Origin of the sequence: Siminovitchia acidinfaciens (assembly GCF_003605385.1) — a bacterium.
GTDB classification, from domain to species: domain Bacteria; phylum Bacillota; class Bacilli; order Bacillales; family Bacillaceae_C; genus Siminovitchia; species Siminovitchia acidinfaciens.
In genome coordinates, this window is the sequence record NZ_QYTV02000004.1 from 1 (window position 1) to 57671 (window position 57671).

Here is a 57671-nt window from a genome sequence, read left to right on the forward strand (position 1 = left end):
TTCGTTTCGTTCAGTTTTCAAAGATCAAACTTGCAGTTGCTCTCTCGAGCAGCTTTTCTATTATACCTCGTCGCCCGAAGTGTGTCAACAACTTTTTTTTGGAAAAGTTGGAGCGGGTGATGGGAATCGAACCCACGACAACAGCTTGGAAGGCTGTAGTTTTACCACTAAACTACACCCGCGTATAGAATTGTAAGTACTATGGTCGGGAAGACAGGATTTGAACCTGCGACCCCTTGGTCCCAAACCAAGTGCTCTACCAAGCTGAGCCACTTCCCGTTCATAGATTACAAGAGAATAAAATTGGCGCGCCCGAGAGGAGTCGAACCCCTAACCTTTTGATCCGTAGTCAAACGCTCTATCCAATTGAGCTACGGGCGCACATTATTTGGTGCGGTCGAGAGGACTTGAACCTCCACGGTATTGCTACCACTAGGCCCTCAACCTAGCGCGTCTGCCGATTCCGCCACGACCGCCTTTTTCAAGGACAAGTAATATTGTATCACTCGCTTTTGAAAGTGTCAATACGTTTTTTTAATTTCTTACTCGCTTTTTTAAAAAAAGCAATGAGCCATGCAGGATTCGAACCTGCGACCCTCTGATTAAAAGTCAGATGCTCTACCAACTGAGCTAATGGCTCTAATCTTGGCTGGGCTAGCTGGATTCGAACCAGCGAATCACGGAGTCAAAGTCCGTTGCCTTACCGCTTGGCTATAGCCCATCAATCCGAGTACTTCATTATACAAAGCCCGATATGAAATAGCAAGGGTTTTTTAAGCGGTCCCGACGGGAATCGAACCCGCGATCTCCTGCGTGACAGGCAGGCATGTTAACCGCTACACCACGGGACCATATAATATAAGAAGGAAAACTTTATTTTGAAATGCTATTAATGTCCAGCTGCAGGCGTCAGCGACTAGCAGACTTCGCGCATCCTCCTACGATAAGTCAACATCGGCTCGCCTTTGGCTTCGCCGTGTTTCCTTTATCTCGTCGAAGTCACTCCAGTCTGTACGTCGCTAAACGTCGCCTTCCGCTTTTCTAATGACCCCTACGGGATTCGAACCCGTGTTACCGCCGTGAAAGGGCGGTGTCTTAACCGCTTGACCAAGGGGCCAAAATAAAAAATGGCGGAGAAGGAGGGATTTGAACCCTCGCGCCGCTTACGCGACCTATGCCCTTAGCAGGGGCACCTCTTCGGCCTCTTGAGTACTTCCCCGTATGAATGACTCTTACGATTATAAATAGTCATGGCCTGACTGTCAATAGGCTAACGGGAATTTTTTTATCTTTTTTTCGGAACCTTTGATCTATCGCCGGCAGCCCATGCCCAGACTTGCATTTATTTATTTCGAAGCTTGCCTTCATTGACCGATACTCGCCAGTCAAATCTTCTCCCGCAACTTTCCCCGGCACTTTCCGCAGGAGTATCTTTTTATATCCACTCTCCTTTGACGTTCATAATTCTGTCCGCATTTCGTGCACACGTAGACTCTTTTTCTGACCGGCTTTTTCTGTTCCATCACAAGCGGAGTACAATGTCTAGGGGCACCGACCTCTTTTAATAGCTGGCGAAAATCCTTATCTCTATGCTTATAGCCCTTTCCTTCTATATGAAGATGGTAGTGGCAAAGCTCATGTTTAATAATGCCTTCAAGCTCTAACATTCCATGTTCCTCATAATACTTTCTGTTGATTTCAATGTTGTGGGTGCCAAGCATATACCGCCCTCCTGTCGTTCGAAGGCGTGAATTGAAAAATGCCTGATGTTTAAAAGGCTTTAAGAAATATTTTTCAGAGATTTTTTCAGTCAACTCCTGCAGTTGTTCGTTTGTCATTCCCTTTACCTCCGGCTGTCAAACATTGAACATGACAGCAGTTTTATTCATATAATAATATTACAACAAAAGTGGCGGGGAGGTTGTGAACGATGCCAGTCTGGTTTCAAAACCAGATGCAGAAGGCCTTTTTGGAAAAAGATCGGTACCAAATCAAGCTGCTAAACCAATGTTGGTTTTTCTACAGAAGAAAGCATTGCTCCTCTTAAACAGAGATCTTCTTTCATTTTTTCCACAAAGAAAACACTGCTCCTTGTAAGCAGTGTTTCTTCATTTCAAACAGAGTATAGAAGATGAATATGGTGTAAGCTGTAAAACTTTCGGCTCTAATGAAAACTCTCTTTAGAATTTGAGACATAGCACACCTACGGAAATTCGCTTTAAAATTTCTGTTGCTCCCCGAATAACCTTCAAAATGCCAGATACTCTTCACTTTTCGCAAATACACTTTGATTTTCCGAAATACTCCTCAAAACCTTGAATCACTCTCGGCTCCACAAAAAACCTCCGACTGGAAGCAACCATCTCCTCAATAATATACAATCATTTATTTGGATTTTTCTTGGTTAACGACAGCCGTCCTTTTTGGACATCGACGTTTTCCACCCATACAGTGACAACATCACCTAATGAAACAACATCCAGCGGATGTTTGACGAATCGGTTGCTCAGTTTTGAAATATGGACAAGCCCGTCTTCTTTCACGCCGACATCAACGAATGCACCGAAGTCAACGACGTTTCGAACTGTTCCCTGAAGCTCCATCCCGGTCTTCAAGTCTTCAAGTTTCAGCAAGTCTTTCTTCAAGAGAGGTTTTGGAAGCTCGTCGCGCAAATCGCGTCCCGGCCTCATCAGTGAATCTATAATATCGCGGAGAGTCAATTCACCAAGTCCAAGCTCCTTCGCTGTTTCTTCAACAGACAACTGTTTTAAAGCCTCAGTCATTTTTTCGGTGCCGACATCCGCAGAAGTAAGCCCGATGGAGTCAAGAAGTTTCTTTACTTCCGGGTAGCTTTCCGGATGGATAGGAGTGGCATCCAGCGGATCCTTTCCTTCTAATATGCGCATGAACCCGATTGCCTGCTCATATGTTTTCGCGCCGAGCCGCGGTATTTTCTTCAACTGCGTGCGGCTATTGAACTTTCCGTTTTCCTCACGCTGCTTCACGATGTTATTCGCTACTGTTTTGCTTAACCCCGAAACATATTGAAGCAGTGAGGCTGACGCTGTATTAACGTTTACTCCAACCTGGTTCACGGCAGTTTCAACAACGAATGCAAGCTGTTCATTTAACTTTTTCTGGGTTACATCATGCTGATACTGTCCGACACCCACTGATTTAGGATCAATTTTCACAAGCTCTGCCAGCGGGTCTTGGAGTCGGCGGGCGATGGATATCGCGCTTCTTTCTTCAACCTGCAACTCAGGGAATTCTTCCCTTGCAAGTTCTGATGCTGAATAGACACTTGCTCCTGCTTCATTAACAATAATATATGCCACACCAGCATTTAGCTCTTTTAAAATATTCACAGTAAACTGCTCTGTTTCCTGTGATGCCGTACCGTTTCCGATGGCGATAATTTCAATATTATACTTTTTTAGAGCTTCAACCATCTTCGCTTTGGCCTGCTCAGGCTTCGCTTTCGGGGGATGTGGATAAATGACGTCGATATGAAGCACTTTTCCAGTCTCATTTACAACGGCAAGCTTGCAGCCTGTACGGTACGCCGGATCTACACCAAGAACCACTTTACCTTTGAGCGGCGGCTGAAGGAGGAGCTTCCTAAGGTTTTCGGAAAAAATATGAATGGCTTGATCTTCCGCCTTTGCCGTCAGTTCATTTCTTATTTCCCGTTCAATTGACGGTTCAATCAACCGCTTGTAACTGTCTTCGATGGCATCTGCTACTTCAACAGCAGCAACAGACGATTCCTTTTTAATGAATTTCCTTTTTAAATAAGTGATGATTTTCTCTGTATCCGGCTTGATGGAGACGCGTAAAATATCTTCTTTTTCACCACGGTTTAAGGCAAGTACCCGGTGAGGGACAATTCTTTTCACAGGTTCTTCGTAGCCATAATACATTTCATAGACTGATTTTTCGTCCAGCTCTTCTTTTTTAACCTCCGACATTACCTGTCCCGAACGGAAGGTTTCGTCCCGGATCCACTGGCGCACAACCGCATCGTCGGAAATCCGCTCAGCCAATATATCTTTAGCCCCTTGAATTGCTTCGGTCGCATCTTTCACTTCTTTTTCCTCGGAAACATATTTACCGGCTTCTTCTTCTACACTCCCTTCCAGCGGAAACCTCCACATCCATTCTGCTAAAGGCTCCAATCCCTTTTCCTTGGCTATGGTCGCTTTTGTCCGGCGTTTTTGCCGGTAAGGACGATAAAGGTCTTCCACCGTTTGCAGTTTATCGGCTTTAACGATTTTCTGTTTCAATTCCTCTGTCAGCTTTCCCTGCTCGTCGATCAGGCGAAGGACATCCTCTTTTCGCTGCTCCAAACTTTGTATGTAAGTCCAGCTTTCCATAATATCTTTTATTTGAACTTCATCAAGCGCTCCGGTCATTTCTTTTCGGTAACGCGCAATGAACGGAACCGTATTTCCTTCTTCAAGCAGTGTGATGACACTGCTGATCTGCTTGCCTGAAAGCTGCAATTCTTTTGCCAGCCTCTGAATGAGCTGATCGCGATTGGATTTGGTTTCAGTTTCAATCATCGGAATCCCTCGTTTCATATTGGTAACTATTACATTATCTTAACATCGTCGAGTATGTAAATTCCATTTTTATAAGAAAAGCGCAAGCGCCCGTTTAGCGACGTACAAACTGGAGTACTCCACAATGAGATAAAGGAAACACGGCGACGAAGGAGCCGATGTTGACTTATCGTAGTGGAGGAGTGCGAAGTTTGCTAGTCGCTGGGCGCTGGAGCTGGACAAAGCAATACTATATTACAACAAATGTCCATAAATCATTTTTTTACTTTTTTCTTCCAAACAAAAAAACCCGCTTACTTAAGCAGGCTTCCAACAATAAATGTCACATCGTCATTTGTATTTATTTGTTTTGCTTTTAATCGGTTGGACAGCGCAGATACAGATTGGTGATTTTTAATGTACGGCTTTATATTCTCATTAACGAAACCGTCTGAATGGATTAAGAAGATGGATTGAGACTCGTAAGGGAATTTTTGCGTTCGGAACTTTTGGGGTCTGCCCGATAAATAGCCGGACACTGGCATAGGGTAAACCATTTTTCCGGAAGGTGTATATAGATAAAACCTAATATTTCCTACGCAGCTGTATTCAAATGTCTTTTCACGAAAATCGACTTTGAAAATAGCGGTTGCCGCTCCTCGCTTGCTGAGCAATACTCTGTTGCTGTAACTCATTAGCGTTTGGACATCCTCTTCCAAATTGGATTGTACGACAGAAGTGACAGCTTGCGAGGATTCATAAGCATATTCTCCGCTCCCAAGACCGTCGGCAAGAACACACAGAAAGTAATCTTCATTGGCTGTCATGTAAAAGCTGTCGCCGCAAAAAACTTTGCCCTCTTTCGCTCTTTGAAAAGCATAAGATTCGATACATTCGTTCTCGAAATGCATCATAAAGTTGAGCTCTCCGTATTGATTGGCTCTGCAAAAATGGCATCTTGCAGTTTTTTAATCGCACGGCGCTGAAGCCTTGAAACGTGCATCTGTGAAATATTCAACAATTCCCCAGTTTCCTTCTGGCTCAAATTCTCCAAATACGTATGTTGGATAATCTGCCTTTCCCTGTCCGTTAATACGTGTAAGACTTTTTCTACCACAAGTTTTTGATTTACTTTTTCATAACCCTCGTCCACGTTTCCGATAATGTCCAGTAATGTGACCGTGCTTCCGTCGGCATCCGCTTCAATCGAATGATCCACTGACAGCGCCTGATAGCTTTTTCCCATTTCCATCGCTTCCAACACTTCTTCTTCTGTCACTTCCAGGCGGTTGGCAATTTCATGTATTTGCGGAGAACGCTGGAGTTCCCTTGTCAAATCTTCCACAGTCGTCTTGATTTTGGGTCCCAATTCTTTTATTCTCCGGGGAACATGCACACTCCATGTCTTGTCTCGTAAAAAACGTTTAATTTCCCCAATGATAGTAGGAATCGCAAAGGCTTCGAAAGATTTTCCATATGATTCATCGTAGCGCCTGATAGCCCCCAGCAAACCGATAATTCCTACCTGAAAAATGTCTTCATGATACGATTTGCCTTTTGAATACTTCCTGGCGATTGAATCGATCAGGTTTTTATAATGGAGGACAAGATTGTTTTGAGCTTCTTCATCTTGGTGATCCTGGTAGGCTTTAATCCAATTGTTGACGTCAGTGCTCTTATCAGGTTGAGATTTTTTCGGCATCGAGCCCCACCTGCTCTCCTTCCAGGTATTTAGTCATATAAACAATGACCCCCTGGTTCAATTGAACATTGACTTCATCCATCAAGCTCTCGATTAAATAAAGCCCCAAGCCTCCTTCACGCATAAATTCAACATTTTGTTTTTCAGTATACGGTCCTGTCTCTTCTCGGGTCTTTTTCATATCGAAGCTTTTTCCAGAGTCTGACACCATCACCTCAAGGCGATTATCATACAGCGCAAATCCGACAACGATTTCTCCGCCTTCGTTCGACTTATACGCATGTTGAACTGCATTAGTCACAGCTTCACTTGTGGCAATTTTTATATCTTCAATCACCTCATATGAAAAACCCATCCGGCTCGCGATACCCGAAATGGTTAATCTCACAACTCCGACATACTCCGGCTTGGCGGGAACTTTCATCTCAACATAATCAAAAGCTACCTCCATCATACTCCCCCCTCGACCTCGGTATTGATGTCCATTACATCTGCAAGTCCGGTAATATCAAACAGACGCTGAAGACGCTCCGTCATTCCCGTTAATTTCATATCGCCATTATTTGAACGAAGCTGCTTAAAGAGCCCTACAAATACACCCAAACCTGTGCTATCCATATAGTTCACGCCGGATAAATCTATAATCAATTTTACGTCGTCACCTTTGGCAGCTTCCATTAGTTCATCACGTACCTTCGGTGCAGTATAAGCATCGATTTCACCCGCTAGAGTCACATAAGAAACATTATCTTTTTCTTTTACCTCAATTGAAACGTTCACAGTACCCACCCCTATAAATATGTAGTGTTTATATTTCCTTTTTACACTTACCCGTTTTATAGGTAAAGAAAACATACTTTTGTATTTTATGCGTCTCTTTTTAAAATGATCAAAGTGAAATCATCCCGCAGTTCGAATTCCTGCAGTCTTTCTAATTCTTTATAAACGCCCGTTACAATATCCTGCGAGGGCAGATTTATGTAATTATTGATAAGCTCAGTCAGATCTTCTTTTTCGATAAAGCCTTCATCCGTCCTGCATTCGGTTACGCCATCCGACAAAAGGATTATCATGTCGCCCGGTGCCAGCTCCAACTCATATTCGCTGTATCCGGTATTTTTATCAATGCCGAGCAACAGCCCTTTTCCTTCCAGTTCTTTGAATTCCTTAGTCTTTGCCTGATAATAAAAACCTGGCTCATGTCCCGCTGTGGAATAGCAAAATGTATGCTTTTGGGGATCGTAGACGCCAAAGCACATAGTGATGAACATACTCGGGTCGACATTTTGTTCAACGACTCGATTTAGGTTCCTCAGTATTGTACCCGGCCGAAGCTGGTCTTCAGGCAAACTGTCCATGGCATATTTGATCATTGACATGGACAGTGCAGCTGGTATGCCTTTTCCTATGACATCTGCAATGGCGATGCCGACATTTTGATCGTCATCCATGACAAAGTGGTAGTAATCCCCGTTCATTTGCCTGGCAGGCACACTGATTGCGCCAATATCCGCCCCATCGACTTTCGGGATGGCCGTGCCCAGAAGTGTTTCCTGCATGCTTGCCGCCACTTCGATTTCGTTTTTCAATGCCTTCTGTTCAGTCCTCAGGCTTTGATGCTCCCTATAGGCAAGCCCATAGGCCATCATCACTTCCAAAAGCACATCAAAGGAATCAAGAAGCTGATCCGGGGAGTTCTCCCCTTCCATCATAATCGTCTTATGAAGGCTGATAATTTCTTCAGGGGTAATGTTATGCTCAATTAATTTCCGGCTTAGCTTCTGTCCCTGATAAAGGATCCTCTCATCCTTATCAATCAAATACTTTCGAATTATTTCTTTATATTTCGGTTCAACCGTATCCCAAAAATCCAACCCATTCACTCCTTTTAGCGGAGCCACTTAATAGCAGTGACGACAGTGCCTTCACCAGGCTGAGATTGAATGTCAAATTCATTCATTAACCGTTTGACGCCTGGAAGACCGGCTCCCAGCCCTCCAGAAGTGGAATATCCATCCTGCATTACTTTGCGAATATCCGAAATTCCTGGACCTTCATCTTCTGCAATGACTTTCAATCCTTTTTTCCCGTCTAAAAATATTTTTTCAATCGTAACCTTGCCTTCACCGGCATATAAGAATATATTTCGGGCCAATTCGCTTATCGCAGTTGTTATCCTCGCCTGATCCACTACCCCAAAACCCAGCTCTTTTGCTGCGTTTCTGCCTAATTGGCGAACTGCTACGACGTCCCATTCATTTAGTATTTTTACGAAGGACTGCAGCTCCATAGGCTTAATCCCCCAGTTCCTGTTGTAATTTGTCCAACCCGTTTTCTAAATCTAAGGCCGTCATGACATCCTCCAGCCGGATTCCCAACTCAATGAGTGTAATGGCCACGGCTGGCTGAATTCCCGTTATAACGACTTTAGATCCCATCAACTTTGACATCTCCATCACATCGCCCAGAACCTTGGCAATGAAGGAGTCGATGAAATCGATGGATGTTATATCGATGACCACTCCGCGAGCATTTGTCGTATGAATTCTTTGTAAAAGATCTTCCTGAAACAATAGTGCAGTTTGATCATCCAATTCCCACTGAATCGAAACCAATAAACAATCCCTTAGCTTTAATATCGGTATTCTCAATGTGAGCCCTCCTTAAGCATCACAATCTTCCTATTGGTAAATTCCAATGCCTGTTCAATCCCCTTTTGAAGAGTGCTTGTCGTTGTAATCTGATTAAGATGGATACCGAGATTAACAATCGTTTGCGCTATCTCCGGGCGAATTCCCACAAGCATGCACCTTGAACCCACAAGCCTGACAGCATCCGCAGCTTGTATGATGTGATGTGCGACCATGGTGTCTACGACAGGAACGCCGGTAATATCGATTAAGACAACTTCCGAACGGTGCTTGACGACTCCTGACAATAAATTTTCCATGATGAGCCTGGCTCTTTCCGTATCAATAGTTCCCACGAGCGGCATGACAGAAATTTTTTCAAAGACAGGAATCAAAGGTGCCGACAACTCTTGAAGGGCAACCTTTTGGAGAGACACTATCTTTTCCCAATTATTGGAATAGGACTCCACAATCTGATTAGCCATCGGCGCAACCCAGCGATCAATCTCGGTGATCAATTCAACCGTCTGCTCGCTGCTGTACTCCTTTTCCCTTTGCATCAACTCTAAAATAAGGGTTTTTAATCTATCGAGACCGGCCATTAAAAAAACAAGCGGCCAACCTATCCTTACAACCCTTTCCGTAAAACGTTCGACCTTTTTCTTATAATCACTCTCTGAATCTATAATATTGGAAACCGCTATTTCAATAAACTCTTTACTGATTTCTTGAAACATCGCGTCAGATATGACACTCAGCGACCGTTCACCCTCGTCCCGTTTCATTGCGGACATCCAATCTTCCAATAATTCCAGCTTGTGTTCTTTCAAAAAGTTGGCAACTTCAATATTCACTCATTCTTCCTCCAATCAACTTGCCTTAACTTATCGTGTCCTATTTTTTATCTATTTTAACAAGTTCACCGTTAAAAAGACAAACGTTTGCCAGTAGATTCCTTATCGTGATAACCGCGCAGATACTTTATCCTGTGTCTGAAGTCTTAGCCAAGCGTGCTGCTGAGCGGGTTAGGAAAAAGGTATAAAAAAAAGACGCTCTAAAATAAGCGTCTCAAAAAGCGATGAGGCCCAGGCTGATTTGCAAGGCATCATCCACTTTCTCCATCATTTCTTCATCTAGATGTGTAATCTTATCAGTAAGACGCTGCTTGTCGATTGTTCGAATCTGTTCAAGCAGTATGACTGAATCCCTTTCAAAACCGTAACGCTTCGAATCAATTTCCACATGAGTAGGCAGCTTTGCTTTTTGGATTTGGGCAGTAATGGCTGCAACAATGACAGTGGGACTGAACCGATTTCCAATATCGTTCTGGATGACAAGCACCGGTCTGACACCGCCTTGTTCCGAACCAACTACTGGGGATAAATCGGCGAAAAACACATCACCCCGTTTAACGACCAAAAGATCATCCCCCGCTTACAAGCCGCTCGACAGTATGCTCTGCCTCGTATTCCGCCTGTATAGCCTCCGATGCGATAGCTAGGTTGATCTTTGCCATTTCCATGTAGCCCCGTCTCATTGATTCAACTATGTGGCGTTTTTTACGTTCACGAATGTACATTTTTGTAGCTCGATAGATAAACTCATTACGATTTACATTTTCTTGTTCCACAAACCCATCCAACTCCGCCAAGAGATGCTGTGGTAAACGAATGATAATTTCAGTTGTTGCGTTGGATTCAGACACAAACTACACCTCCACCAGTAAATACAAGCCTTTTAATAAAACCAATCTAATATTAATCCACCTATCATCATAACATCATTCACTCTTGGTGCAAAGAACATTTAAGTTTCATTAAAAAAACAAAAAAGGACAAATATATCATTTCTGGTAAAACTGTCCGCGTTCTGCTTCAAACTTTTTGCATATTCTTCTTATTATCGGCATGACAAAGAATTCCTTATACATGAATTCTCCTTTTTTGTCATAACTCCTTCTTTTTTCAGCAAAATAAATTAATTTATTTCTACGAAAAATGCAACCGGGCTAACAGCAAATCATGCTCTACGGCTGTATTTCGAAACTATTCCTTATAGGGTCGTTAAGAGCCATCTATATGAGCATATTCCTGAGCCTGCCCGCCTATTTGGTTGTTTAAAACTGATCATGGAACCATGTTCCAGCTTTTGGTCGTTATGACCGAACACTTCTTGAGCGCCTATCTGGCAGCCTTAAACTAGAACCTCCAAGACTTTTATTCATCGAAGTTCGCTTTTTTCACTCATCTTCCGATAAAAGTTTATTATCAACTCCGAGCAGCCGAGAGCCCCTTTTATATAAGCGCGGAACTCGAAAATTGATCGTACACGTCACTTCATAATTGATCGTTTGAAGCTTTTCAGCAATTTCCTCCACTGTAATGAACTCATCGGATCCTTGCCCGCCAATCAAAGTGACTTTTGTACCGACCGGCATATAATGAGGAAGCTTGATCATCGTCTGATCCATGCAGATCCTTCCGACAATGTTTGCACGGTGGCCGTCAGCAATGACTCTTTGACCTTCCAGCATTCGGAGCCAGCCGTCGGCATAGCCTACCGGTATTGTAGCAATCCACTCTTCCTTCTTCGCCTGGTAGCCAGCCCCGTATCCGATGCATTCGCCTGGCTGAATTTTTTTGACATGAACAATTGCGGTATGAAGGGAAAATACCTGTTTCCCTTTTATATGTGGTGGTCTCTCCTGCGAAGTGGAAAGTCCGTAGATAGCAATCCCTACCCTGACTGCATTGAACATAGAATCATTGTGACAGAGGGCACCTGCACTATTGGCAGCATGTACATATTCCGGGGGTGTCTCCAAGGAGGAAACAAGCTTTTTAAAAGCTCCAAGCTGCTGCAGATAATAATTTTCTTCAGATTGGTCTGCAGTTGCAAAATGGGTAAATATGCCTTCAAGTTCAAATGAATCATTATTGTTTATATAATGCTCGATTTCTTTCAATTCTTTTTCATTCTTAAGTCCGATACGCCCCATTCCCGTATCACACTTAATATGGACTTTCAGCGGCGGATCGCCACTTTCCATCGCCTGGCTGGCTTCTTTGAGCCAGTCCATTTGAAATGCCGGTACTGATATATGATGTCTTGCGGCAACGGAGGCATCCGTCGGCCGAATAAGCCCCAAAACTAGAATTGGAGCATCTATCCCTTTTTGCCTGAGGGCCAATGCTTCATCAAGCAAGGCGACAACAAGGCCGTGGGCACCTGCTTTCAATGCTTCTTGCGCTATTTGAAAATCACCGTGTCCGTATGCATTTGCTTTTACCGCAGCAAACAACTTCGTTTCCCGAGGCAGCCCGTCACGGATTGTCTTTACATTTTTATATAGGGCATCCAAGTCAATCTCTGCCCATGTATCACGAAAATATTGAGTTTTGCCATTCAAAAATAGTCACGCTCCCCAGGAAATCAAATAGACTCCTCTATTGATTATTCAGTTCACTCCCCCATATGTCAAATGAATTTTGAAGTCAATTTTGTTACGGCTTTGTCATATTAGGAAAAGGAGTTCAGGTGGCATTCCGAGTGAAGTTTTTTCACTTTCCCGGTGTCCGTGACTACTAGAAAAGCGCATCGGCGACAAGCAGAGGACGAATTTTGATGAGAGAGCTTTTTAGCCACCACAGCAAAGCAGCTGATTTCAATCACATCGTGAGAAGCATCACTGAATATGCTTCATGTAGCCTTGCAACAAGGTGAGATCCTGAATAAGATTCCTTGCGGATTGTGGCTTTGAGCCGATGGCACCTGGGCCGCCTCAAAACGCGACATCCTCGAAAAAGCTGATGCTTTTCCTTCGTGCGATGTAATGCTGCCGAAGCTTTCCTGTCCTGTCACTTCGGTGGCACTAGCGCGCCCTGCACGCCCTGTGGCGCCGTCCTGTCCATCGGGGCTGGACATAACTTATACGTGACTGAATAGAAAAATTGGTCTATCTTTATATTTTTTAGATTTAAATTAAGCTCCCGCACACAACGGGAGCCTATATTGCCCTTATTTTATACTTACAGCCTCAATGTCGATATGCTGGAAGGTTTTTACATCAAATAAGCCGATATCGGTTAGCTTCAGTTCGGGGATGACCGGCAGAGCAAGGAACGCCAGAGTAATGAATGGATTGAATTCCATGGAACAGCCGATTTTTACCAGGGCATCGTTCAACTCTCTGATCTGTTCATTGATTACTCTGTAATCCTTATCCGACATCAACCCGGCAACCGGCAATGGCAGGGAAGCAAGCAGGCTTCTATCCTCCACGACAGCCAGCCCGCCTTTCATGTCAGCAGTCGCCTGGATTGCCTTCAACAGATCGTCATCGTTTGTCCCAGCTGCGACAATATTATGGGAATCATGCGCAACTGTCGACGCAATTGCCCCGTTTTTGATCCCCAGCCCTTTAATGATTCCCAAACCGATATTACCTGTACGGTAGTGGCGTTCGATGACCGCTATTTTAAGCTGGTCTTTTCCGATGCTCGGCTGAAAATAACCATCAATGACGTCCACTTCTTCAATGAGGTGATTTGTGACAATCATTTTCGGCTTGATTTTAATGATGTTCGCCATATTTCCTTCGCTCATCTTCACCTTTAAATCTTTAAGTGAAACTGGACTAATATTGACGCTGTCGGTAATAATGGCAGGCGGAGCCGTGGACGACTTCGAAGGCTTGATGACATCGCCATCTTTCGCAACAAGCTTTCCGCCTTTATATACGCTGTCGATGTCGACCGTCTGTAAATCATTCAGGAGTAAAAAGTCCGCTTCATAACCCGGTGCGATCGCACCCTTTGTTTTAAGGCCGAAGCATTCTGCTGCATTCAATGTAGCCATTTGTATAGCCAGTAGCGGGTCCAGCCCTTCCTGGATGGCCGTCTTCACGTTGAAGTCGATACTTCCTTCATCAATGATTTCGTCTAGATGCTTATCATCTGTAACGAACAAGCAGCGGCGTGCATTATTTTCATTCACCGCTTTCAGGAGCGTGATCAAATCCTTTGCCGCTGACCCTTCCCTCAGCATGACATACATCCCTTTTCTCATCCGGACAAGTGCTTCTTCCGAAGTCACACATTCATGGTCTGTTCTTATCCCGGACGACATATACACATTAATCCCGTCCGCATCAATGCCAGATGCGTGGCCGTCGATGTGCTTGTCTTTTAGCGAGGCATCCATGATTTTATCCAGCATTTTATCATCCTTATAAAGGACGGAAGGATAATCCATGACCTCCCCAAGACCAATGACCTTCGGATGGGAATAATAAGGCTCCAAATCCGAATGTTCAAGGGTTGCCCCGGCATTTTCAAAAGGCGTGGCAGGTACGCATGACGGCAGCATCAAAAGAACCTCAAGCGGAATGTCTTCAGATGCTTTCAACATAAAGTCTATACCTTCCGTCCCGGACACATTCGCAATTTCATGAGGATCGGCAACGATTGTCGTCACTCCATGCGGAAGTACAACATTGGAAAACTCGGAAGGGATAACCATCGCAGATTCGATATGGACGTGCCCGTCAATAAAGCCGGGCACGATATACTTACCGGAAGCATCCACCGTTTCATAGCCTTCAAAGGTGCCGGTTCCGGCGATATATCCATCCACTATTGCAATATCCTCTGTTACAATTTCTCTCGTAAAGACGTTAATTACCTTTCCGTTTTTAATGACGAGATCGGCAGGAACTCTTTTGGCCGCTACGTCAATTCTTTTTTTCAACATTTCCTTTGTACAAATCAATCAGTATCCCTCTCTCTATTTACCGGATTATCCGCCGCCCATAATAAAGTTGATGATAAAGGCTGCACTTACGATATACATGATCCAGTGGATTTGACTGGCTTTACCCGTCAGAAGTTTTAATAGTGTATAAGAAATGAAACCGAAAGCCAATCCCGTCGCGATACTGTACGTAAGAGGCATTAAAATAATGGTCAGGAATACAGGGATTACATCTGTAAAATCATCAAAGCTGATATTTTTGATCTCACTGATCATGAGAGCACCAACCAGGATGAGAATGGGTGCCGTTGCCACTGAAGGAACGAAAACAATCAGCGGAGCGAAAACCAATGCCAGAAGGAACAATACCCCTGCGGTCAGAGCAGTCAGTCCCGTCCTTCCACCTTCCTGGATACCTGTGGCATTCTCTATATAAGCGTTCAATGCCGTACTTCCGAATGCCGCACTCGCCATTGTACCGACAGCATCAGCTTGGAGGGCGCGATCCAGATTTTCAATTTTTCCATCTTCCCGCACAAGCCCGGCTTTTCTCGTTAATCCGATTAATGTTGCCAAGTTATCAAACAACTCAACGATTGTAAAGGAAAAGATGACCGAAAGAATCCCGTAGGCAATGGCCCCTTTAATATCCATCGCTAAAAAAGTCTCAGCCATGCTTGGCAACTTTAACGACACGACATCATTGATCCCTTTGGGGAAACCGATAAAACCGGTGATCATCGCGATCAAACTTGTTCCAAGTATACTGATCAGGAGCGCCCCTTTTATTCTTTTCGCCGTCAAAACTGCAGCAATGATGAAGCCGATCAATGCTAGAATCGGTCCAAGGCTTGTAATATCGCCGAGGGAAACGAACGTCGCTTCATTCGCAACAATCAGCTCCGCATTAGAAAATCCGATAAAGGCGATAAACAACCCGATCCCGACGCCGATGGCCGATTTCAGGACGTCAGGGACCCCATCCACAATTTTTTGTCGAACTCCCGTAACAGTCAAAATTAAGAACAGGACACCCGAGATGAATACCGCTCCAAGGGCCGTCTGCCATGTCAAACCATGTCCAAGGACAACCGTGTACGCGAAGAAAGCGTTTAGACCCATTCCCGGTGCTACGGCGACAGGGTAATTTGCCCAAAGTGCCATCAGTATTGTACAAAAGACACTCGCATAGATCGTGGCAGCCAATGCCGCTTCCTTCGGAATTCCGGCATCGGCCAGTATTGCAGGGTTTACAAATATGATATAACTCATTGTCAAAAAGGATGTGAGTCCTGCAAGCAGCTCCGTCCGGACATTCGTATTCCTTTCCGACAGCTTAAACAATCTTTCCAAGAGACTATTCTGAGATGGAGGCGTAACGCTGGGTCCGGTATCTTTTTCTAACATACCCATTATCAGATCGCTCCTTCATTTTAAAATCAAAATCAGCAATTCAAAAGACGCCTGGACAAGGAAACAAACACCCGTTAAAACCTGTCCTCAATGCCCGACCTTGATGTGTAAGCGGTTTCAATAGCACTGAAACACGCTCGAGCCCCCAAGTTATGACCACCTCCATCAGTTTAATTTTCCGTATCAAAATGCCCACCTCCTCCGTGACGATCCTTAAAAAGGGACTCCCTCCATAAATGGAGGTCAAGAAGGGGCAAGCATTACTTTATATATTAAAAGTTCTAAATTTTTATAATAGTTAGGGACCATTATACCATTATTTCGAAAACGTACAACTCCCTCCGGATATTTTTTATAAAAAAATTCAGACCGATGTACTGCCCAGCGCTGAACCTAAGCACATAAAATTTTGCAAAAAATAGACCCTTTCATGTAAAAGGGTCTATTTCACCGAGTCGCCTTGCACCGAACGTGCGACCACTATCATTTCTTCCTGCGTCAGATCTTTGGAAGCAAGCATGTAATCCACACCGTCCTGGCTCCAAACAATGGAATGGTCGTTCATGACGCCCATGGCAAAACCAAGATCCACCATTTCGCCGCTCATTTCCACCGTTTCCATTGATGCCGTCGGAATCACTTCGGCTTTTTCCTGGAAGAGTGTAAAGGACTTATCTTCTCCCTCGTACGTTAGGATGACCCGTTTTCCTCTATCTGTCTCCATCGTTTTTTCGTCATGGAGGGTCACACCTGGGATTTCAGCCATTGCATACTTCACAGAAAATTCCTTCCCGCTCAGCCCTGCCAAAACCGGTACTTCCAACTGGGCACTTGTCATATTTTTCTTCGTATCAAATGCATCATCATCAAACTTTGCATTAAAGTCCACTTTCGTAAATTCCACTGTTACTACCGGATTTTTGTCTGTATCCATTACCTTAACACTGATCGGTTCAAATGACCTTTTCTTAAAAGTAACCTCCTGTGTCGGCAGCATTTTGTTATTCTGATAGCGCGTCTTCGTTTCAAAAACATAATGCTCCTTCGTCTCCTTGAACTTTGCCTCCTTGTCGTCAAGGACATCTTTGACCAGAGACTCAAACAAATACGCCTGGCTGCTGTTTTTCGGCCAATCACTTTGGAACTTGTAGCTCTTGTTAAGTGCAGGCGTCAACACATAAACACCGCTCTTATTCCTAAGAATCATCTGACTTTGTTCTTTTTTGGCATTCTTTAAATGAACCCGATAATCACCTGGCTTATGATGCCAGACATCAATATCATAAACTTGAGGCTCATCCCCGACTTCCAGAGTCATCTTTGCTTTTGCTTTATATCCCTTGATATCCCCCACTTTTTCCTTCAGATCCTTCGCTACATCCTCCTGAGATTTTGAACCGCAGGCCGAAAGCACGAGCATCGCCGCAACAATCCCCCAAACTAGCCATAGCCCCTTTCTCATTCCTTCAACCCCTTTGTTGTCTCATTTACACATGAAAAGAAGAGAGTAGGATGGATGCCGGGAATCATTAGCCGGCATTGCCATTCGAGCGAACCGATCCGCCCAATGCGGCAATAATCCCCGAACCCAACCTCGTCTCTCCTGACGCATTAAAAATATATGAGACAACCGTGGACAATATGTATAGAAATGTGGAAGCATCCGTTTAGCGACGTACGGACTGGACTGACTCTGACCAAGTTAAAGGAAACACGCGGAACGAAGTGAAGCGATGGACTTATTGAAGGGAAGAGGAGGGCGGTTAATTTTTAAATAAAATGCTTCAAAGAGTTTATAATGATTCTCCCTGTTTAACTATTTCTTTGTTTTAGCCATAATTTATGAAGGTATTCGCACCATTGAGCGCATTGACTCCTCTTTTGGGTACGAATAGCGCGGAATCGTTACCGTTTGAGCGACTTGACCCCTTTTTCGGGCACGAATAGCGTGGATTCGTTACCGTTTTGGCGCATTGACCCCTTTTTCGGGCACGAATGGCGTGGATTCGTTACCGTTTTGGCGCATTGACCCCTTTTTCGGGCACGAATAGCGCGGATTCGTTACCGTTTTGGCGCATTGACCCCTTTTTCGGGCACGAATGGCGCGGATTCGTTACCGTTTTGGCGTATTGACCCCTTTTTCGGGCACGAATAGCGCGGATTCGTTACCGTTTTGGCGCATTGACCCCTTTTTCGGGCACGAATGGCGCGGATTCGTTACCGTTTTGGCGCATTGACCCCTTTTTCGGGCACGAATGGCGTGGATTCGTTACCGTTTTGGCGCATTGACCCCTTTTTCGGGCACGAATGGCGTGGATTCGTTACCGTTTTGGCGCATTGACCCCTTTTTCGGGCACGAATGGCGTGGATTCGTTACCGTTTTGGCGCATTGACCCCTTTTTCGGGCACGAATAGCGCGGATTCGTTACCGTTTTGGCGCATTGACCCCTTTTTCGGGCACGAATGGCGCGGATTCGTTACCGTTTTGGCGCATTGACCCCTTTTTCGGGCACGAATGGCTCGGATTCGTTACCGTTTTGGCGTATTGACCCCTTTTTCGGGCACGAATAGCGCGGATTCGTTACCGTTTTGGCGTATTGACCCCTTTTTCGGGCACGAATAGCGCGGAATCGTTACCGTTTTGGCGCATTGACCCCTTTTTCGGGCACGAATGGCGTGGAATCGTTACCGTTTGATTGAGCGCTTCGGCAGCACGTTAACTAGCTTATCAATAATGCACGGGGTATAATGCGCGCTTCTGCTTGGTTTAAAAAAACGGTAATAGCACTTTCTTTCGGTGGTTAATCCAACCATCCTACTTCTCGCCACCAACAAAAAAAGAGGAGCATTCTCACCGCTCCACTTCAATCACCACCTGCGCGGCGGCATATGCTTTCGTATGCGTAATGGATAAATGAACTTTTTCCCCTTGATCTGCGGGCCTTACAATATGCGGTTTCCCTAATTTGTCCGCCATAATTTCAATGTCCTGAAAAGACAGTTCTGAGCCGATACCTGTCCCACGCGCTTTAGCGAAAGCTTCTTTCGCTGCGAATCTCCCAGCAAGAAATTCGGTCTTTCTTTTTTCCGGCAAAGTTTCGTAATATGCAAGTTCCCCCGCTGACAAAACACGCTCAGGAAATCGCGCCTGCCGTTCTCTCAGCTTTTTAATTCTCTCCGTTTCTACGAGATCCAGTCCGATTCCCGAAATCATCGCAGCACTTCCCTTCTACTTTTCATTTACGACTATAATATAATGATAGGAGTTCAATAAGAAAGGAGAGTATCCCATGTTCCTCCGCACGGAATCTTTCGGGCAATTCATTCGCCTGTATCCTGTCATTACGGCTCTTGTGGCTATTCATATCGCCATTTTCCTTGCTATGAACCTGCCGCTTTTCCCGCAGCAGCTTATTTTTGAAATTCTAGCAGGCGTCAATATATTAATCCAAATGGGAGAATATTGGCGATTGTTCACACCAATTTTTGTACATATCGCTTTCACCCATCTTTTGTTCAATTCATTCTCACTTGTTTTATTCGGTCCGGCACTCGAGCGAGCACTTGGAAAGTTTCAGTTCATTCTTGTTTATATTGCCTGTGGAGTTGCCGCCAATATTGCGACGCTTATTCTAAAGCCGCCCTATTACACGCACATTGGCGCGAGCGGAGCGATCTTCGGTTTGTTCGGTATCTATTTGGCCATCACTTTTTTTAAAAAAGAAGCCATGCCCCAGCAGGGGAAACAGGTGATTTTGCCGATTGCGGCTCTCGGAGTGATCATGACCTTTTTCCAAGCCAACATCAATATCACTGGTCACATTTCCGGTTTGATCGCAGGCTTTCTCATTGGGGCTGTTTTAGTAAAAATCCGTCCTATTCGCTTTCTGTAGCTGTTTCAACGAAATCTATCAGTCCTTGATCTCTGTGGCTATACCAGTCAAGAACTTCAAGAGCATGCTTTTCATCCAGATGGGCAATTTCCGCATCGCGGGAACCTGCCCCGGATTTCACCGCTGCACTCACCGCCGCTAAATCAGCACGCTTTTGAAACCAGCTTACACTTGCTTCCATCGACTGGATCCGGTTTTTCTTCATCAGCATCGTATGCTGCTCGATTGTCCTATAGCGCATCGTCAGTTGCTGACCTGCAATATTCCAGCCGGCGGATTTATACTGAGCGTAACCCCATAAAATGGCAATTGGCAGCAAAGCAACGGCAAATAACCCATATGGCCAGAAAAACCCGGTCACGACACCTGCAATAACGAGGGCTATGATTGATTTTACAAACATATAGCGCCGTATCGACCGTTTAGGAGCAGGTCTGAAATCCGTGTCAAATGCATAGTCGGTAAAATATCCACCTAGTAGGTCAGCAATTTCGCTGCGCTTCACAATCGGAAGAAGGACCATGGAAGAATTCTCCAAGTCAGTGGACGCTCCTCCGGCACTTTCCAAAGAAACGCTCGCGTACCCAAAGGGCTGTCGGATCGGGCTTTCCGTAATCGTTAGCGCCTGTATTCGATGTAAGGGAACCGTTGTTGTCCTTTTTTCCAACAAACCCCTCGTGATGATCAACTCATCTTTCACTTTTTTTACTGTAAAATCGTTGTATTTGAAAAATGCGATGACAACCGATAAAAGCCAGGCAATGAAAAGAGCAATAAAAACTACCACAGAGATGAAAACCACGCCGAATTTGATCAGCTGCTGCATTTCATTAAACAACTTTTCATAAGGAATAAAGTCTTCAAATTGAAAAACAAATGCCAGAAATGCAGAAATGACGACACCAGCCCTCCCGGATGTGGATGCAAGAAAAAGGAGCTGCCGCGCTGTAATCTTATAAATGATATCTTCTCTAGGAGCTGCCACTTCCTCCGTAACATCTGACGGTACCTTATTTTTTACATCAGAAATAATTTTCTGTAACGATGCCGCATCCGCTTTTTTTATGGCCGTCAACTCTGCTTCTGCCTTGTCCCCGCCTGACCCTGCCGTTTCCACTTTCACTTTTACAAGACCCAGTGGACGGTGGATAATGCTCTCAGACAAGTCGAGGCTTTGAATCCGGTCAAAAGGGATATAACGTTTTTTCCTGACAAACAGCCCTTGCTCAATCCGGAGCTCGTTGTCCTCGACCCTATACGTAAACCTAAGCCATTTGACAACCATAGAAGCAATCATAAAAAGGACGAATAGTAAAAATAGGAGCTGCGGGAGCATGCTAAAACCAAGTTCAATCTCATTTTTCCCAAAAATAAAAAGGAAAATAAATGGAATGATGAGCTCTTTCAGCGAACGGATGAAATCATACAACACAGTGATCGGGTGAAGCCGTTTCGGTTCAAACATCGTCTTCAGCCACCCTTGCCAATGCGGAAATGGAACGGCGCAGCTCCTCCGCCTCATGAATATCGACCGCAGGTATCTCGTGAACCGTTGCCGCGGTTGATATCGAGACAGTGGCAAGATCATATTTTTTCAATATCGGTCCCTGCGAAGTATCAACATGCTGGACCCGCACCATCGGAACAAGCGTCCGGTGAATGAAAAAAACTCCATACTGAAGCTCCAACTCGTGCTCCGTCACTTCATAGCGCCAGCGCTTCCATCGGATGGAAGGAATGATAAAAATGCTCAATATTGTAATAATGAATACAAGTCCAGCGCCTGAGACCGTAATCCAAATCGGCCAATCAAAAAAATATGTAAGTCCCCCGGCTATAGCTACTACCAGCCATAATGCTAGTGAATTAAGCGCCCCCGTAATACGCCACACCTTTAAACCGCGCTGCGAAATCCGCCTTGATGGTGGTCTGATTTCCATTAATTCTCCCCCTCTTTTCTGCCTAACAATGCTCCCATTTTTAGGCGCTGGGCCTGGATGACTATCCAGTTTTTTGGAATTGCTTTTCAAATTTTAGATTTACTCTCGAAATTTCAGATTTACTTTTAAAATCATTTTATCTAGCCTTTAAACAATGTTCTATATTAGTCACCCTTCATATTCTAACAAAAAAACAACCGGATTTCTCCGATTGTTTTTTGTTAGATGGATCGCTTACGCTTTTTGAGCGGCTCCTCATATTTTGGCCGCTCTTTTCGCGTGAGCGGCTTTTTCATTTGTAAAAGTTATTTGCGCTTTTCCTATGTCCAGCTGCGACGCCTATCGACTAGCAGACTTCGCGCTTCCTCCTACGATAAGTCAACATCGGCTCGCCTGCGGCTTCGCCGTGTTTCCTTTATCTCGTCGGATTCACTCCAGTCTAGCTTCAACGCCTAGCCCCTCGAGGTAATAAGCCAATTCCCTGTGGTGGCTAAAAAGCTGCCTCCTCGGGAATCGTCTTATGCTTGTCGGGGCTGACAAGGCATTTCCGCATTTCGGGTCAGTCTGTACGTCGATGAACAGGCGTCTCCGCTTTTCCTTATGGTCTCCGATTCCCTGAGCGGCGCTGGGATTTGCGGTGGCCTTTATATGATGACTGGCCGCCCGGCTTTCCTCTTCTGCCTCGTCCGCCTCGGTCTCCACCGTGGAAAGAATCCCGTTTGGATGGGAGCGGTCTTTCCTCAGTGATGTGTACTGGCGTTTTGTCAGGCTCCTTGGTGATTACTTTCAATGCAGCTGCAATGACTTCCACTGCATCGTGCTCGTTCAGCAAGTCAACAGCTGTGGACCTGTATTCATCCAGATTGCCCTCTTCAATCGTCTCAGCCAATTTTTCCATTGTCACGCGTTGTTGGCCTTCGAGCGCTTCGTCCCAAGTTGGCGGGCGCATTGGCTGCATCCGCTTTTTCGTTGTTTGCTCAACGATGCGCAGGTACCCCATTTCACGTGGGCTGACGAATGTAACGGCCATTCCTTCTTTTCCGGCACGCCCTGTACGTCCGATACGATGGACGTAGCTTTCGGGATCCTGTGGAATGTCGTAGTTATACACATGGGTGACACCTGAAATGTCCAATCCACGCGCTGCCACGTCGGTCGCTACAAGAACATCCACTTTACCTTCTTTGAACTTACGTAAAACGGACAAGCGTTTCGCCTGGCTCAAATCGCCGTGGATTCCTTCCGCAGTGTATCCGCGAACGGTCAAAGCGTTGGACAACTCATCCACACGGCGTTTCGTCCGACCAAAAACAATAGCCAATTCCGGAGACTGCACGTCAATTAATCGTGAAAGGACATCAAATTTCTCTCTTTCCGGCACTTTCACAAAAAATTGTTCGATCAATGGAACAGTCATTTCTCTCGCTTGAACCTTAACTAGCTCAGGCGACTTCATGAAACGCTCGGCAATTCGGCGAATTGGTTCGGGCATTGTAGCAGAAAAAAGCAATGTTTGCCTTTCCTCAGGGACTGTTTTCAAAATCGATTCAATGTCTTCGATAAAGCCCATGTTCAGCATTTCATCCGCTTCATCGAGAATTACTGTATGGACATTGCCCAATTTCAGTGTCCGGCGGTTAATATGGTCAAGGACACGTCCAGGCGTTCCAACGACAATCTGAGGACCTTTTTTCAACGCCCTGATTTGGCGCTGAATATCAGATCCGCCATAAACTGCGAGCACTCTCACCCGGCTGTCGATGGCAATTTTATATAGCTCCTCTGAAACCTGGATAGCCAGCTCACGCGTCGGAGCAATGATGATCCCTTGGACCGTGTGATCGCTCGGATCGATTTTTTGAATCAAAGGAATTCCAAACGCCGCTGTTTTTCCAGTACCGGTTTGAGCTTGCCCGATTAAATCCTTCCCTTCCATGCTTAATGGAATCGTTTTTGCCTGTATCGGTGTAGCTTCTTCAAAGCCCATTCTATTGACTGCTTTTAAAATAGACGGACTCAAATTTAAATCTGAAAACTTCGTCAATGCTTCTCAATCTCCTTTAAAACTTCAAGTTGGAGCGTAACGCCCCACTTTTCTTTTAAGAGCTGCCGCGAAAAAATTGTAAACGATGTTGCTAATTCTATCACTAAAAAGTGATGGTGACAATTTCCAATTAAAAGAAAAGCGCAAGCGCCTTGCTCAGCCCCGACAGGCACAAGATCATTTTCGCGGAGCAGTTTTTCTGCCGCCAAAGCGAATGCTTTCGACGGATTGAATAAAAAAAGCTATAGCGCAGAAGCACTTTTTCCTCGAATCAAGGCTTGTGACCTTTAGGGGGCTTGGCCGACTTAAAGCGCCACGTCCTGTGGCGCCGTCGGCACTAGGACATCCTGTCCGTCGGAGCTTGGCATTTGCCAAGCACCAAGCACTTTTTTTCAAAAAGGTGCCGTTATCTCTCAACTCAACCATTGCAATATAAAAGTTTAGCCGAGAGGTAACGGCACCTAATTGCAGGGGCGGCTAGCCGCCCCGCAAATTCCATGCTATTCCTCAATAGCTAATGCTTCAACCACTTTTTCCATTTTCATACCACGTGAAGCTTTTACAACAATCAGCTCTCCTCCTGAAATTTTCCCCTTCAGAGAACGGATTAATTCATCCTGATTCAGGAAAGAAAACACATGCCCAGCCGTGAAATTTTTTTCGGCACCCTGTGCTATCCATTTACCTAAATTTCCATATGTATAAACATACTTGATTTTTGCCGGATCGATCTCTTCACCGATTTGTTCGTGAAATTCAATTTCCATATCTCCAAGCTCGAGCATGTCTCCAAGAACAACAATCTTTTCCTTGGCAGCGTCCATGCTTTCAAGCATTCCGATGACAGCGCGAAGTGCCGTCGGGCTTGAATTGTAGGAGTCGTTTAAAATTGTTGTCCCCTTGATTCCATTCCGCCATTCCATTCTCATCGTAGACAGTTTTACTGAATTTAAACCGTTTTTCACATCGCTGGCCGGCACTGAAAATTCCTTCGCAGCTAGCAAAGCCGCCAAAGCATTCATGACATTATGTTTCCCAGCAATCGGCAAAAATAATGGCTCATTTGGAAAATTCGATGCCGTAAATGTGCTTCCTCTTTCTTCTATTGTCAATTCTAGAGGGTATGCGGCATTTTCCGCAGAAGGCCCAAATGTTTCCAGGCGGATATTGTCAAGCGTAGCCGCCTTTTCCTGTAAAAGCGGCTCATTTCCCGGGTAGATGAATAGGCCTCCAGGAGCCAGTCCTTCGGTGATTTCAAATTTGGCCGCAGCGATTTCTTCGCGAGACCCAAGGTCAAGCAAATGGGCTTCACCGACATTCGTGATAATCGCTGCATCAGGTCTGGCAATTTTTGTCAAAAGGGAAATTTCACCCCTGCTGCTCATGCCCATTTCGAGGATAGCAATCTCCGTTGTTTCCTCAAGTGCCAAAATCGTGAGCGGAAGCCCGATATGATTATTGAAATTCCCTTCCGTCTTTTGGACGCGATACGTTTCACCAAGGACAGCCGCCGTAATGTCTTTCGTCGTTGTTTTTCCGTTACTGCCTGTAATCCCGACCACTTTTACAGATAATTCGTCCCGGTATGTCTTCGCCAGAGCCTGCAAGGCAAGCAATGTATCTTTTACGACGAGAACCGGACCGTTTGTTGGCGGGTTAGGAACATCCTCCTGCCAAAAAACAGCCGCAGCCCCTTGATTCAGGGCCATTTCCGCGTACTTGTGACCGTCAGTCTGCTCCCCTTTAAAGGGAACGAACAAGTTGCCCGGTGAAATTTTTCGCGAATCAATTGTTACGCCTTTTACCTCTTGCTGGGCGTATTCCGTTACATCGTTTTCTATTTTGATCATTTTTGCTATCTGGCCAATTGTTCTTTGAATCATCGTAATCCCTTCTTTTTAAAAAGTATGGACGATTGTTTGTTTTTCCTCGTAACGCTGTCTGCCAAGGTCGACGAGACGTTCAATCAACTCAGGATACGGAACGCCGGTATTTTTCCAAAGGAGAGGGAACATGCTGACAGGCGTGAAACCTGGCATCGTGTTCACTTCATTGATCAGCACCCTGCCGTCCGGCGTCACGAAAAAGTCCATCCGGGCAAGACCGGAGCAATCGAGCGCTTTATATGCTGTAAAAGCCATGTCGCGGACCGTGTCATAATCCGTTTCAGGAATGTCTGCCGGAATCACAAGTTCTGTAGTGTTATCCGCGTATTTTGCTTCGTAATCATAAAACTCTTTTTTAGGGACGATTTCGCCCGCAACTGAACAAGCAAGTTCATCATTCCCAAGGATACCAACTTCAATTTCCCTTGCAATGACACCTTCTTCGATGATGATTTTCCTATCGTAGCGGAATGCTTCTTCAAATGCTGCAACCAATTCTTCTCGGTTGTCGCATTTGCTGATTCCGACGCTCGAACCGAGATTGGCAGGCTTCACGAAGCTAGGATAACCGATTGTTTCCTCCACTTCCTTATAAGCCGCTTCGCGGTCCTCTTCCCAGGTACTACGAATGATAGAAACGTATTCCACCTGGTCCAGGCCAGCCTGTGCAAAAATATTTTTCATGACTACTTTGTCCATACCAGCTGAAGAGGCGAGTACGCCGTTTCCAACATATGGAATGTTTAAGACTTCAAGCAGGCCCTGGACCGTTCCATCTTCGCCATTAGGACCGTGCAGCAGCGGAAACACCATATCAAATTCCGCGTTTAGCGATTGAGGCATCAACTCATTGCCGCCATTCGAAAATTGAAGCTGTTTTACATCTTCAACAGGCTCTGTAATTTGCGGACCTTGTATCCATTGTCCTTGTTTGGTGATGAAAATCGGAAATATATCGAATTTATTTTTATCAAGTGCATGTATGACTGCTTTCGCAGTTTGCAGCGAAACTTCATGTTCAGCAGATTTACCACCGTATAATAAACACAATTTCATTTTTATTATCCTCCATCTTCATGACATCTTTTTAATTTTAACATGATTTTAAATAAAACAAAGAAGAAAAGTGAAATAGATATATGGGGAAAAAAGCGTGATTTCCTTCATAGGGTCGGAACCGGAAAACACGGACATATTTTTGATATATCCTTTCAATCAAAAGTAGACTGCCGCCCAATTTTATCGTATGCTGCATGATCTTTTGGAGTGATTGAAGCGAAAGTCCTGCTCTCTGCCAGCCCGGGTTATCCGTGGGTTTTTGCGAAGCCCCGTTCTGAACAACTTGCTTTGCCCACCCGGCCCGATGCTCTATTTTTGTGAAATAATAAGGATATCTTCTTTTTCTTATGCTAGAATAATTCAGGCGGCTCCCTTACATAAAAAGCTGCCGCCCATTATATTTTATATGGAGGTCCATATGTTATGAAATTCGGTTTGTTACCGCGCATCATTCTCGCGATTGTGCTCGGTATATTAATTGGGCTCGTCTCGCCAAATCCCTTAATCCGGGTTTTCGCAACCTTTAACAGCCTATTCGGGAATTTCCTTGGCTTCATCATTCCATTGCTGATCATCGGCTTCATCGTTCCCGGAATTGGCGCTATTGGAAAGGGTGCCGGAAAGCTGCTCGGCTGGACAGCTGCGATTGCCTATCTATCAACGATCGGAGCAGGCTTGCTCGCATTTTTCGCAGCAAAATCGCTATTTCCTTCGATGTTGGCCAATCTGTCTCTGCAAGAGTTCGCTAATCCAGAAGAGGCACTATTAAAACCATATTTCGAAATCGAGATGGCGCCGCTCATGGGAATCATGACTGCTCTACTTCTATCCTTTGTCATCGGAATAGGAATTGCAGCCGTTAAAAGCGATGTGCTCTTAAATTTGTCCAATGACTTCCGGGACATCATTCATCTAGTCATTGAAAAAGTGATCATCCCTTTATTACCGGTTCATATTTTCGGCATTTTTGCAAATATGACCAATGCCGGCCAGGTAGGATCTATCTTAAGCATTTTCATAAAAGTTTTCGCTATGATCATCGTTCTTCATATTGCTTATCTATTCATCCAATATACAATTGCCGGTTCTTTGCAAAAAAGAAATCCTTTGTCGATGTTGAAAACAATGAGCCCAGCGTATTTTACAGCTCTTGGAACCCAGTCGTCAGCGGCAACGATTCCGGTCACGCTGCGACAAGGTAAAAAAATCGTTAAACAAGAACGTGTTGCGGACTTTACCATTCCGTTGCTTGCAACCATTCATTTGTCTGGAAGCACAATCACTTTGGTGAGCTGTTCCATGGCTGTCATGTTCATGCAGGGGCACAGCTACTCATTTACAATCATGCTTCCATTTATATTGATGCTCGGAATCACAATGGTGGCAGCACCCGGCGTTCCCGGCGGGGCAGTCATGGCCGCTATCGGACTTTTGGAATCCATGCTCGGATTCGGTCCAGCGATGACTGCATTGATGATCGCCCTCTACATTACCCAGGACAGCTTCGGTACGGCATGTAACGTAACCGGTGACGGTGCAATTACAGCGGTCATGGACAAAATAAGTCGCGAAGATGTGGAAAAAGAAGCGACAGTTTGATTTCAGAGAGCCCCCATGCAGAAATGCGCGGAGGTTCTTTTTTTATGTGCGAAAGGATTGAATAAAATCGGAATGGGTTGGACCATGTATTTTGTACGTGGTTCATTTCCAACAAGGAGCCTATCCGCTTTATACGGATGCCGATCAAAAACACCCAAGAAAAAATCATTCTCATTTTCAAGCAGTCCCACATAAAAAATACAGCTCCCATTCAGGAAGCTGTATCCATTTTTCCAACCGAATCTATCCCAGGAGAGCCTGCCATTCTCCGGCCTTCCGATCAAGAACAATTTTGCCTTCCGGCGGACGCCGGCTCTGCTTCATATACTCTTCAAGCATTTCATCCGTGTCCATTAAATCACCGACCGTCCATAAAGGCACTTCAATTTTCTGCCGGTCCGCAGTCATTTTTTCAAATGAAAGCACGACGCCTTCCCGCATTTGTACGCTCAGCATTTGGAGAATATCTGCTGGGACAAAAGGGGCCGGGCGGTATTTCCGGCGTCCAAACAAGTTTTTTTCTCTTCCTGGACTCACCCTATGCGAAATGACCACGCCCATCATAGAGAAAAAGTGTTCCCAATTCTTATAGTATGTTTTATTGAAATTTCCGTCTTCCTCGGTCAAATAGACAAATTGATTTCCAAGCATTCTATAAAAAGGAGGTCTTAGAGGTGATTTGATATGGCTTAAGTAGAGAAGCTCAGCCAGTTCCTGGCCTGTCAGCTCATTCAGATCTTCCTCATCTGAAAAATCAACCCAACAAAAATTTCCGTAACGGAAAACTTCATCTCCTGCCAACTGTTCCACGTTTTCTCCCGTTACAAAATTCAACCGGGTATGCATGTTATAGTAGCCATCTTCGAATTTATGGCTGAGCAATAAAAGATTTGACGGCTTAACAGGAATACCTTTCATAAAATCGGGAAATTGAATACCGGATGACAAGATATACCGAGCGGTGTGATTCATGTGTATGTATATGATATTTTTCCTAGATGCTTGATTTTTCAACGAGATTGCCCCCACAAATATAATCATACGATATACCTACAGTATATCTATATAATAACAAAAATTTGTTATGACTTATATTACATATTCACAACAATTATATATGCCGCTATTAAACGATAGAAAGGTGATAACTGTGCTGGCTAGAAATATGGAAAAGGAACTTACTCTAAAAATCATCGACAATATTAAAAACGAAGACTTCGATAAGGTGAATGATACTTTTGAAGACTGCGGCCCGGAAACGATGGCCTCCATCATCCAGAATCTTCCGGAGAGATTCAGAGGGGCCATGCTCGAGCATTTAAGCAACTCCACCCTGGCAAGCCTGATACAGAAAGTGAACATTAAGCTTCAGCTTGAGATTTTAAGTAAAATTGGACCCGACAAAGCAAATCGAGTGCTGGCTTTATTGAATGTCAACTTCCTTTCCCGCCTGCTTCGCCATTATCCCAAAACGGATGTTGACTCTTTTTTAAAAGAAATGAAGGAAACCGAAGCATCCTATGTCAGGCAAATCCTAGAATATCCGGACGATACCGCCGGAAGCTTGATGACGAACCGGTATGTCTCGGTCAACACCCATTTTACTGTGGGACAGGCCGTTGAAAAATTAAAAACCTTAGCCCTTTACTCGGAGAGCCTAAATCATATCTATGTGGTGGATCAAGATGGGCATCTAGCAGGAACGGTTCCTTACAGGGACTTGATCATAACAGAGCCTGAAGAAAGCGTGACAAATGTCATGGTAGAAAAGGTCATATCCGTTGATGTGATGACCAAGCGCAGTGAAATTGTCCGCTTGCTGCAGCGATACGATTTTACGGCGCTTCCTGTAGTGAACAAAGACGAGGTTCTCATAGGAATTATCACTTTTGATGATATGGTGACCACAATCATCAATGAAGCAGGCGAAGATATAAGCAAAATTTCCGCCATGAATGAAGAAATTGACTTTGATACGAAACCGGTGTCTGCGGCAATCCGCAGACTTCCTTGGCTCATCGCCCTGCTGTTCATCGGGCTCGTCTCCGGAAGCATCATCTCCAGATTCGAAGAAACACTGGAGCAGGTGGTCGCCCTTGCTTTCTTCATGCCGCTGATTGCAGGAATGACAGGAAATACCGGTACACAGTCGCTTGCTGTCGTCGTGCGCGGTCTGGCAGAAAAAGAAGTGGACATGAGAACAGGAATGAAACTGCTTTGGCGTGAATTCCGAGTGAGCTTATTTATCGGCATCACATGTGGACTGCTCATTGCCATCATCGCATTTGTCTGGCAGCACAATCTATACCTTGGAATTGTTGTAGGGGGCTCGCTATTGCTTACATTGATCATCGGAACATTCGCAGGTACAATCATTCCGTTGATTTTATATAAATTAAAAATGGACCCGGCGGTCGCATCCGGACCTTTGATTACAACGGTCAACGATATTTTTTCATTGATCACTTATTTTTCCATCGCGACCCATTTTCTCAACAAACTAACTTAACTCTTTAAAAAATGTGAAATCGTGATAGAAGTTGCTTCATTAAGGGTAAAGTATGTAGAAAAGCGCAAGGCGCGCAGCCTTAGGCGACAAGCACAAGGCGAATTTTGATGAGGGAGTTCGTCAGCCACCACAGCAAAGCAATTAAATTAAATCACATCGTGAAAAGCTTCTCTGAGATGCTTCATGTAGCTTTGCGACGAAGGAAACATAAGCTTCCTCGAATAGCTATGCAGCAGGAGCACATTCTTATTGAATAAGCTTCCTTGCAACTTGTAACCTCGTGCCGATGGCGCCTGGAGCTAGACTTAACAATATTTCTCCCCAAAAAAATACGAAATGGAGGAGGTGAAGCCTTGCTGCGGACATTCCGGAGCGGGGCGCTCCATTGCTCATAATTAACATATTTCTCGTTATTATTTTAATTGCACTGACAGCATTTTTCGTGGCATCTGAGTTTGCAATCGTAAAAGTTCGAAGCTCTCGCCTGGATCAGTTGGTAGCGGAAGGCAATAAGAAAGCTACCGTTGCCAAGCGCCTGGTCGCAAATTTAGATGGCTACTTATCTGCAACACAGCTTGGAATCACAGTGACCGCACTCGGGCTTGGATGGCTAGGTGAACCGACTGTTCAAGTAATGCTCAATCCACTGTTTGAAAGGCTTAATATTCCAGCTTCGATAGCAAGCATCCTTTCTTTTGTCATTGCATTCAGTTCAATAACATTTATTCACGTTGTTGTCGGAGAATTGGCACCAAAAACTTTCGCCATTCATAAAGCTGAGGCCATTACATTAGCTATCGCAACACCGCTGATATGGTTTTATAAAATCATGTTCCCCTTTATCTGGCTTTTAAATGGGGCTGCTCGTCTGATAGCAGGTTTGTTTGGTGTCAAGCCTGCTTCCGAAAGCGACATCGCCCATTCTGAGGAAGAGCTTCGCATTATTCTGTCGGACAGTTTGAAGAGCGGAGAGATTAACCAGTCGGAATACCGATATGTCAACAAAATCTTCGAGTTTGACAACCGGATTGCCAAAGAAATCATGGTCCCGAGAACGGAAGTCATTACAATCGACAGATCCGCTTCAATCGGTGAAATCATGAGCATTGTAAAAGAGAAGCGCTTAACCCGTTACCCAGTGATAGAAGAAGGAGACAAAGATAAAATTCTCGGTGTGGTCAATATTAAAGAATTTTTAACAGATTGCATTGAAGGGAACTGTCAAGGTTCCGAACCAATTACCAGCTACATCATGCCGGTTATCAGCGTCATTGAAACGATCCCTATTCAGCGGCTTCTTGTAAAAATGCAACGGGAAAGAAACCATATGGCCATTCTGTTTGATGAATATGGCGGAACAGCGGGAATTGTCACAGCGGAAGATATTCTAGAAGAAATCGTTGGAGAAATCAGGGATGAATTTGACGAAGATGAAATACCGTTAGTAAGGAAATTGGATGAACAGCATTACTTGCTGGATGCAAAAGTATTGATTGAGGAAGTGAATGATTTGCTTGGCATCCACCTTCGCTGCGAGGACATCGATACAATTGGTGGCTGGCTCCTGACGAAGAAATATGATTTGCAGCAAGGCGATATAATTGAAGAAGAAGGGTATAAATTCCATGTAAAAACAATGGAAGGCAACCACATTAGCGAAGTTGAAGTGACCCCATAAATTACTGTGAGTATCAAAAAAGGAAATCAGTCAAATTCCTATTTTATTTCCGGGGAAATGAGTCGGTTCGACAATCATTTTCCTGTTTTTTCAATTTTGCTGACGGCATTCTTGAATAATGCTATACTTCTTTTTAGCTTATCGTCATTTACGGCTAAAAGGAGCATATTTGAATGATATCAGAATGGCTTGCAATTATTGAAAACTGGCTGATTGATTATGGGGTGCTTGGACTTTTAATCGTCTCCTTTACGGATTCTGCTTTTTCGCCAATCATTCCCGAGGTGATGCTGATTCCAATGGGGATCGCCTCACCCGACAAAGTATGGCTTTACGCTTTTTATACAACTGTAGCTTCCGTGTTGGGAGCACTTCTTGGATGGTATATCGGAAAAAAATTGGGCAGACCCATTTTGCTTCGCTTTATCAAGGAAGATAAAATTAATAAGGTTGAATATTATTTTGAACGGTATGGAGCAATGGCTATTTTAATAGCGGCTTTTACCCCAGTCCCTTACAAGGTCTTTACCATTTTTTCTGGGATCTCCAAGGTGAAAATCAGGACTCTTGTTTTCTGGTCCATCCTTGGAAGAGGCGGGCGGTTTTTCCTGGAGGCAGCAATCATTGCGGCCCTTGGCGTAAGAGCGAAACCATTCATTGAAGAAAACTTTGCCATTATCACACTAGGCATCGGTGGAATCGCAGTCGTCGCATTCATCGTTTACCGCCTGATCTTCAGCAGGAAGAAAACGGCAAACAGTTAGAAAAGTTAAGGAGCTCAACCTTAGCGGACACGCACTTTACTGAGGCAGCAGTAATCTTTCAATTAAAACAACAATGCGGGCCAGTACATTGTACCAGCCCGCTTCGTTTTAATCTAAATGGTATTCGGTATACCCAGGGACAGCCTGTATCTCATCCAGAACTTTGAAAAGCTCCAGCCGGGATTTCGTTACTGAAATATTTACTCCCATTTCAGCCAGACTATCAATAAATTTTTCAAGTTGCTCATGATCTCTATGCAAGAAGACCACCTCATTTAAGATTTGACATCTTACTACTATTTTAACTCACTTTTCAACTGATTTGAATCGCTTTCAATAAAAAATATTAAATATGTGTCCAAAATTAAAACTTTCCTGTTTAATATACCCTATCTTCCCAGTCATAAACTTCTTATATAAATCAAAAACAGGCCTTCCATTAGGAAGTGCCTGTTTTGGTCAAACTTAGTCCCAGTCGCTAAATTTTTCTTTGGCTTCTCCATATTTTTTCTTCGTTTCACCTTTCACCTTATCCCACTTACCTTCAGCCTGCATTCTTTCATCATCAACTGCATCTCCAAATGCATCTTTTGCCTCACCTTTTACCTTGTCCCATGTACCTTCAAGCTTTTTCTTAGTTCCATCTGAGTCTCTCATTAGGAAGACCTCCTTCAAGTCTAAAAGCTATAGTTATCTGTACCCCCTATGACTCGAATGAAACTGAATTAATCAAGAAAAGTGTAAGCGCCCGTTTAGCGACGTACAAACTGAAATGCGGAAGACGGCCGTTTAGAGGGCGACAAGCATAAGGCGAGAGCTGAAGAAGGCGTTCTTTGCCTTCAGCAGCTCTCGCCTTATGACCTCGAGCCGATGGCACCCGCAGCCGGACAACACGGCGACTCGGCCGCCTCAAAGTGCCACATCCTGTGGCTTCGGTAGCACTACTAGGACGTCCTGTCCCTCGGAGCCGATGTTGACTTATCGTAGTGCTCTGAATACACTTCCTCGAAAAAACTTCCACGCAGAAAAAGCGAAGCTTTTTCGAGGAAAGGAGTGTGAAGTTTGCTAGTCGCTGGGCGCTGGAGCTGGACAAATCACTTCATCATTCGAATAATAGTTTCGTCAATTTTTGTACTTCTTGAGAAACGCTAAAAAAGCTTTCATATAGTAGACTTTTTGTCCGAAAAAGTAAACCGTAGAAACGCCATCCCTTTCCTTTTCTTCTTATTTCGCGCATTTTCCATCATTTCAAACAACTGCTGGTCCCGTTCCCGTTCCTCGATTTTTTCCGTCAACCGTTCAACCTGAACTGCAAGCTTTCGATTAATTTCAGCCAAATTTGTCTGCTGCTGTTCCAACAAAGTGATTTTTTCACATAGCTTCTTTAATTCCAAGTCCATTTTTTCTGAAGGCACATCTAGCAATACTTCAATTTTCCCCGACTGGCCTGCCGTTATCTCCGCTGCCTGTTCCACTGTCACTCCGTCTTCCGCCATTCTGTCAATCATTTCTTGAATTTGCGAAATATCCTTTTCTCTAAAAATCCGTCCATTATTCGAACCGCGCTCAAAATGATATCCTTTTGACTCCAACACAACAGCATAATTCCTGAGGGTACTGACCCCTAATCCCAACGCCTTGGCTGCCCCGGAAGTATACATCAAGTTTTCCATCGCCGACCCTCCCCAAGTTTTGGTTGTACGTATACTATTCCACAAACTAAACGCTTGTCCTTTCACTAAAAATGTAGATTGGAAGGGAGACTTGTAATTCGTTTTACAAATTTCTCATGAGGGATGGCGTCCCTCATGCTGTCGGATAAAATGAAGATCAGAAGCTGGGGACTAAATCGTGAAAAAAAGAGTATTTTCGAAAAACGGAGGGTATTACAAGTGTTTGAAAAGTATTCATCGGAAACGGATAGTAAATCGTAAAAGTGAAGAGTACTCCATCAAAATTGAAAAGTATATCTAAAAAATGAAGAGTATCCCATCCAAATCGAAGAGTAAAACAAAAAAACTTCAGAGTTATCCGCCAAAAACGGAGACTAAAAGAAAAAGTGGAGAGCATCCACCAATAAACGGAAAGTAATATTAAAAACGAACGGTACTCTCTGGAAACCGGATAGTCAGTCTTCTAAAATCAGTTACCCTCCCGTCAGTCTCCACAAATTTAAATCTCTTATTGCATCATGGATAAAAACCATACTGCATGGTTCTGCTCATCTGCAGCCGCCCGGCGAAACAGATGTCTAATATTTGGGTGCTGCGCCCGATCGGCAATCTCATGGTAAAAGTCGACCGTATGTTGTTCATCTTCAAAAGCGAATCGCAATCCATCCTTATATTTATTTGGACATTGTTCAATGATCTGCGGTTCAGGCTGCTTATTCATCACCAACATATAAATGGCCGAAAACTGATGGAAATGGCGGACTTCATCATTCCTGATTTCGCGGATGATCTGTTTTTCCTTCTCTGTAGGCGCCATCTCTATCAACTTCCCATAACAGGCAATGGCACTGTATTCGCCATTCACTGCTTTGGCAATGTCTTTTTCTAATTTTTTATCAATCGAAAAATCCATCAGTGTCTCCACAAAAATCACTCCCCAACATAGCGTATGCTGGGCGGGCGGAAGGGTGACAGATTAGAAAAACAAGATATGATAAAAGCAGGAGGGATGAACGAATGTTTACATCAAAAGCCCATTGTTATTTATGTAAAAGAGAAATTCAGCCTTATGAAGAAATTTACGTTAAAATGCGCTATCCCAAAAGCAAAGGATTCACTGAAATCAAAGCATTCCTGAAAAATGAAGGTAACATAATCTGCATAAATTGCTTTCCAACAGAATCGGTCAATGCCCGCAATCAGTCCCAATAATTGACATCGTCGTCATTAAGTCTGTTCCACCCGAACTTCCTGCATATTGCATCAATGACGAAGAAAATCGCCAAGAGGATGATAAAAGCCTGAAGGGTTTCAACGAACGCAATGAACAGAAACGGAACACTTGAACCTCTCATGAATAAAGTCACGAGATTCTTGGGAACAGAGCATACTTGATGAATAGTGGCGTACACTGCCATCAGCGGTTACTCTTTTATACCAAGCTATCCCCGCAGTTCCTGCGGTTCTTGAAATCTCGTTTTTATATCAGGGACAGCTGTCTTAGCCCTTCCCTCACGATATTTTTGCTGGCGTTGACATCCCGGTCATGGCAGGTGTGGCAGGCTGGGCAAGTCCAATCTCTCACGTGGAGGGGTTGCCTGCCGGCTTGATGGCCGCATGCAGAACAGATTTGGCTTGATGGATACCATCTGTCGATTTTAATCACCTTTTTCCCATACCATTTGGCTTTGTATTCCAGCTTTTCGATAAATCTGGACCAGGATACATCAGAAATACTTTTCGTCAGCTTGCGGTTTTTCATCATCCCTTTGGTGTTTAAGTCCTCTATACAGATCACGTCGTGGTCATTGATCATGTCTGTACTCAGCTTATTTAAAAAATCGGTGCGCTGGTTCATCACTTTTTCATGCATTCTGGCGACTTTCCGTTTTTGTTTTTGATAGTTCTTTGCCTCAAGGAGATTGATGCCTTTCTTTTTCGCAAGCAGCGCACGACGGGACAATTTGCGTTGTTCACGTTTTAATTTCTTTTCCATTTTGGCAGTGAAGCGATGATTATCCACTTTTCGGCCGTCTGAAAAAACGGCGAAGTCCAAAATTCCCAGGTCAATTCCGATGGAGGAATTGGTTTTGGGGAATTCGGCGATCTTTTCTTCACAAAGAAGGGAGACAAAATATTTTCCACTTGGGTATTTTCGAATGGTTACGCGGAGGATACGCCCGGCAACCTCCTGGCTTTTTGCAAACTTTACCTGTCCAAGTTTAGGGAGTTTCAGCAGGTTGCCATTAACGGAAATATTATCATTTACGCATTTTGTCGTATACGATTGGACAGGGTGCTTTTTGCTTTTGAACCGTGGCCTTCCATTTTGTTTATTAAAAAATCGGGTGAACGAATCGGCGAGGTTTTTCAATGAGGATTGAAGGGCGATGCTGTCGACTTCCTGCAGCCAACTGGTTTCTTCTACGACTTTCATGATGGGGAGCATGGCAGAACATTTGTGGTAGGATAATCCTTTACCAGTCTCGGCATATGACGTGTTCCATAGTTGAAGGAAATAATTATAGACGAACCTGGCGCAGCCGATAGTCTTGGAAATGAGGATTTCCTGTTCCTGATTCGGGTAGATACGAAACTTATACGCTTTATGCCGCAGCACTCCACTCACCTCATTTCTTTTTCTGGGCCTGGATATATTGCCTGATTTGTTGCTCGGTATTTTCACTGACTGTGGCAACAAAATAACTGGGATTCCGCAAGTGGCCGCCCCATAACGGATTTTTGAGCTCTGGATGGAGTTTAAAAATCAATCAGGCAGATACCTTTTAATGACTTAACAACACTTGGAATATAGTGCTGTGGTTTACACTTTCCTTCTTCTGTATAAATTTTCCGAGTTTCGTACAAAAATTTCACGCCGACAGCACCTCCTCCCAAACATACGGAAAACCCCCTTAGAAAGATTCAAAGATCCCGCTCCTTCGGAAACGGGATCTTTACAAAAAAACATTTGTTCAGACAGATTATTTCTCTGTCTAGCTAGTCCCACCGACGTATAGGAAGCACTAGTGCAAGCGAAGCGACAGGACAAGGAAAGCTTCGACAGCGTTACATCGCACGAAGAAAAAGCGTTAGCTTTTTCGAGGATCTCGCGGTATGAGCCTGCCAGCGCTTCTCTCCCCTAAACGGCCGTCTTCCGCATTTCAGTTTGTACGTTGCTAAACGGGGCTTACGCTTTTCTTCACGCCTGCCACGGACGATTTGCCACAGCCGGCCTCTTTTTAGGAAGTCTTCTTGTACCCAATTCTTCCCGGCTCATTCGTCGCGGCTCCATCCCCTTCTCAATTCTTGATTTGAGCGCATGGGGCATGGAGTACAGATTGGGCGGTAAAAATACACGTTTTGATTCTGAGCTGCACGACGGACATTCGGCACTTCTCAAGTTTTTCTCCATCGATTTGAAAAACAAGGTGAATTCTCCGCATTCATTGCAGCGAAACGTATAATTTGGCAAGATATCCCCCCTACCTATATCTTTACTTTATTTTTTCGGTGTAATATCTTTTTCAAAAATCTGGGTAGGGATCCCTATAGTACAGCAAGCGTTTGGAATATCCACGATGCCCGCGACATGCCCTTCCACCGGCGCGGAGCTTAGCAGCATATACGCCTGCTCTCCTGTGTACCCCTGAGTTTTTAAGTATTCAATCGCATTGAGGCAAGCATTTTTGAAAGCGGCATTCGCATCCATATAGTATTGCTGCCCAGTACTGTGATCCACAGACACGCCCTCAAACACAAGGAAATCCGAGTATAATGGATCAACCGGACCCGGCTTGAACATCGGGTTGTTCTTGATCATATATTTGTCCATTCCGCCTTTGATGACATCGACCTTTAAGTCGATCCATCCGGACATCTCGATTCCGCCGCAGAATGTGATCTCTCCGTCCCCTTGAGAGAAGTGGAGGTCTCCCACTGATAGTTTCGCCCCGTCCACAAATACCGGGAAGAAGATTTTCGATCCTTTTGATAGATTCTTAATGTCACAGTTTCCGCCATTTTCCCTTGGAGGCACTGTTCTGGCGCCCTCTGCAGCAACGCGGTCGAATTCTGCGCCTTTCAGCGTTCCGAGCACTGCACTTTCCGGTGTCGGCAGATTGGCGAGTGGAGGAGTGCGGTCAGGATTCGTCGCTCTTAGTTCTTCCTCTCGTCTATTCCATTCTTGCAAAAGCTCCATGGACGGTGCCACACCAATTAGGCCCGGGTGAACTATTCCCGCGAATCTGACCCCCGGAACGTGCCGCGAAGTCGTAAAAATCCCTTCAAAATCCCAAATGGATTTTTGTGCTTCAGGAAAATGATCAACAAGGAAGCTTCCGCCGTTTTCCTTGGCAAAAATTCCGTTGAAACCCCACTCATATCCTTGGTGGACACCGACATCCAAAATATCAACTACCAACAGATCTCCCGGCTCCGCTCCATTGACGTGGACAGGCCCACTCAAAACATGGACTCTCTCCAAGTTCGCTTCCCGGATATCTTCAGGGTCATCGTTATTCTTAATTTGCCCGTCCGTCCATTCCTTACAGTCCATCCGGAAGGCCGTTCCAGGATCCACTGCAAAAGCTGCAGGTATATCCGGGTGCCACCTGTTATGTCCCGGGTGTGCCTGCTCCTCCATCCTCTTGGTAAAATCCAGCTCAAATAATGTTTTTGGCATTTTGCTTACTTCCTCCCTCGAAAATTTTATGTAAATCTCTTGGTGAAAATAAATTAGTATGCTTCTTTAGTATAAGCCAGCCTATACCATTTATCAAATTTTTTAGATAATTTAAAATATAAAAAGAGCTTTGTCGTTAGGATGTTTTTACACTCCTACTTTGACAGTAAAATTCCGAAAAAAAAAGAAATGATAGAACCCTTGATAGTTGATAGATGGTATATACGCATCTCTGAAGGAATATTTTATTAAACCCCTGCCAATCATACATACAAAAATTTTCCAGTAATGGAACCCGGTCCATTTTCATCTAGTAGCTTTTTCAAAATCGTTTCAGAAAATCCACTGCTTTAGAAAATGCAGCGTCCTATTTCTCTTTGTAGTGGGACTCCCAGTTTTCCGATAGCCATTTTAAATTGACAAATAAACAATTCCAATTCTTATATAAACTCTCCCAATCACTTGAACTTTCTCTTTCAGATACAGCGTGGCGGCCAATGTACGTATTTCCTTTGTCGGCGGATACATAAACCCGATTCACATATATGCACTCCCAAAATTTCAATGATTTATTCGGTACTTTCCCTTCAGTTCACAAGCCGAAGAAGCTGATTAATCTCCCAGCTTCTTCTTCTCTCTCTATCTTTTAAATCTTTTTGGTTTTCTTTATTTCTCTTATAATTCTTCAACCAACGCCGCGCACTGATCGGCAATCGTCTGTAAAAACTTGGCCGCGGGCGCTCCGTCGACAGCACGATGATCGAATGTCAGGCTGAGCGGGATTCGCTCCTTTTGAACAACTTCCCCATCTTCTAAAACGAGATAGGACTCCAGTTTCCCTACACCAAGGATTCCGGCTTCCGGCGGATTGATAATGGGGGTAAAAAACTCAATACCGAAATTTCCAAGATTCGTCATAGTAAAAGTGCTTCCTTGTAATGTAACCCCGGATAAATTTCCGGAGGTGACGTTCTTTGCCATGTCTTTTAGCTCTTTGTCCAGTTCGCCTAGGACCAATTGGTTGGCATTTTTAAGAACTGGCACATACAACCCTTCCTCCGTATCGACCGCCATCCCCAAATGGACTTCTTCATGCTGAGTGATCTCCCCATCATGAACATGGGCATTCAAGTATGGATGCTGCTCCAGCGCTTTGATTGCGGCATATGAAACCAGGCTGTTCCAGCTGATTTTGGCGCCGCTCTCCTTCCGCTTTTTCCCGATCTCCGTCACTTCAACCCAAGAGGTTAAGGTCAGCTGTGCAGAATTATGCAGGCTTGTCATCATTCTGGAAGCAATCGTTTTGCGAATGCCGGTCATTTTTGCAGCGGCCCCCCCGGTCTCCTGTCGTGTTCCCACTCCTTCCGCTGCTTCTTTAATATCGTTTTCAGTGATGCTTCCGTTTGGTCCTGTGCCTTTTACATCAGCCAGATTTACGCTCAGATCTCTCGCAAGCTTCCTCAGTCTTGGAGAAATTCTAACAAACGAAGCTGCAGTCATCTTTTCCTCGTTAGCTTTATTATCGGTCTTGGTTTCCGCTTCTTTAGCTCCGCTTTCAGCTTCCGCATCAATTTTTACGAGAACATCACCCACCTTGGCAGATTCCCCTCTTTTGATCATAATTTCACTGATTATGCCATCCGCCTCGGCTTCTATTTCAAAAACAGCTTTTTCCGTCTGCACCTCGACAAGCACATCGCCTTCTTCAACCGTATCTCCTTCTTCCACATGCCAAAACACAATGAGGCTTTCCTCAATTTCATCGGATGTTCTTGGCATCTTCACTTCAAACATGCGCTTCACTCCTTAGATGCAATCAATAGGTTTCCATTAATTCTTTTACCGTTTTAAAAATAGTGTCAGGACCAGGGATGACAAAGTCTTCAAGCGGATCGCTGTAAGGAATCGGTACGTCAGGGATAGCGAGTCGCCTGACCGGCGCTTCCAGCTCGTATAAAGCTTCCTCTGCGATAATCGCTGAGATTTCGGCTGTCATTCCATAAGAAAGATAATCTTCATCAACAACGACGAGTCGGTGTGTCTTTTTAACGGACTTAATGATGGTATCCTTGTCAATCGGCTTCAAAGAACGCAAGTCAATGACTTCCGCCTCAATGCCTTCTTTGGCCAACTTTTCAGCCGCCTGAACCGCATAATGTGTCATCATCTGAACCCCGACGATCGTCACGTCCCTGCCTTCACGGACAACCTTCGCCTTGTCGAGCGGCACTGTGTAGGCGTCCTTAGGTACATCTCCGACCGACTCATCCAGTTGATCCATCCAGCCTAGTCCCTGCAGTGATTTATGAAACATGAAAAACACCGGATTGTCGTCACGGATGGCAGATGTCATCATGCCTTTTAAGTCATACGGCGTCGACGGAGCCACTACTTTCAGTCCGGGCATATGTGCGAAAGTGGCGTAAAGTGTTTGCGAGTGCTGCGCCGCATCGTTGTAGCCGCCGCCTACAGCGGTCATCAACACCATCGGAAGCTTGACGCTGCCGCCGGACATATACTGGATTTTCGCCATATGGTTGTAGATCTGGTCCATACATACGCCAAAAAAATCGACAAACATCAGCTCAGCAATGGGACGCATTCCCTCAGCTGCTGCTCCGATCGCCGCACCAATGATGGCCGTTTCCGAAATCGGGGTATCAATCACTCGTTCCGCTCCAAATTTGTCGAGAAGACCCTCTGTCGATCCAAAAATCCCGCCGTATTTTCCGACGTCTTCCCCAAGAACGAATACATCTTTGTTATTTTCCATTTCTAAAGCGATTGCCTCGGCCATGGCTTTATTTCCGGTCAACAATCTTTTTTTCGTTGTTTCCATCAATCTTTCTCCTTTCGCGTGGGAGGTGCCTGTCACTCCCCGAATTTTGTTAAATTGCGTTTAATTAAACATGTCCGCAAGCGCCGCTTCCGGCTTAGGCAGCTCGCTCTCCCTTGCAAAGCTGTACGCAGCGTCAACTTCCGCTTTGACTTTCGTTTCTATTTCCTCCACTTCGGATTCATCCACGCCGTATTCGTCGATCATAAGCTTTCTAACCCGTAAAATTGGATCCCGCTCCCTTAAAGACGATACTTCTCCTTTTTCTCGATACAACTCCGGATCACCCTGGAAGTGGCCTTGATACCTGAATGTCTCAATCTCAATGATCGTCGGCCCCTCGCCATTCCGTGCTCTTTTAACTGCGGCTTCGGAAACCTTATACATCTCGATCGGATCGTTATCTTTTACTATTACGCCTTCAATTCCGTAGGCTGCCGCCCTCTGATCGTTTGATTCAATGGCGGTCGAAGCAGTTTTCGGAACAGAGATTCCGTAGGCATTGTCCTCCACAACTAAGATCAACGGCAATTTCCAAAGTGCCGCCATGTTGAGCGTTTCATGAAAAGCTCCCGAATTCGCAGCCCCTTCTCCGAGGAAAGCAACCGCAACCCAATCTTGGCCCTTCATTTTTGCAGCAAGCGCCGCGCCTGCTGCCTGCGGAATTCCCGCTCCGACAATCCCGCTGCACGAAAATTTCACATTCGGATCAAACAGGTGCATGTGTCCGCCTTTACCTTTCGAGAGCCCCGTTTCCTTCCCAAAGATTTCAGCCGTCATCCGATTCAAGTCAACACCTTTAGCAATCGCATGATGATGCGGGCGATGAGGAGACGTCACCGTGTCATCTTTCGTCAGATGGGCACAAATCACTGCAGCGGGCTCCTGTCCCGTCGCCAAGTGCATCTCGCCCGGAACTGTTCCTGCCCCAATATTAAAAACAGGAGTCTTGCCTTCCAAATACACTTCAGCCATTTGATCCTCGTAATAACGGCTTTTCGCCATCATTTCATGCATCCACTTCAGCTTGTCCAAAGGTACCGTCATATTAGCTCCTCCCTTTTTTAAAAAGTCTAATAATCATAGAAAGCAAGTTTTATTCCAACTTTTAACCCTTGAATTCATCAATTTTTTGTAAAAAAGATGTCCCGTTTTGGTACAAGGTGTCCTTTTACGGGCGGGACACTGTTCCAAAACGGGACAGTTGTTACAAGGCTTAATTCGAATTATGCATTTCGTGTGGCATTTGGTGTCAAAAATAAAGATGTGTTTGTTTTTAAACCGTTCTGCAAATGCGGTGGTGTCTCCCAAACCAGGTGTTGCCTAAAAAGAAGCCCGCCACCAATTTCCGGTTAGCATTTCGACCATCCCACTCCCAAAAAAGAAGCCCCAACCAAATGGGGCACGATTCTGCTTAATCTCTAAGTTTTTCCTGATTGTGAGTATGGCAGAACCCATCAACGGCTGATTTCTCGGGTCCCCCAATTCTACCTAACCCCGTACCTCTCCATCTGTCTGTACAACGTACTGCGCGATATCCCTAAGTGCCGCGCCGCCCGGCTGTAATTCCCCTTGAACATTTCAATCGATTGGACCAGTGCCTGCTTTTTGATTTCATCTTTTACCGGCAAGCCTTTCTCGGCCGCCGTGAAAAATCCACCAAACAAATCCTCAGGCAAATCTTTCGGACACAGCTTGTTCCCCGTGCCTTTTACGATTGCCCGCTCCAATATATTTTGCAGCTCTCGCACATTTCCCGGCCATTCATATCGTTGAAGGGACTCGTAAAAATCAGGCTTCACTTCTAATGGAGCCTTACCGAACCGCATGGCCAGTTTTTCAATAAAATATTTTGCCAGACGTGGAATATCGTCTGGCCGCTCCCGTAACGGAGGTAACGTGACAGGGATGACATTCAGCCTGAAAAACAAATCTTCCCGAAAGCTTCCTTTTTTCACTTCTTCTCGCAGGTTTTTATTCGTCGCTGCAATGATTCTGACATTGACAGGGACAATTTTATGTCCCCCAATTCTCACAACCTCTTTATCCTGCAAAACTCTTAAAAGCAGGACCTGCATTTCCAGTGACATTTCCCCAATTTCATCCAAAAAAATGGTTCCGCCCTCTGCCAGTTCAAACTTGCCCGGTGTTCCTCCGCGCCTTGCACCCGTAAAAGCGCCGTCCTCATATCCAAAAAGCTCACTTCCAAGCAAATCGCGCGGTACCCCGCCACAGTTTATCGCAATAAACGGCTTATAGCGCCGATCGCTTTCATTGTGAATGGCCTGTGCAAAAATGTCCTTCCCTGTCCCGCTCTCTCCTGTCAATAATACGTTAGAATCCGAACTTGCCGCTGCAATTGCTTCCAGCTTCACCTTTCTGACTTTTTCACTCTCACCGACAATATCACGAAACGTCACCTTTGCCTGATTACCAGAAAACTTATTGATCATCTGTCTCACTTTATGTATTTCTTTAATCGTGAGCAGCTTGCCGATTTTCTTTTTGTTTTGGAAAATCCCCTTGGATGTAATCAGCACCTGCACCTGCCGCTGGCTGCCGGTTACTTTTAACTTCGTTTCCCGATCCAAAATATTCACCCTGGAAGAACTGATTTCTTGAAAAAGCTCGTTGTCAAAAATCTCACGAATGTTCTTGCCCACAAGCTCATGCTCTTTTTTTCCGATAATCCTGTGCAATATTTCATTCGTTTTTAAAATTTCCCCTGCCGTATCTACGATAATCATGCCTTCTGACAAAGTATCCGTCGTTGCCTCCAGCAAACTTTTCATGACGGCATTTCCCCGTGTCTTTTCAATGATCTGCAACTGTTTTTCAATCGCAGCCGCTGTCGATACGACCATCCCTAACGTATGCGGATGCACCTTTTCCCCTGGACCGGACATATTTAAAATGCCGATAATTTCCCCTGCTGAATCATGGATGGGTGCCGCTGAACAAGTCCATGGATGGCAGGCCTCGGTATAATGCTCAGATGCCCATACCTGAATGGGCTTGTCCAGCGCAATGCAAGTCCCGATCGCATTGGCACCCATCGCTTCCTCGCTCCATAATGCCCCTTCAACAAAACTGATATTCTTCGCCTGTTCAAGAGTCTCTTCGTCGCCCATCGCCTCCATCAGAAACCCCTTTTCGTCGCAAAGGATGACAAGGAATCCGGAGCCCTTCACAAAAAAATAAAGGTTTTCCATCAATGGAAGCGAAATGTGCAGAAGCTCCTTCTTTTTCTTACGCAGATCCTCTAATTCTGCGGGTAAAAGCATTTTCGTTCCGCTTTGGACGTGCGGATTAACACCATATTGTTTTGAACGGAGCCAGGCCTCCTGTATTTCTTGTTTTACCGATTCATTGAGATGTCCCCGATATACAAAATCCTCCCATAACTCCCGCATCACCTTTTTGTCTATCAAGCGCGTTCACCCCAACTCAAATGGATTACCCTCTATTATATAGAGAATTATGGGAAAATTGAAGGAATTCATTTGATATGTTAAAAGAGAAGTGTAGAAAGGCTTACCAAAGCGTTCCTACTACTCAACCAGTTATAATTTTAGCCCTATGACGTAGGATGCGTTTTATATAATCTGCGGGGTAAATAATGGAATTAATGTTTTTTACTGGTAAAATAAGGTATCCATAGAAAAAGAGAGGAGAATGAATGATGAGTACACGCTATTTCACACTGATACTGCTCTTAGGGATTTTGCTCGCCGGTTGTGCAGGTGCCGGAAACCAGGAGGCGAATAAGGAAGAAACCTCTGAAAAAGCAAGCAATGCAGAGACGGACGCTAAACCGCAAGCGGAGACAATATTGAAAGATACGGAAGATAACAACATCGGCACGGTCAGTTTTTTTGAAAATGGAGACCAGATTCAAATCGAGGCTGACATAAAGGGACTCACTCCTGGACATCACGGATTTCATCTTCATGAAAACGGCGTCTGTGAAGCTGATGCACCGGACGGGCCATTCACAACAGCTGGAGGACATTTCAATCCGGATGGCAAAGATCATCCCGACCATGCCGGGGACTTGCCTTCCCTATATGTCAATGAGGATGGACAAGCTAAATATTCAGCGTCATTCGATCGCGTAACTATGAAACAAATGACTGAAGGTCCGCTGGCAGTAGTTATCCATGCGGGACCGGACAACTTTGGAAATATTCCGGAGCGCTACGAGTCGGAAGGAAAGACTGGCCCAGACAAGGAAACAGTAAAAGCTGGCGATGCCGGCGACAGGCAGGCGTGCGGAGTCATTACAACTAATTAATGGAAAAGGCCCTTTCTTTGGAAAAGGGGCCTTTTTCTTTGTCAATCTTTAGGGTACGGAAAGGAAAGCTGCAAATATTGCCCCCAATTGTTTTTCATCATCGCGTATTTTATACAATATTCATGGCACGCTAAGCGTAAAAAGGAGCGTGTCACCGTGGAAATTTTCGAACCATCTTATGCACCTGGAGATATCGTCTATGTTTTATACCGCAACCCCCATACACAAAACGTTGCCATGATTCAAGAAGCCGCAGTGGTCAATGATCCGGACCGTCCAGGGCAGTTTGCCGTTTTTCTTTATGAAACTTATTATCCCTTGACGGATGAAATGGCGGTGTACCGTACTGCGGATGAAGCGGAAGCTGCCTACAATTATTATTTCGGAGCAGTAGACGACTGAAAAGGAGATGTGATCATGGTTAAACCTTTCATGCCCCAGCTTGTTTATTTTGAGCCAAAAGCGCTGGATTACCCGCTGGGCCAGCAGCTTTTTGAAAAGTTTACTGAACTGGGCAAGGAAATCCGCTACACAACGTCGCATAATCAGGTCCGGAATCTGCCGGGAGAAAATGATTTCCAACGCTATCGAATTGCTAAATCCACGTTGGTCGTAGGACTGCGGAAAACTTTGAAATTCGATACCTCAAAGCCGTCGGCGGAATATGCCATCCCTTTTGCGACCGGCTGCATGGGCCACTGCCATTATTGCTATTTGCAGACAACAATGGGAAGCAAGCCGTATATCCGTACATACGTCAATGTCGATGAAATTTTAGAGGCAGCTCAAAATTATATGGACGAACGGGCGCCTGAAATCACCCGGTTCGAGGCATCCTGTACATCGGATATCGTCGGTATCGACCATCTCACCCATACATTAAAAAGAGCGATCGAATACTTTGGCCAGACTGATTTGGGCAGATTGCGGTTCGTCACCAAATTCAGCCATGTCGACCATTTGCTCGATGCCAAGCATAACGGCCGCACCCGCTTTAGGTTCAGCATGAATGCCGATTATGTCATCAAGTATTTCGAACCGGGCACCTCAAGGCTCGCGGAGCGGATCGAAGCCGCCGTAAAAGTGGCCCACGCCGGATATCCATTGGGCTTCATCATCGCACCCATCTATCTTTTCGAAGGGTGGCAGGAAGGATATAGAGAGTTGTTTGAGCGCCTGAGCCATGACTTGCCTGATGATACCAAAGGAGATATCACTTTTGAATTGATCCAGCACCGTTTCACAAAACCAGCTAAAAAAGTCATCCAGAAAAACTATCCCATGACCAAGCTAGAGCTGGATGAGGAAAAACGCCGCTATAAGTGGGGCAAGTACGGCATCGGAAAATATATCTACCCTAAAGACGAGGAAGCGGAAATGAAGGAAACGCTGTTTGAATATATCCACACTTACTTTCCAGAGGGGAAGATTGAGTATTTTACGTAAGATTCATAAGCAAAATCAAATCAATCGGCGTTGCTCTGTTAAGTAATACAGAGCAACGCCGAGTCCAATATTAGTAATAGTTTTTTAAAATTACCCTTTATCAATAAAAGCCGGCCCTTACGGGCCAGCTTCCCTTTCAAAAGTTTACACGGAACATTCGTAGTTCCGCTCTCTTGTTCACACTTTTCAATTTGCCTTCCTGTGATGGAGATCCGGACCTTCCACATACTCGACTTCACTTTTTACACCCTTATTAGTAACTACACCAACTACATATGTGATGACAAAATTTATGATCATAATGAGAAGACCCATATCAAAATCCTTAATGATTGACGGGAAGTTAGGGAATAATGATGCCATCGTTGTATCTGTGACGGTTGAATAAATAACGAGGAACACTCCCACGACCATCCCAACTAAAGCACCGATTTTATTGACCGGGTTCTTTTTCAATAAGCTGAAGAATAACGCCGGGAATAACTGGACGATGATGCTGTAGGCCATAATATAAATCAGGCCAATCAATTTGGATTCATTTAAAGCGAAAAATACAGCAAAGATGACCATGACCGGAACAAGTGCCCGGCTCAATTGTCCGATTTGCTTGTCTGTTGTTTCCGGCTTCCAGACTTTAAATATATTTTTAGATAACAGTGTTGCCGATGACAGTAGGACGATTGAACTTGGAACGAGTGCTGCCAACGCTCCTGCAGCTCCAACTAGGCCCACAAACCATGGCGGAAACGAAGCCTGGGCAAGCTTGAATAGCGACATGTCTGCATCATCCAACCCAGGCACCTGCAAAATGGCGGAAAAACCGATGACGACGGAAAACACAATAATCAGTTGGTATAAGGGCATGCTGGCAGCATTCCACCGTATTGCCTTAGCACTCTTCGATGAAAAGATCCCAGTCTGCATGTGAGGAAATAAGTAAAAAGATATGGCCAACATAATACTTGTACTAACAAACCATGTAATACTCAATCCCTCAGCTGGGAAAAGCAGCATCTCCGGGTGTACATTTTCGATCGCCTTGAACATGGGCTCGAACCCTCCGTAGTAATGGAAGGGGAAATAAAAGCCCATAAAAACCATGACTCCCAGAAGTAAAATATCCTTCATAATTGCAGTCCATGCGGATCCATGCATACCTGAAACGGTTACATAAATAGTGACGACCACTCCGCTTATGATAATAGCCAACCCAGAGGAAATAGCCCCGTAGGAAGATGACGATACAATGATCCCTAATCCAACAAATTGCATAACGAGATATGAAACCGATGCAATGACGCCAATAACTGCAACAACTACTCCGAGACCGACACTATCATATTTTTTCACATAAAAATCAGATTGCGACAAAACGTTGTTTTTCTTGGCGTATCTCCAGATTGGAGGCAAGAGCCAATAAGCAATGACAAAATAAAAACAGTTAAAGGCGTAAACGGCAGGCATACCAACCCCGTAAGCCATTCCGCTTGCTCCCAAAAAAGTGAATGTCGTAAACATTTCACCGGCAAGAAGGAAAAATATGATAACCGGACCAAAGCTCCTGCCGCCAACAGCCCATTGCTCCATGTCCATATTCTTGCCTTTACGCGCGCGAATTCCTAAATAACAAGCCAACGCCATAATACCGAATGTAATTGCCAATGAAATATTCAAATGTCATCTTCCCCTTCGTTAGCAGTATCGAGAATATTTACGATAAATAAAAACAGGGAAGTTAGAACAACCCACATAAGCAACCAAAATAAAACAAATGGCATGCCAAGCACATAAGGCTCAACCTTATTAACAACAGATAAACTTCCTATGGCCGGAATTAAACTAAAAATGTACAACCAAAATCTCTTTTTCATTCGCTGTGCCTCCTGATCAAATAATACTGTCGCTGCTTTTAAAAGAATTGTGTTAGCAAAAAGATGATTCAATTTTCTAGTCATCCGTTCAGTGGTGCAGCGCTTTCAATTTTAATTTACAGCTGTAAATAACTCGTTCTATATATTGGATAATAATCTAAAGGACACTATGGGAAAGTGATGCAGTCCCTTCTTTTAATGCGCCACGGGTTCTACCCGCATGCTCCTGAACGTACGGAGTTTAACTAAATTTAGATTCCATTAATCGCCTCTTCCTCTTTTTCAAAAAATAAAATACTCGCATATTTATTAATAATGCAAGAATGATACCAACTTTCACATATTAAAAACCTTATAGGTAGTGGGTTTTTACAGAGAGAAGCGAGTGCAAATATGCTCACAGAGTGCATTTGAACTCATTTGCCAGGATCATCTTTGCCTAAGACTGATTGGCTATGCTGTTATGCGCGGGTTGGAGCGATTATAAGAGAGTTGGAGCTTTTATAAGAAGGTTGAAGCTTTTATAAGAAGGTTGGAGCTTTTATAAGAAGGTTGGAGCTTTTATAAGAAGGTTGGAGCTTTTATAAGAAGGTTGGAGCTTTTATAAGAAGGTTGGAGCTTTTATAAGAAGGTTGGAGCTTTTATAAGAAGGTTGGAGCTTTTATAAGAAGGTTGGAGCTTTTATAAGAAGGTTGGAGCGACCGGGCAGACCAAGCCTCCCCTAGGCGCTCCGCCGCCGCACTTTGCGGACTGTTCGCACCGACCGAATCCGAACCACGCCACCGTTCTCCACCAACAACAACAAAAGCCGGCCCCAACGGGCCGGCCTCCTATCAATCAAAAAATTGAATCGGTTTAGGATCCAGGTTGATATTGATTTGTTTTGTTTCTTGATATTCTTCCAATGCGTTCGTGCTGACGCTTCGCCCGATACCGCTCGTTTTGTAGCCCCCCCACGGAGCCTGCACATTCGTCAAGTGGTACGCGTTCACCCATGTGATTCCCGCACGCACTTTCTTAATGACACGCATTGCTTTGTTATGGTCTTTAGAAAAGACAGCGCCCGCAAGTCCGAACTCTGTATCATTCGCAATCCGGATAGCTTCTTCTTCATCTTTGAATTTTTGGATGACTACGACTGGACCGAAGATTTCTTCTCGGACAATTCGCATATCGCTCGTTACGTTTGTGAATACAGTCGGCTCAATAAAGAAGCCTTTTTCCATACCGTCCCGCTCGATCCGGGTGCCGCCCAATGCGAGGTTCGCACCTTCTTCTTTTCCAATCTGGATATACTCAAGGATGCTCTCCATGTGTTTTTCACTTACGATGGCACCCATTTGTGCTCCTTCGGCATTTCCTGGACCAACTTTGATACCTTTCGCCCTTGCCACATATTTTTCAACAAATTCGTCGTAGACGCTTTCTTGGACAAGAACCCTGCTTCCTGAGGAACAGACTTGGCCTGATCCCATAAAAATTCCAAACAATGCGTAGTCTACTGCTGTTTCAAGATCGGCATCCTCAAAAATGATATTCGGAGATTTTCCTCCCAGTTCAAGGTTCACCTTTTTCAGATTGCCTGTTGCCGCCTGCATGATGCCTCGCCCAACACCTGTGCTTCCTGTAAAAGAAACAACGTCCACATCATGGCTTTCCGCAATCGTTTGGCCAACAACTGAACCGGATCCCATCAACAGATTGGCCACGCCTTTTGGCAAATCGGACTCGTGTATCAATTCAAACACTTTGACAGCTGTCATTGGTGTAATTTCAGCCGGTTTCAACACAATTGAATTTCCCGTTGCCAACGCCGGAGCAATTTTCCAGACACTCATTAATAGCGGGAAGTTCCAAGGAACGATTAACCCTGCAACCCCCATCGGCTCTTTGACAATCATCGTCTGCATATCTTCCGATGCTTCGTACGTCACGCCATTCGGGTTATTAAGCAGCGCCGCGTAGTAGCGGAAGGTGTTAACCGACTCTTCCGCATCGGAAAGCGCCTCTCTTTTCGTCTTGCCGTTGTTCATTGTTTCGAGATCAGCGAGTTCCTCAAGATTCTCTTCCATTTTATCAGCGATTTGCAGTAAAACTTTTGCTCTTTCCTGAGGTGTGCGTCCAGCCCAGACGCCGCTTTCAAAAGCAGCTTTTGCAACCTTGATTGCCTCTACAGTCTCTTCTTTTGTTGCTCTCGGGGCTTTGGCAATGACTTCCTGGTTGGCAGGATTTAGGATGTCCTGCGTTTCCGGGTTGCTTGAATCCACCCATTCCCCATTGATGTACAATTTCAATTCCTTTGTCATAACCTTGATGCCTCCCCGTTTTGCAGCTGATTTAACTTCATTTTGTAAAAGTTCCACTTGTAACTCCGCATTAGATTCTCATGTTGTTTTTTAAAACCATAACACAAACCGGCAGCCATACAACGGATTCACCCCCACGTACGGCCGCCAAACATGATGTTTTTTTAAAAAAAGCGGTTCTTATCTGTTATGAGATTTGCCCGTACTTTTCGTATTAGTTGTGTGGACGGAAAGAACGGATATATTCATCGGAATCTTGATAATGAAGGATTCCAATTGCTTCTACATCTACAACAACCATGTAAGGCTTTTTGCTTTCAAGCGCATTGGCCAAACCTTTTTCAAACTCTTCAACAGTTGTTACTTTTTCAGAGTCAAAGCCCATCGATTTTGCCATCATGACGAAGTCAGGATTTACCAAATCAACAGCTGTTTGTCTGCCGTAGGCTGCTTCTTGGTAATATTTTAAGATTCCGTAGCCGCCATCGTCGAACAATAGGACAACGATCGGCGCATTTTCTTGAACGGCAGTGATCATCTCACCTGCATTTACCATGAAGCCACCGTCACCAGCAACGAGAACAACAGGTTTTTCCGGTTGGCCGACTTTCGCACCAATGGCCATTGGCAAGCCCTGTCCAATACCGCCGCCAGTCATGTAAAGGTAATTCCTTGGCTCGTGAACGTCGACCAATTTGTTTGCCCATGTGTATCCAGGGATAGTCACGTCAGTTAATAAAATTGTATTCTCTGGAAACTGCTCGTTCATGATTGCCGCAAGGTCTCCGTATGGCTCGATCGTGCTGCAAAGGTCATCGCGAACGCCTTCGCGGACAGCTTTTACTTCCTCCGCATAAGCTGCATCAGGAGTGATTTCCTTGTCAGCCAACGCTTTGTTGATTTCTTTTAAAACTGCATTCGCATCGCCGACCAAGCCGTAAAGCGTATCGAAGTTACGGTTGAACGCATTAGGGTTCAAGTCGATATTGATGTGATTTGCAGGTACCGGAGATGTCCAGCCATTTGTTTCTCCGCCACGGAAACGGACGCCGATGCTAATAAGCAAATCAGACTTGCTCAAAAGCTCCTCAAAGCGAGGGAACCACGCAAAGTTTCCGATGCAAAGCGGATGCTCTTCAGGGATAGCACCTTTTGCTGATTCACTTGTAACAACTGCAGGTTGGATTTTCTCAACCAAAGCCAAGAGTTCTTCAGATGCGCCTGAATGAATCACTCCATCTCCTGCCCAAATAACCGGTCTTTTTGCAGCTGCAATTTTTTCAATCACTTCTGCCGGAAGGGTGATTTTCACTTCGGTATCTTGTTCAGCTTGAACTGCAACCAAGTTGTTTTTCGGAATGATCATCGCTTGGAAATTCGTTGGAATGGAAACAGTGACCGGTCCTGTCGGAACAGTCTTCGCTTCTTTAATCGCTTTTTGCATAAATGGCGTGATCAATTTCGGGCGCTTCAAAAGATAAGCGGCTTTATTTGCACCTTCCATCATTTTCAACTGGTCCCTACATTCGTGGATGTAACGCTGATCTGTTCCAATGTAATCGGAATCTGCCTCACCTGTAATATGAAGAAGCGGCGTGCCGGAATTCCATGTTTCAGTCAATGACCCTGCGCCATTTCCTGCACCTGCTCCAGTACTTGTCAAAACTACGCCGATCTTGCCAGTTGCACGGGCGTACGCATCAGCCATATTGACCGCACCGCTTTCACCCCGGGCAGTGGCCATGCGGATTCTTCCATCGCGAAGCATCGCATCATAGATTGGCATATTATGGATACTCACGATTCCAAAAATGACCTCGACGCCCTCCGCAACCAATTCTTCTACGATCGCATCTGCAACTGTATATTCTGTATGTTTACTCATTGTAAGTCCTCCCTGAAGTCTTTAATTTCTATAGTAAAAATGCTCTCCTAAAATAGGAGATTATCTTTCATCTAAGTGTTTTCTTGTTGTCACCGGGTTTTTGATTGTACGCGGGTATTTCCAGTTATCCACGGGTATCCTGCATATTTTTCTAAAAAGCACCCAAAACCCCCTGAAAATTCAATAGCCCGAGTCCCACACTATCATATATTTTCATAAAATGGGAAACGTTGAGCGAGCAGAAACTCCTTCCGCCCGCCTAATCTATATGGAACCCCTTTTTCAAACGTCCTTCATTTCTTCCCGGTAGCGCTCGTGGAAATACTTGATTGCATATTCCTTCGGCGAATAGACGCCGCGGTCAAATGCTTTTGTGTTAAAGCCTTCTTGTAAATATTCCACCAAACCGAAGTCCTCTTCCCTAACCTGATCCACGAAACGGATGAGCTCTTCCTGTTCTTCAGTAATATGCTCATCTTTAAAATAATAACTGTAAATGGCCAATGATTTGTCTGGAGCGAGCGGCAAGATTTGACTTGTCGTCATATTTCCATCCTCACCAGGATAAATACTGATCATCAGGTTCGGCCATACCCAATAAAAATTGGCATGCTCTTCCTGTTCCTCGTCTGCTTTTTTGGTCATCTTGGAATATTGGCAGGAAAAATTATCATGAAGATCGATATGATAGTTTTTCATATCAAACGTTTTTGAAAACTCCGGATGCGCAATCTTGCAGTGGTCGCACTCCAAATAATTGTCAACGATCGCTTTCCAGTTAGCGTCGATGACCCGTTCCGTAACCCGGATTTTTTTCAAAGAATCAAGGAAAGTGTACTTCTCCAGGCTTTCCATCAATTCCCCATACGATTCCGCCATGGGCTTAGCATCCGGATTCAAATTTATGAAAATCATACCTTTAAAAATTTCAAGACTCACTTTCGTCATGCAGCTATGCTTGCCAAGTTCATTCGAAGGAAAGTTCGGAGCTTTATTCAGCTTGCCGTCCAACTGGAACGTCCAGCCGTGATATTGGCACATGAAAACCCTTTTATTTCCGGATGCACTTTTCTCCACTTTCGAACCACGGTGAGGACAAATATTATAAAAGGCATTGATTTCATTGTTTTTATCCTTGCTGATAATCAAAGGCTGGTCTGCAATATCAAATGTGAAGAAGTCTCCAACATTTTCAACCTGACTTGTGTGGCCGGCCAAAACCCAGCTGTTATAGAAGATTTTTTTCTTTTCCTCTGCAAAAACAACAGAATCGACATAGCGATTGTATGGAAGCGTATATTCCAAAGAATGTTCGGTTTCTGCTTGACTCATGATGCCCTTCTCCTTTCTAACAACCATACTTTAATACTTCTAGATTATTTAAATGCAATTTCCATGCCAACCTTCAGTGTTGCCAGAAAGTGATAACTGCGGGCTTTAATAAAATGTATGAGTTTAATTATACTCACATGGTGAGTTTTAAAACTCACTTGTGCGTTTCATGGTATAGTTTGCTTGTCAGGTAAACCCCTTCGTATAAGGACCATAGATTCTTCACATTTGCTCCTCGTTTTGAAAAATACTTGCCCAGTTACGGAAGTACCCTCCAATTTTAATAAATACTCGTCTAGTTTTGGAAGTACTCTCTTGTTTTCATAAATACTTTTCAATTTAAGAAATTACTATCCGATTTTCATAAACACTCGTCATCTTAAAGGAATACTCTCCAATTTTCATAAATACTCTTCTACTTAAAGAGTTACTATCCGATTTCCATAAATACTCGCTAACTTAATGAAATACTCTCTAACTTTTAAAAATACTCACCAGATTTCAAAGTCACACGCCAACTCAAGGATTTACTCTCTGATTTCTCCAATAACATGAAAAACAGCTAACTTTCGGGCCACCCATTTTCTCATCCGCTCGAACATAGAGCTGCATGAGCCTCTCCAAATATCATGCAAAACAGCCGACCCCCAGGCCGGCTGTTTCCACAATACGTTCGCAAAAAATTACCAAAGATAACGCTCTCTTCTTATTGAACTACTTTTTCAGGCTGTTCATCCGTCAGAGGAGGTGCTCCAGCCTTATTTTTACCAAATTTAAAATGGTAGAAGATGTAACATGCGACCACGAATCCGAACCCGATATAAAGTGATGTCCGCTGTGTCGGATCGAAGGCAGTGAATACAACAATACCTACACACATGATCAGACAAAGAATTGGGACAAGCGGGAAGAATGGGACTTTGAATTTCAGATCTTCCAATTTTCCACCGCCGGTAATATACTGCTTGCGGAATTTATACTGTGCCCATGCAATTGCCATCCATGTGACAACTCCGCCCACACCACTGATCGCCAGCAGGACGACAAACAATGTTTCTTCTGCGATGACACTTGTTAACAGAGAAAGCAGAGCAAATGCCAGAGTGACTAACAGCGCATTCATCGGTACACCGCGCTTGTTCACTGTTCCGAATACACGAGGTGCCTGTCCGCTTTGTGATAGTGAAAATAGGATTCTCGTACAAGCGAACAAACCTGTATTCCCTACGGAAAGAATAGCTGTCAAGATTACAAAGTTCATAATATCAGCTGCATATGGAATACCGATCATATCGAATACGGTTACAAACGGGCTTTCAAGCACTCCCGCTTCTTTCCACGGAACGATTGCCGATAGTACAAAAGTTGCCAATACATAGAAAACTAAAATTCGGATGATGATGCTTCGGATTGCCTTTGGTATATTTTTTTCAGGCTCTTCTGTCTCACCTGCTGCAACACCCATGATTTCCGACCCCATGAATGCATAGACGACGGTCATCATGGAGATGAATACACCCATGAATCCTGTTGGAAATAATCCATCACTGAAAAAGTTCGATAGGAACGGTGCGGTTTCACCTTTTATCGGAACAACTCCAAAAATCGCCGCTCCTCCTATGACGATGAAAAAGAGTACTGCAACAACTTTAATTGCTGAAAACCAATATTCCGTTTCAGCAAAGCTTCGTGTAGTCAAAGCGTTGATCCCGAATAATAGCAACGCAAAAATTGCACACCATATCCAGACTGGCACATCTGGGAACCATCTGGCCATAAGCAGACCAGCCGCGATAAATTCAAGTCCTACATAAATCGCCCAGCTCAACCAGTAAGTCCAGCCGATCATAAATCCTGTCGCAGGACCGATAAACTTCTCCGCATGAGCCTGGAACGAACCGGATACAGGCATGATGACCGACAATTCTCCAA

53 protein-coding genes, 9 tRNA genes and 1 pseudogene (1 of these 63 running past the window's edge) are annotated in these 57671 nt (G+C 44.5%); 10 read left to right on the forward strand and 53 right to left on the reverse strand.

Annotation, left to right across the window (positions count from 1 at the left end; all coding sequences use genetic code 11):
• Positions 1–108: 108 nt before the first annotated feature.
• From D4T97_RS10045 to D4T97_RS10090, 10 genes are all read right to left on the reverse strand, one after another.
• Positions 109–182 (reverse strand) — tRNA-Gly (locus D4T97_RS10045).
• Between the two features lie 20 nt (positions 183–202).
• Positions 203–279, reverse strand: a tRNA-Pro gene (locus D4T97_RS10050).
• Positions 280–304: 25 nt separating this feature from the next.
• Positions 305–381, reverse strand: a tRNA-Arg gene (locus D4T97_RS10055).
• Positions 382–389: 8 nt separating this feature from the next.
• Positions 390–476: transfer RNA gene (locus D4T97_RS10060), tRNA-Leu, on the reverse strand.
• 91 nt (positions 477–567) lie between these two features.
• Positions 568–640: transfer RNA gene (locus D4T97_RS10065), tRNA-Lys, on the reverse strand.
• 6 nt (positions 641–646) lie between these two features.
• Positions 647–721, reverse strand: a tRNA-Gln gene (locus D4T97_RS10070).
• A 57-nt stretch (positions 722–778) separates the two neighbouring features.
• Positions 779–851: transfer RNA gene (locus D4T97_RS10075), tRNA-Asp, on the reverse strand.
• Between the two features lie 194 nt (positions 852–1045).
• Positions 1046–1117: transfer RNA gene (locus tag D4T97_RS10080), tRNA-Glu, on the reverse strand.
• A gap of 11 nt (positions 1118–1128) precedes the next feature.
• A tRNA-Ser gene (locus tag D4T97_RS10085) sits at positions 1129–1219 on the reverse strand.
• A 166-nt stretch (positions 1220–1385) separates the two neighbouring features.
• The gene (locus D4T97_RS10090) at positions 1386–1838 is read right to left on the reverse strand and encodes a SprT family protein (protein ID WP_126050292.1); all 453 of its coding nucleotides are present in this window, start codon (positions 1836–1838) and stop codon (positions 1386–1388) included.
• A 92-nt stretch (positions 1839–1930) separates the two neighbouring features.
• Between D4T97_RS10090 and cmpA the strand changes: the two genes are divergently transcribed.
• Positions 1931–2047, forward strand: coding sequence for a cortex morphogenetic protein CmpA (gene cmpA / locus D4T97_RS10095; RefSeq protein WP_126050294.1), 117 nt, complete (start codon positions 1931–1933; stop codon positions 2045–2047).
• Between the two features lie 334 nt (positions 2048–2381).
• Here cmpA and D4T97_RS10100 read toward each other — a convergent pair whose 3' ends face one another.
• The 16 genes from D4T97_RS10100 to acpS form a co-directional block, all read right to left on the reverse strand.
• On the reverse strand, positions 2382–4565 hold the full coding sequence (locus D4T97_RS10100) for a Tex family protein (RefSeq protein ID WP_126050296.1): 2184 nt from the start codon (positions 4563–4565) through the stop codon (positions 2382–2384).
• 293 nt (positions 4566–4858) lie between these two features.
• Entirely contained in the window at positions 4859–5458 is a 600-nt protein-coding gene (locus D4T97_RS10105) for a PP2C family serine/threonine-protein phosphatase (protein ID WP_126050298.1), read from the reverse strand.
• A complete protein-coding gene (sigB, locus tag D4T97_RS10110; RefSeq protein WP_126050300.1) occupies positions 5455–6246 on the reverse strand; it encodes an RNA polymerase sigma factor SigB in 792 nt (263 codons plus the stop codon). The genes D4T97_RS10105 and sigB overlap by 4 nt, the downstream gene beginning before the upstream one ends.
• Positions 6224–6697 carry an anti-sigma B factor RsbW gene (gene rsbW, locus D4T97_RS10115; protein ID WP_126050302.1) on the reverse strand — a complete coding sequence of 158 codons (474 nt, stop codon included), beginning with the start codon at positions 6695–6697 and terminating at the stop codon, positions 6224–6226. The genes sigB and rsbW overlap by 23 nt, the downstream gene beginning before the upstream one ends.
• On the reverse strand, positions 6697–7026 hold the full coding sequence (locus D4T97_RS10120) for an anti-sigma factor antagonist (RefSeq protein ID WP_126050304.1): 330 nt from the start codon (positions 7024–7026) through the stop codon (positions 6697–6699). The genes rsbW and D4T97_RS10120 overlap by 1 nt, the downstream gene beginning before the upstream one ends.
• An 86-nt stretch (positions 7027–7112) precedes the next feature.
• Positions 7113–8120, reverse strand: a complete 1008-nt coding sequence (locus D4T97_RS10125) for a PP2C family protein-serine/threonine phosphatase (RefSeq protein ID WP_126050306.1) — start codon at positions 8118–8120, stop codon at positions 7113–7115.
• 14 nt (positions 8121–8134) lie between these two features.
• Positions 8135–8536: an anti-sigma regulatory factor gene (locus tag D4T97_RS10130; protein ID WP_126050308.1), complete on the reverse strand. Its 402-nt coding sequence runs from the start codon at positions 8534–8536 to the stop codon at positions 8135–8137.
• Between the two features lie 4 nt (positions 8537–8540).
• Entirely contained in the window at positions 8541–8897 is a 357-nt protein-coding gene (locus D4T97_RS10135) for an STAS domain-containing protein (protein WP_126050310.1), read from the reverse strand.
• Positions 8894–9730, reverse strand: coding sequence for an STAS domain-containing protein (locus tag D4T97_RS10140; RefSeq protein ID WP_126050312.1), 837 nt, complete (start codon positions 9728–9730; stop codon positions 8894–8896). Before D4T97_RS10140 ends, D4T97_RS10135 begins: the two co-directional genes overlap by 4 nt.
• Positions 9731–9944: 214 nt before the next feature.
• Positions 9945–10295, reverse strand: a complete 351-nt coding sequence (locus D4T97_RS10145) for a type II toxin-antitoxin system PemK/MazF family toxin (RefSeq protein ID WP_018709209.1) — start codon at positions 10293–10295, stop codon at positions 9945–9947.
• Positions 10296–10299: 4 nt separating this feature from the next.
• Positions 10300–10581, reverse strand: a complete 282-nt coding sequence (locus tag D4T97_RS10150) for a CopG family ribbon-helix-helix protein (protein ID WP_126050314.1) — start codon at positions 10579–10581, stop codon at positions 10300–10302.
• A 534-nt stretch (positions 10582–11115) separates the two neighbouring features.
• The gene (gene alr / locus D4T97_RS10155) at positions 11116–12285 is read right to left on the reverse strand and encodes an alanine racemase (protein WP_126050316.1); all 1170 of its coding nucleotides are present in this window, start codon (positions 12283–12285) and stop codon (positions 11116–11118) included.
• Between the two features lie 608 nt (positions 12286–12893).
• Positions 12894–14627, reverse strand: coding sequence for an adenine deaminase (gene ade, locus D4T97_RS10160; protein WP_126050318.1), 1734 nt, complete (start codon positions 14625–14627; stop codon positions 12894–12896).
• A gap of 45 nt (positions 14628–14672) precedes the next feature.
• Positions 14673–16040 carry an NCS2 family permease gene (locus tag D4T97_RS10165; protein WP_126050320.1) on the reverse strand — a complete coding sequence of 456 codons (1368 nt, stop codon included), beginning with the start codon at positions 16038–16040 and terminating at the stop codon, positions 14673–14675.
• A 442-nt stretch (positions 16041–16482) separates the two neighbouring features.
• The gene (locus D4T97_RS10170; RefSeq protein ID WP_126050322.1) at positions 16483–17502 is read right to left on the reverse strand and encodes a LolA family protein; all 1020 of its coding nucleotides are present in this window, start codon (positions 17500–17502) and stop codon (positions 16483–16485) included.
• Positions 17503–18891: 1389 nt separating this feature from the next.
• Positions 18892–19254, reverse strand: coding sequence for a holo-ACP synthase (acpS, locus tag D4T97_RS10175; protein WP_126050324.1), 363 nt, complete (start codon positions 19252–19254; stop codon positions 18892–18894).
• A 76-nt stretch (positions 19255–19330) separates the two neighbouring features.
• Here acpS and D4T97_RS10180 point away from each other — a divergent pair, with 76 nt between their 5' ends.
• Positions 19331–19933 carry a rhomboid family intramembrane serine protease gene (locus tag D4T97_RS10180; protein ID WP_126050326.1) on the forward strand — a complete coding sequence of 201 codons (603 nt, stop codon included), beginning with the start codon at positions 19331–19333 and terminating at the stop codon, positions 19931–19933.
• On the opposite strand, the gene D4T97_RS10185 is transcribed toward D4T97_RS10180, so the two are convergent.
• From D4T97_RS10185 to D4T97_RS10205, 5 genes are all read right to left on the reverse strand, one after another.
• The gene (locus tag D4T97_RS10185; protein ID WP_126050328.1) at positions 19917–21398 is read right to left on the reverse strand and encodes a PH domain-containing protein; all 1482 of its coding nucleotides are present in this window, start codon (positions 21396–21398) and stop codon (positions 19917–19919) included. The two genes, D4T97_RS10180 and D4T97_RS10185, sit on opposite strands and share 17 nt — an antisense overlap.
• The gene (locus D4T97_RS10190; RefSeq protein ID WP_126050330.1) at positions 21391–21873 is read right to left on the reverse strand and encodes a PH domain-containing protein; all 483 of its coding nucleotides are present in this window, start codon (positions 21871–21873) and stop codon (positions 21391–21393) included. The genes D4T97_RS10185 and D4T97_RS10190 overlap by 8 nt, the downstream gene beginning before the upstream one ends.
• A gap of 598 nt (positions 21874–22471) precedes the next feature.
• Entirely contained in the window at positions 22472–23917 is a 1446-nt protein-coding gene (gene cshA, locus D4T97_RS10195) for a degradosome RNA helicase CshA (RefSeq protein WP_126050332.1), read from the reverse strand.
• 500 nt (positions 23918–24417) lie between these two features.
• The gene (locus D4T97_RS10200; protein ID WP_126050334.1) at positions 24418–25800 is read right to left on the reverse strand and encodes a UDP-N-acetylmuramoyl-tripeptide--D-alanyl-D-alanine ligase; all 1383 of its coding nucleotides are present in this window, start codon (positions 25798–25800) and stop codon (positions 24418–24420) included.
• A gap of 15 nt (positions 25801–25815) precedes the next feature.
• Entirely contained in the window at positions 25816–26865 is a 1050-nt protein-coding gene (locus tag D4T97_RS10205; protein WP_126050336.1) for a D-alanine--D-alanine ligase, read from the reverse strand.
• 420 nt (positions 26866–27285) lie between these two features.
• Between D4T97_RS10205 and D4T97_RS10210 the strand changes: the two genes are divergently transcribed.
• Positions 27286–28461: a dicarboxylate/amino acid:cation symporter gene (locus D4T97_RS10210; RefSeq protein ID WP_126050338.1), complete on the forward strand. Its 1176-nt coding sequence runs from the start codon at positions 27286–27288 to the stop codon at positions 28459–28461.
• Between the two features lie 243 nt (positions 28462–28704).
• Here the strand turns inward: D4T97_RS10210 and D4T97_RS10215 are convergent, their stop codons facing one another.
• Positions 28705–29475 carry a hypothetical protein gene (locus D4T97_RS10215; RefSeq protein WP_126050340.1) on the reverse strand — a complete coding sequence of 257 codons (771 nt, stop codon included), beginning with the start codon at positions 29473–29475 and terminating at the stop codon, positions 28705–28707.
• 136 nt (positions 29476–29611) lie between these two features.
• Here D4T97_RS10215 and mgtE point away from each other — a divergent pair, with 136 nt between their 5' ends.
• The 3 genes from mgtE to D4T97_RS10230 all read left to right on the forward strand — a co-directional run bounded on the left by mgtE (position 29612) and on the right by D4T97_RS10230 (position 33412).
• Positions 29612–30970: a magnesium transporter gene (gene mgtE, locus D4T97_RS10220; protein ID WP_235872219.1), complete on the forward strand. Its 1359-nt coding sequence runs from the start codon at positions 29612–29614 to the stop codon at positions 30968–30970.
• Between the two features lie 385 nt (positions 30971–31355).
• Positions 31356–32648: a hemolysin family protein gene (locus tag D4T97_RS10225; protein ID WP_126050344.1), complete on the forward strand. Its 1293-nt coding sequence runs from the start codon at positions 31356–31358 to the stop codon at positions 32646–32648.
• Positions 32649–32824: 176 nt separating this feature from the next.
• On the forward strand, positions 32825–33412 hold the full coding sequence (locus D4T97_RS10230) for a YqaA family protein (protein WP_126050980.1): 588 nt from the start codon (positions 32825–32827) through the stop codon (positions 33410–33412).
• 108 nt (positions 33413–33520) lie between these two features.
• Here the strand turns inward: D4T97_RS10230 and D4T97_RS20490 are convergent, their stop codons facing one another.
• The 4 genes from D4T97_RS20490 to D4T97_RS10245 all read right to left on the reverse strand — a co-directional run bounded on the left by D4T97_RS20490 (position 33521) and on the right by D4T97_RS10245 (position 35998).
• Positions 33521–33673 carry an Lmo0850 family protein gene (locus D4T97_RS20490; RefSeq protein ID WP_164525529.1) on the reverse strand — a complete coding sequence of 51 codons (153 nt, stop codon included), beginning with the start codon at positions 33671–33673 and terminating at the stop codon, positions 33521–33523.
• Positions 33674–33877: 204 nt separating this feature from the next.
• Positions 33878–34069, reverse strand: coding sequence for a CsbD family protein (locus tag D4T97_RS10235; RefSeq protein ID WP_126050346.1), 192 nt, complete (start codon positions 34067–34069; stop codon positions 33878–33880).
• Positions 34070–34572: 503 nt separating this feature from the next.
• Complete coding sequence (locus tag D4T97_RS10240; protein WP_126050348.1) at positions 34573–35085, reverse strand: MerR family transcriptional regulator; 513 nt, start codon at positions 35083–35085, stop codon at positions 34573–34575.
• Between the two features lie 508 nt (positions 35086–35593).
• Positions 35594–35998 carry a ferritin-like domain-containing protein gene (locus D4T97_RS10245; protein ID WP_126050981.1) on the reverse strand — a complete coding sequence of 135 codons (405 nt, stop codon included), beginning with the start codon at positions 35996–35998 and terminating at the stop codon, positions 35594–35596.
• A gap of 104 nt (positions 35999–36102) precedes the next feature.
• Here D4T97_RS10245 and D4T97_RS10250 point away from each other — a divergent pair, with 104 nt between their 5' ends.
• The gene (locus D4T97_RS10250) at positions 36103–36297 is read left to right on the forward strand and encodes a Fe3+ hydroxamate ABC transporter substrate-binding protein (RefSeq protein ID WP_126050350.1); all 195 of its coding nucleotides are present in this window, start codon (positions 36103–36105) and stop codon (positions 36295–36297) included.
• Here D4T97_RS10250 and D4T97_RS10255 read toward each other — a convergent pair.
• From D4T97_RS10255 to D4T97_RS10295, 10 genes and pseudogenes are all read right to left on the reverse strand, one after another.
• A complete protein-coding gene (locus D4T97_RS10255; RefSeq protein ID WP_126050352.1) occupies positions 36285–36503 on the reverse strand; it encodes a hypothetical protein in 219 nt (72 codons plus the stop codon). The genes D4T97_RS10250 and D4T97_RS10255 overlap by 13 nt on opposite strands.
• A gap of 62 nt (positions 36504–36565) precedes the next feature.
• Entirely contained in the window at positions 36566–37705 is a 1140-nt protein-coding gene (tnpB, locus tag D4T97_RS10260; protein ID WP_126050354.1) for an IS200/IS605 family element RNA-guided endonuclease TnpB, read from the reverse strand.
• A 10-nt stretch (positions 37706–37715) separates the two neighbouring features.
• A pseudogene (locus tag D4T97_RS10265) lies at positions 37716–37917 on the reverse strand (transposase); the annotation flags it as partial.
• 370 nt (positions 37918–38287) lie between these two features.
• Positions 38288–38560: a zinc ribbon domain-containing protein gene (locus D4T97_RS10270; RefSeq protein WP_126050356.1), complete on the reverse strand. Its 273-nt coding sequence runs from the start codon at positions 38558–38560 to the stop codon at positions 38288–38290.
• Between the two features lie 27 nt (positions 38561–38587).
• Positions 38588–39769, reverse strand: coding sequence for a formamidase (gene fmdA / locus D4T97_RS10275; RefSeq protein ID WP_126050358.1), 1182 nt, complete (start codon positions 39767–39769; stop codon positions 38588–38590).
• 367 nt (positions 39770–40136) lie between these two features.
• Positions 40137–40310 carry a hypothetical protein gene (locus D4T97_RS20495; RefSeq protein ID WP_164525530.1) on the reverse strand — a complete coding sequence of 58 codons (174 nt, stop codon included), beginning with the start codon at positions 40308–40310 and terminating at the stop codon, positions 40137–40139.
• A gap of 134 nt (positions 40311–40444) precedes the next feature.
• On the reverse strand, positions 40445–41563 hold the full coding sequence (locus D4T97_RS10280; protein ID WP_126050360.1) for a dihydrolipoamide acetyltransferase family protein: 1119 nt from the start codon (positions 41561–41563) through the stop codon (positions 40445–40447).
• 22 nt (positions 41564–41585) lie between these two features.
• Complete coding sequence (locus D4T97_RS10285; protein ID WP_126050362.1) at positions 41586–42608, reverse strand: alpha-ketoacid dehydrogenase subunit beta; 1023 nt, start codon at positions 42606–42608, stop codon at positions 41586–41588.
• Positions 42609–42668: 60 nt separating this feature from the next.
• Positions 42669–43652: a thiamine pyrophosphate-dependent dehydrogenase E1 component subunit alpha gene (locus tag D4T97_RS10290; protein ID WP_126050364.1), complete on the reverse strand. Its 984-nt coding sequence runs from the start codon at positions 43650–43652 to the stop codon at positions 42669–42671.
• 440 nt (positions 43653–44092) lie between these two features.
• The gene (locus D4T97_RS10295; RefSeq protein WP_126050366.1) at positions 44093–46018 is read right to left on the reverse strand and encodes a sigma-54-dependent Fis family transcriptional regulator; all 1926 of its coding nucleotides are present in this window, start codon (positions 46016–46018) and stop codon (positions 44093–44095) included.
• Between the two features lie 269 nt (positions 46019–46287).
• Between D4T97_RS10295 and D4T97_RS10300 the strand changes: the two genes are divergently transcribed.
• The 3 genes from D4T97_RS10300 (at position 46288) to splB (ending at position 48345) form a co-directional block, all read left to right on the forward strand.
• Positions 46288–46899: a superoxide dismutase family protein gene (locus tag D4T97_RS10300; RefSeq protein ID WP_164525531.1), complete on the forward strand. Its 612-nt coding sequence runs from the start codon at positions 46288–46290 to the stop codon at positions 46897–46899.
• Positions 46900–47055: 156 nt separating this feature from the next.
• Complete coding sequence (locus D4T97_RS10305; protein WP_126050370.1) at positions 47056–47301, forward strand: transcriptional regulator SplA domain-containing protein; 246 nt, start codon at positions 47056–47058, stop codon at positions 47299–47301.
• 15 nt (positions 47302–47316) lie between these two features.
• The gene (splB, locus tag D4T97_RS10310) at positions 47317–48345 is read left to right on the forward strand and encodes a spore photoproduct lyase (RefSeq protein WP_126050372.1); all 1029 of its coding nucleotides are present in this window, start codon (positions 47317–47319) and stop codon (positions 48343–48345) included.
• Positions 48346–48531: 186 nt separating this feature from the next.
• Here splB and D4T97_RS10315 read toward each other — a convergent pair whose 3' ends face one another.
• The 7 genes from D4T97_RS10315 to D4T97_RS10340 form a co-directional block, all read right to left on the reverse strand.
• Entirely contained in the window at positions 48532–50019 is a 1488-nt protein-coding gene (locus tag D4T97_RS10315) for a sodium:solute symporter family protein (protein ID WP_126050374.1), read from the reverse strand.
• Positions 50016–50216 carry a DUF3311 domain-containing protein gene (locus D4T97_RS10320; protein ID WP_126050376.1) on the reverse strand — a complete coding sequence of 67 codons (201 nt, stop codon included), beginning with the start codon at positions 50214–50216 and terminating at the stop codon, positions 50016–50018. The genes D4T97_RS10315 and D4T97_RS10320 overlap by 4 nt, the downstream gene beginning before the upstream one ends.
• Before the next feature lie 641 nt (positions 50217–50857).
• Positions 50858–51034 (reverse strand): hypothetical protein, encoded by a 177-nt coding sequence (locus D4T97_RS20500; RefSeq protein WP_164525532.1) that lies wholly within the window; start codon positions 51032–51034, stop codon positions 50858–50860.
• Positions 51035–51049: 15 nt separating this feature from the next.
• Positions 51050–52522, reverse strand: coding sequence for an aldehyde dehydrogenase family protein (locus D4T97_RS10325; protein WP_126050378.1), 1473 nt, complete (start codon positions 52520–52522; stop codon positions 51050–51052).
• 214 nt (positions 52523–52736) lie between these two features.
• On the reverse strand, positions 52737–54407 hold the full coding sequence (locus tag D4T97_RS10330) for a thiamine pyrophosphate-binding protein (RefSeq protein ID WP_126050380.1): 1671 nt from the start codon (positions 54405–54407) through the stop codon (positions 52737–52739).
• Positions 54408–54689: 282 nt separating this feature from the next.
• Positions 54690–55739 carry an aromatic ring-hydroxylating oxygenase subunit alpha gene (locus D4T97_RS10335; protein WP_126050382.1) on the reverse strand — a complete coding sequence of 350 codons (1050 nt, stop codon included), beginning with the start codon at positions 55737–55739 and terminating at the stop codon, positions 54690–54692.
• Positions 55740–56445: 706 nt separating this feature from the next.
• Positions 56446–57671, reverse strand: the 3' portion of a protein-coding gene (locus tag D4T97_RS10340) for an amino acid permease (protein WP_126050384.1). 193 nt of this gene lie beyond the right edge of the window; the window shows 1226 of its 1419 coding nt (coding positions 194–1419); the start codon falls outside the window, past its right edge — the gene reads right to left on this strand; it ends in the stop codon at positions 56446–56448.

What these genes read in the sequence shown, in the direction of transcription:
- D4T97_RS10245 (WP_126050981.1), bottom strand. Translation starts at nt 35,998, where the DNA reads ATGGATTTTTCGATTGATAAAAAATTAGAAAAAGACATTGCCAAAGCA.
- D4T97_RS10320 (WP_126050376.1), bottom strand. Translation starts at nt 50,216, where the DNA reads ATGAAAAAGAGATTTTGGTTGTACATTTTTAGTTTAATTCCGGCCATA.
- D4T97_RS10290 (WP_126050364.1), bottom strand. Translation starts at nt 43,652, where the DNA reads ATGACGGTACCTTTGGACAAGCTGAAGTGGATGCATGAAATGATGGCG.
- cmpA (WP_126050294.1), top strand. Translation starts at nt 1,931, where the DNA reads ATGCCAGTCTGGTTTCAAAACCAGATGCAGAAGGCCTTTTTGGAAAAA.
- D4T97_RS10250 (WP_126050350.1), top strand. Translation starts at nt 36,103, where the DNA reads ATGTTTACATCAAAAGCCCATTGTTATTTATGTAAAAGAGAAATTCAG.
- D4T97_RS10200 (WP_126050334.1), bottom strand. Translation starts at nt 25,800, where the DNA reads ATGATTCAAAGAACAATTGGCCAGATAGCAAAAATGATCAAAATAGAA.
- D4T97_RS10090 (WP_126050292.1), bottom strand. Translation starts at nt 1,838, where the DNA reads ATGACAAACGAACAACTGCAGGAGTTGACTGAAAAAATCTCTGAAAAA.
- acpS (WP_126050324.1), bottom strand. Translation starts at nt 19,254, where the DNA reads ATGATTTCGGGAATCGGACTGGATCTCGTAGAAACGGAGAGAATTAAA.
- D4T97_RS10105 (WP_126050298.1), bottom strand. Translation starts at nt 5,458, where the DNA reads ATGATGCATTTCGAGAACGAATGTATCGAATCTTATGCTTTTCAAAGA.
- D4T97_RS10130 (WP_126050308.1), bottom strand. Translation starts at nt 8,536, where the DNA reads ATGGAGCTGCAGTCCTTCGTAAAAATACTAAATGAATGGGACGTCGTA.
- D4T97_RS10295 (WP_126050366.1), bottom strand. Translation starts at nt 46,018, where the DNA reads ATGCGGGAGTTATGGGAGGATTTTGTATATCGGGGACATCTCAATGAA.
- D4T97_RS10180 (WP_126050326.1), top strand. Translation starts at nt 19,331, where the DNA reads ATGTTCCTCCGCACGGAATCTTTCGGGCAATTCATTCGCCTGTATCCT.
- D4T97_RS10190 (WP_126050330.1), bottom strand. Translation starts at nt 21,873, where the DNA reads ATGGAAATCAGACCACCATCAAGGCGGATTTCGCAGCGCGGTTTAAAG.
- D4T97_RS10285 (WP_126050362.1), bottom strand. Translation starts at nt 42,608, where the DNA reads ATGGAAACAACGAAAAAAAGATTGTTGACCGGAAATAAAGCCATGGCC.
- D4T97_RS10335 (WP_126050382.1), bottom strand. Translation starts at nt 55,739, where the DNA reads ATGAGTCAAGCAGAAACCGAACATTCTTTGGAATATACGCTTCCATAC.
- ade (WP_126050318.1), bottom strand. Translation starts at nt 14,627, where the DNA reads ATGTTGAAAAAAAGAATTGACGTAGCGGCCAAAAGAGTTCCTGCCGAT.
- D4T97_RS10170 (WP_126050322.1), bottom strand. Translation starts at nt 17,502, where the DNA reads ATGAGAAAGGGGCTATGGCTAGTTTGGGGGATTGTTGCGGCGATGCTC.
- rsbW (WP_126050302.1), bottom strand. Translation starts at nt 6,697, where the DNA reads ATGGAGGTAGCTTTTGATTATGTTGAGATGAAAGTTCCCGCCAAGCCG.
- D4T97_RS10165 (WP_126050320.1), bottom strand. Translation starts at nt 16,040, where the DNA reads ATGGGTATGTTAGAAAAAGATACCGGACCCAGCGTTACGCCTCCATCT.
- D4T97_RS10300 (WP_164525531.1), top strand. Translation starts at nt 46,288, where the DNA reads ATGAGTACACGCTATTTCACACTGATACTGCTCTTAGGGATTTTGCTC.
- sigB (WP_126050300.1), bottom strand. Translation starts at nt 6,246, where the DNA reads ATGCCGAAAAAATCTCAACCTGATAAGAGCACTGACGTCAACAATTGG.
- D4T97_RS10255 (WP_126050352.1), bottom strand. Translation starts at nt 36,503, where the DNA reads ATGGCAGTGTACGCCACTATTCATCAAGTATGCTCTGTTCCCAAGAAT.
- D4T97_RS10280 (WP_126050360.1), bottom strand. Translation starts at nt 41,563, where the DNA reads ATGTTTGAAGTGAAGATGCCAAGAACATCCGATGAAATTGAGGAAAGC.
- D4T97_RS10330 (WP_126050380.1), bottom strand. Translation starts at nt 54,407, where the DNA reads ATGAGTAAACATACAGAATATACAGTTGCAGATGCGATCGTAGAAGAA.
- D4T97_RS10235 (WP_126050346.1), bottom strand. Translation starts at nt 34,069, where the DNA reads ATGAGAGACTCAGATGGAACTAAGAAAAAGCTTGAAGGTACATGGGAC.
- fmdA (WP_126050358.1), bottom strand. Translation starts at nt 39,769, where the DNA reads ATGCCAAAAACATTATTTGAGCTGGATTTTACCAAGAGGATGGAGGAG.
- D4T97_RS10185 (WP_126050328.1), bottom strand. Translation starts at nt 21,398, where the DNA reads ATGTTTGAACCGAAACGGCTTCACCCGATCACTGTGTTGTATGATTTC.
- D4T97_RS10100 (WP_126050296.1), bottom strand. Translation starts at nt 4,565, where the DNA reads ATGATTGAAACTGAAACCAAATCCAATCGCGATCAGCTCATTCAGAGG.
- D4T97_RS10240 (WP_126050348.1), bottom strand. Translation starts at nt 35,085, where the DNA reads ATGGAAAACTTGATGTATACTTCCGGGGCAGCCAAGGCGTTGGGATTA.
- D4T97_RS10325 (WP_126050378.1), bottom strand. Translation starts at nt 52,522, where the DNA reads ATGACAAAGGAATTGAAATTGTACATCAATGGGGAATGGGTGGATTCA.
- splB (WP_126050372.1), top strand. Translation starts at nt 47,317, where the DNA reads ATGGTTAAACCTTTCATGCCCCAGCTTGTTTATTTTGAGCCAAAAGCG.
- D4T97_RS10210 (WP_126050338.1), top strand. Translation starts at nt 27,286, where the DNA reads ATGAAATTCGGTTTGTTACCGCGCATCATTCTCGCGATTGTGCTCGGT.